Raw genomic sequence first — 56,335 nt, forward strand, 5'->3', positions numbered from 1 at the left:
ACCTCCTCGTTGCTCTCGTCCAGACCGATCACGAAGATGTTCTTTTCCTCGGGGGACCCAGGACCTGTGTTCATGGACGGCGGCTACCCGGATCCCGGACCCCGAAAACCCCGCGGTCGCTGGTTTGCCCCCGTTGCCGCGCGGGAATCCGGGCGCCATGACGGAGTTGCCCGGAACGCGTTCACTGTGGCTCGACACCGCGCCCGCCCCCGACCGGACCGGGACCCCGCTGCCCGCCGAAGTCGACGTCGCCGTCCTCGGCGGTGGCATCGCGGGACTGACCACCGCCTACCGGCTGGCCAGGGCGGGACGTTCGGTGCTCGTCCTGGAGGCGGCCCGCCTCGCGGCCGGCGTGTCCGGCCACACCACGGCGAAGATCAGCACCCAGCACGGGCTCAAGTACGCCACGCTGGCCAAGACCAAGGGCGCCGAAGCCGCCGCGACCTATGCGTACACGCAGGCCGCGGCGCTGGACTGGATCGCCGCGGCTTCGGCCGAACTCGGGATCGACTGCGGGTTCACCCGGGCGGACAGCTTCGTCTACACGACCCGCCCCGAGACCGTGGAGAGCCTCGAACGGGAGGCCGAGGCCGCCGCCGAAGCGGGTCTTCCCGCCTCCTTCGTCACCGACATCGACCTCGACGTGCCGTCCCTCGGCGCGGTGAAGTTCACCGGGCAGGCCCACTTCCATCCTCGCCGCTGGCTGCTCGGCCTGGCGGACCAGATCGAACGCGCGGGCGGCACGATCGTGGAAGGCGTCCGCGCGGAGGGCGTCGACGAACTCGGCGGCACCCGCGTCCGGACCACCGCGGGCGAGGTGCGCGCGGGGGAAGTCGTGGTGACGACCCATTATCCGGTGTTCGACCGCGGGTTGTTCTTCGCCAGGCTCGACCCGGTGCGCGATCTGGTCGTCGCGGGCCCGGTCGCGGGGAACCGGCGGCCGGAAGGGATGTACCTCGACGCCGACACGCACCATTCCGTCCGCGGTTACCTCAACGACGGCGTCCCGTACGCGGTCGCCGGTGGTGAGCACTATCGCGTCGGGGACTCCGTCGACGTCGAGAGCCGCTACGAACGGCTGGCGAGCTGGGCCGGTGAGCACGCGGGCGTGCATCGCGTGACCCACCGCTGGTCCGCGCACGATCTGTCCACTGTGGACTCGGTGCCGTACGTCGGGCGCTATCACCCGGCGAGCCGTCATCTCTGGGTCGCCACCGGCTTCGGCCAGTGGGGGATGACCGGGGGTACCGCGGCGGGGCTGCTGCTCGCGGACCTGCTCACCGGCCGGGACAACCCGTCGGTGAGCCTGTACGACCCGAACCGTTTCGACCTCCGCTCCGCGATCACCGCGGTCGAGAACAACGCCACGGTGGCGAAGTTCCTGGTGGGCGACCACGTCAGCGCCTTGCGGAAGCCCGCGGCGCTGGACGAACTGGCTCCCGGCGAGGCCAAGGTCACCCGCGACGGGGGCGAACTCGTCGCCGCCTACCGCGATCCCGGCGGTGAACTGCACGCCGTCGGCGCGCATTGCACCCACCTCGGTTGCCTGGTCGCGTTCAACAACGCGGAGAAGACCTGGGACTGCCCCTGCCACGGCTCGCGCTTCGGCCTCGACGGCTCGGTGATCCAGGGACCCGCCGTGCACGCGCTGCCGAAGAAGCGGGAGCGGTGATGACCGGCATCGGTGTCGAGGAGGAGTTCCTGCTGGTCGACCCCAGAACCGGGGTGAGCTGCCCGCGGGCGGAGGCGGTGCACGCGCGGCAGCGGGCCTGCTGTCCGCTGCCCGACGGCGCCGCCGTGCACCGGGAACTGCGGCCGACGCAGATCGAGGCCGCCACCGGCGTCTGCGACACCTCCGAGGAGCTGTACCGGCATCTCGTCGTTGGACGGCGTTCCCTCGCCGAAGCGGCCGCCGCCGAGGACTGCGCCATCATCGCCTCGGGCACCCCCCTGTGCGGCTCACCCGAGCGCGACCTTCCGGCCGACGACCGGTTCGGCAAGGTGGACGACCTGTACGCCGGAGTGGTGACGTCCTACGAAGCCTGCGGCTGTCACGTCCACATCGGCGTGCCCGACCGCGACCTCGCGGTCGCCGTGGTGAACCATCTGGCCGAATGGCTGCCCACCCTGCTCGCCCTGTCCGGGAACTCCCCGTTCGACGGCGGCCGCGACAGCGGCTACGATAGCTGGCGGATGGTGGAGCAGAGCCGGTTCCCCGGCTCCGGGATCGCACCGCACTTCGCGGACATCGAGGACTACGAGATCCAGGTCGACAGGCTGCTCGATTGCGGCGTGCTCGTCGACGCCAAGCAGACCTTCTGGCTCGCCAGGCCTTCGCCGCGCTGGCCGACGGTCGAGGTCCGAGCCGCCGATACGGCGTCCACTGTGGACGAAGCCGTCCTGCAGGCGCTGCTGACCAGGGCACTGGTGCGCACCGCGCTCGCGGCGCTGGCCAGTGGCGTCGAAGCCGATCCGCTGGACCCGCAGATCGCGGCGGCCGCCGTCTGGTCGGCCGCGCGGTACGGCCTGTCCGGGACGGCCATCGATCCGGTGGCCGGAAAGCCGGTCCCGGCCATCGGACGGGTCGGCTCACTGCTGGCGCACACCCGGGACTCGCTGGCGGAGACCGGCGATCTGGAGCTGGTGCGCACCCTGCTCGAACGGCTGGAGCACGAGGGAACCGGCGCCGAACGGCAGCGCCGGGCCGCCGCCGACGGGGAGATCGCGGTGCTGCGGATGCTGACCGAGGAGACGGTTCCGCACGCGTAGATCGGGTACTCCCCCGGCATGACGACGACGGAACCGCAGGTGGCCGCGAGGTTGCCCGAAATCCGCGGCCCGCTGTCCGCCGCCGTGGTCGACACGCTGGCGGGTGGCCGCACGAACGACTTCGACCTCGACGAAACGCGGAGCGCCGATCCTTTCGGGGAAGATCTGCAGCTGGCCTTGCACGTTTGCTACGAACTGCACTACCAGGGGTTCGCCGGGGTCGACCCGGGCTGGGAGTGGGACCCGGGCCTGCTCCGGTTCCGTGCCGCGCTGGAACGGGTCTTCCTCGACGGCATCCGGGCCGCCGTCCCCGGCGGGGACGATGTCGACGGCCTCCTCGACGAACTGCTGGTCGAACCGGCCGACGGGACCGGTGTCTCGCATTTCCTGCGCGACGAAGGCGCCTGGTGGCAGATGGAGGAGTACTTCGCGCAGCGGTCGATCTACCACCTCAAGGAGGCCGATCCGCACGCGTGGGTGATCCCGCGGCTGCGGGGCAAGGCGAAGGCGGCGCTGGTCGCGGTCGAATTCGACGAATTCGGCGGCGGGAGGGCGGATCAGGCGCATTCCCGGCTGTTCGCGGACCTGCTGACCGCGGCCGGGCTGTCGCCGGGCTATCTCGCCTATCTGGACCACGTTCCGGGCTGCACGCTGGCGACGGTGAACATGATGTCGCTGTTCGGCCTGCACCGGAGCCTTCGCGGCGCCCTGGTCGGGCATTTCGCGTGTGCCGAGATCACCACGGCCCCGGCGGCCCGGCGGATGGACGAAGCACTGCGGCGGCTCGGCGGCGCGGCGGAGTGCCGGTACTTCTACACCGAGCACATCGAGGCGGACGCCGTGCACGAACAGGTGCTGCGCCACGACGTCATCGGCGATCTGCTGGCGCGGGAACCGGACCTCGCGGCGGACGTCGCACTGGGCATCCAGGCCACCGAGCTGCTGGAGACCCGCCTGGCCGACCACCTCCTGAAGGCGTGGTCGGCAGGCGAATCGTCACTCCTGCGGCCGCTGCATCCCCTGCCGTGAGCGGCGGCGGTGACTGGTGTCGCAGAAGGGGTAGCGCCTGCTGCGGCGGCAGGCGCAGAGGGCGACCACGAACCGGTCCGAGGTGACCGTCTCCCCCTCGGGGGTGACGACCTCGACCGGGCCCTCCACCAGCAGGGGGCCGCCGGGTTCGATCCGCACGCGGGTCCTACGGCCGGTCGGCACGGATCACCACCAGTTCTTCGTGCCGCTGCCCGGCGGTGATCAGGCCGGCGGCCGCGAGGAACTCCGCCCGCTCCCGCATCACCGGGCCGAACGGGATGAACCTGCTCGCCACCACGGCGGCGGTCATCCCGGCGGCCCGGAGCTGGTCCAGCGACTCGCCGACCCCCGACACGGCGGACTGGACCAGCAGGAGGTAGCCGCCGGGCGCGACCAGCGACGGTGCTTCCGAGCAGACCGGGCTCAGCACGATCCGCCCGTCCGGCCCGGCGTCCCACGCCCGGGCCGCGCCGGTCGCCGGGACCGGGCACGGCACGTAGGGCGGATTGGCCAGTACGACGTCGAACGGTCCCCCGCGGGCCGCCTCGGCCAGGCCGCCGCGCACCGGCCGGACCAGCAGCCGTCGCAGGCGCGCGTTCGCCCACACCGCGGCCAGGGCACGACGGGAGATGTCCACGGCGGTCACCGCACCGGCACCGCCCGCCGCGGCCGTCAGCGCGAGCGCGCCGGTGCCCGTGCACAGGTCGAGCACGCGAGCACCGTCCGGCATGCCGGACGCGCGCAACGCCGAGGCCAGCAACCAGGTGTCGTCCTGCGGGCGGTAGACCCCGGGCGGCCGGAGCAGCCACGGCCGCGCCGGGGTGAGTGGTCTCGCGGAACTGGTGATCGCGGTCATGGGGCCCCTCCGGTTCGCCGATTCGGTGTTTCCGGCTACCCCGGTCGTGCGGTGCCAAACGTCCACAGTGGCCACCGCGGCCGGGCCGCCGAAAGTGGTTAACCGGGCTCGGATGCGGGTAGCCGTGGGGCGAACTCACAGAGGCGAGGTGCCCGATGAACGGCGATGACCAGGACAAGACCGCGGCCTCCCGGCAGGCACGGAAGGAAAGCGACGAAGAACGTCAGGAAACGCGGGGAGAGCAAGGCACGTCCTCCGGCGACCCGCATGACGACACGGACCCGCAGTCCGGCTGAGCCGCCGGCGCTCTTCGCGCGGCAGGGCCGGAGCCGGTCCAGTCTCGTGAGTGGTAATGACGGTTCTAACCGTCATTACCACTCACGACCCACCGGGGCCCGTATGGATCCGGCCGCGATCCTCGCCTATTGCTGGATCGTTTTCGTCGCCTTCGCCGGTTTGACCGCTTTCGGCGTGCTTTCCGCGGCCACGGATTCCGCGGGCGACGCCGTCAATTTCGGCTGGGCCGACAATGTGCTGCACGCGCTCACTTCGCTGGCCGCTGTGACCGTCGCCCTTCTCGTCACGCGGCGCACGCGCCGGACGCGGGTCCGGGCGTGAACGCACGTTTAATCCGGCTTCCAGAGGTAATCAGTCGTGCATGACGAAAATGGCGCCGCTGCGAGTCCTGTTGTGGCACGTTCACGGGTCATGGACCGAGGCCTTCGTACGGGGTGATCACCGGTATTTCCTCCCCACGCTGACCGAAGGCGGACCATGGGGACGCGGACTCAGCGGACGCGATTGGCCGTCCGCGGAAGAGGTTCCCGTCGACCGGCTCAAGGATCTCGACTTCGACGTCGTCGTCCTGCAACGTCCCGACGAGATCGCCTTGGCGGCCCGGTGGCTGCACCGCCGTCCCGGCAAGGACATCCCCGCGGTCTACGTCGAGCACAACGCGCCCCGGCCGCACGCGGCGACGACCCGTCATCCGCTGGCCGACCGCGACGACATCCCGCTCGTCCACGTGACGCATTTCAACGCGCTCATGTGGGATTCGGGCCTCGCGCCCACGGTCGTCGTACCGCACGGGATCCCCGATCCTGGCGAGCGGTACACCGGCGAGATCCCGCACGGCGTGGCGATGATCAACGAACCCGTCCGCCGGGGGCGGATCACCGGGACCGATCTGCTCCCCGCGTTCGCGGAGATCGCCCCCGTGGACGTGTTCGGCATGGGTACCGACGAACTCGAGGGCAGGCATCCCGCGGTGCGGCCGGGTGGTGATCTCCCGGCCGGCGAGTTGCACACCGAGGCCGCGAAACGCCGGGTCTACCTGCACACCGCCCGCTGGACGTCACTCGGGCTCTCCCTGCTCGAGGCGATGCACCTGGGTATGCCGATCGTCGCGCTCGCCACCACCGAGGCGACGCTGGCCGTGCCACCCGACGCCGGCGCCGTCTCGACGGATGTCGAGGCACTGGCGAAGGCCTACCGGGAGCTTGTCCACGAACCCGATTTCGCCGCACTGGCAGGGAAGTCAGCGCGAGAACACGTGCTGGCCCACTACGGCCTGGACGCGTTCCTGTCGCGGTGGGACACCCTGCTGACCGAAGTGACCGCTTGAATCCGCCGGGGGCGGACGGAAGGAGACTGATGAGGATAGCGATGGTTTCCGAGCACGCCAGCCCGCTCGCGGCGCTGGGCGGAGCCGACGCGGGCGGCCAGAACGTCCACGTCGCCGAGCTTTCCTCCGCGCTGACCCGGCAAGGGCATGACGTCACCGTCTACACGCGCCGCGAAAACCGCCGCTCCCCCGCCACTGTCGAGGCTCCGGACGGCTACCGTGTCGTCCACGTGCCGGCCGGGCCGCCGAAGAAGCTGCCCAAGGACGAACTCCTTCCGCATATGGGAGAGTTCGGCCGGGTGCTCCGCTCCAAGTGGGCCAAGGACCGCCCCGACGTGGTCCACGCGCACTTCTGGATGTCCGGGCTCGCCTCCGCCCTCGCGGCCAAGGACCTCGAAATCCCGGTGACGCAGACATTCCACGCCCTCGGCGTGGTGAAACGGCGCTATCAGGGCACGAACGACACCAGCCCGGCGGACCGCGTCCGCCTCGAACGGCTGATCGCCAAGAAGGCCGACCGGGTGATCGCGACCTGTTCGGACGAGGTGTTCGAACTCGTGCGCATGGGCCTCACCCGTTCCCGGGTGTCCGTCGTCCCCTGCGGCGTCGACCTGACGACGTTCACCGCGGACGGCGACATCGCCCCGCGTACCGCTCCACATCGGATCGTGAGCGTGGGAAGGCTGGTGCCGCGCAAGGGTTTCGACATCGCCATCGCCGCGCTGGCGATGGTGCCCGACACCGAACTGGTGATCGCGGGCGGCCCCGAATCGGGCAAACTGGAGAACGACCGTGAGGCGCGGCGGCTGCGCAAGATCGCGGAGCGGGCCGGGGTGAGCGACCGGGTGCACATGCCGGGGCAGGTGTCGCGGGCGGACATGCCCGCCCTCCTGCGGTCCGCCGACGCCGTCGTCTGCACCCCTTGGTACGAACCGTTCGGCATCGTGCCGCTCGAAGCGATGGCGTGCGGGGTCCCCGTGGTCGTCACCGCCGTCGGCGGCCTGATCGACACGGTGGTCCACGGCGTCACCGGGCTGCACGTGCCGCCACGCGATCCCCGGGAACTCGCGGGAGCGCTGCGGCGGCTCATGGCGGACGCGTCCATGCGCGAGGCGTTCGGTGTGGCGGGCGGCGACCGGGTGCGCGCGCGGTACTCCTGGGACCGGGTGGCAGCGGATTCCGTGCGGGCCTACCGGCGGGTCCTGACCAGCGAGACCGAGCCGGTCGAAGAAGCCGCCTCCCTTTCCTGAGTGGGTCACTGGGCTCGTGAGTGGTAATGACGGTTAGAACCGTCATTACCACTCACGAGCCGGTGGGTCAGGTGGGGCTCGGGAGATCGACGATGTAGGAATCTGGACACTCAATGTCCCGATTCCTACATCGTCACGACGTGGTTCGTCCGAGACCTCTTCGAACCCTGGCCAGCGCGTCGCTGACACCACTCCCGAGCGGCTGGCGGTCCGAGTCTCGCTCCGGAGGAAATGGGGCCTTCAGGACGGCGCCGCGGTGGCCGCTGGGTCGCGTGGGTCGTGAGTGGCAAGTGACGTTCTAACGACACTTACCACTCACGAGGTCCTGTACCGGCTGCGTGGGCTGAAGGGCCCTTTCCCCGCGTCAGATGCGGCGAAGGGCGCTTTCGTCGCATGAGATGCGGGGAAAGCGCCCTTCACCTCCTTCAGGACGGCGCGCGCCGCGGTGGCCGCTGAGTCGCGTGGGTCGTGAGTGGCAAGTGACGTTCTAACGACACTTAGCACTCACGACCACCGGGCCCGCGCGCCCCACCTCAACCGACGTACCGGCGCGCGACCGAATTCCGCTGCGAGTCCTCCAGCAGCGCCAGCCCCCGCTCCACCTCCGCGGGCACCACCTCCCGGTTCCGCAGTACCCAGGGAAGCCCCCGAAGCGCCTCGGCCACCGCGGTCACGGTCGCGCGGTCGAGCGGCGCCGAGCGCAGCACGGTCACCATCCGCCGCAGGGCACTCCGGAATGGACGCCGCAACCACAGGGTCCACAGGGTGTTCCGGATCCCGAGCTGCCGACGGCGCCGCGGATCCCGGACGGCCGAGGGGGCGTGGTGGATCACCATCGTCTCGTCCCAGCACATCCACCAGCCCCGCGCGGCCAGGTCGAGGGCGAACAACTCCTCTTCCCCGCCGAGCCACAGCCGCTCGGAGAATCCGCCGACGTCGGTGAACGCGCGGACCCGGACCGCCGACAGGCCCGCCATCACCCCCAGCAACGCGGGACCGGGCAGCCAGTCCGGTCCGGGGACGGGCGAATACCGCAGTTCCGGGGTGATGGGGTCCTCCGCCAGGCCGGGTTCCACCAGGCACCGGCCGGTCACCACGCCGAGATCGGGATACCGGTCGAGCTGCTCCGCGGCGCGCGTCAGGGCGCCAGGCTGCCAGCAGGTGTCGTCATCGCAGAAGGCGACGTAAGGCGTCGACACCTCGCGGACGGCGACGTTCCTGGCCACCGCGCCCAGATTCCGGCGCGACCGGAGTACCCGCACCTCCGGGAACCGTCGCTCGACGGCGTCCGCGGTCCCGTCGGTGGAGGCGTTGTCCACCAGGACGATCGGCGCGGCGTCGGGCAGGCCGGTCATCCGCCCGAGCGTGTCCAGCAGCTGCTCACGCCGGTTGTGCGTGATCATCACGACCGTGATCCGGTCCGCCACCTCTAGCCTCCTTGCGCGTGTTCGAGAACGCGGATCTGCCGCTCCACGCGGACGGGTAGCGGCCGTCGTCCGGCCAGCGCCGACGGCAGCCGGCGGAGTGCCCCGGCGAGCGCGCCCAGTACCCGCGGCTCACGCGGGACGCGGCTGAGCACGCGCAGTCCGTCGGCGAGGCATCGCCGCACCGGCCGCCGCATGACCGTGATCAGCAACCGGTTCCGCAGTTCGGCCCGCTCGCGCCGGCCCCGCGACGGCCGCGCCGACGACGGATGATGGTGTGCCCGGACCCGGTCCACGTAACACAACCGCCAGCCATGGGCGGCGAGATCGTAGGAGAGCAACCGTTCCTCGGCACCGAAATGCAGTACCGGGCTGAAACCCGCCACCTGCAGATACGCCTCCCGCCGGACGACGGCCGAACAGGCGAGGAAACCGAGCACCGCCGGACCGGGAAGCCCGTCCGGCGTTCCCAAAGGGCTCTCGGCCATCAGCGGAACGACCGGGTCCTCACGTTCTTCTTCCCCCACAAGGGTTTTGGCCGCGACCAGACCGATATCCGTGTGGGCGTCCAGGATCCGCTCGGCTTCGTGGAGGGCGTCGGAGGCCCACCAGGAGTCGTCGTCGCTGAACGCGACATACGGGGTCCGCGACAGCGCGACGCCGATATTCCGGGCCGTCGCCCCGAGGTTGCGCGGCAACCGGACCACCCGGACACCGGGGAATCCCGAAGCCCGATCCGCCGAGTCGTCACTGGACGCGTTGTCCACCACCACGATCGGCGGCGGAGGCCGCAACGCCGTCAGCTCGGTCAGGGTCCGGGTGAGTTCCGTGGCGCGGTTCCGGGTGGCGATCACCACCGTCGTCCGGGCGGCGGTCACCGCATCGGCCCCGTCTTGAGCGCCTTGACCATGTCCTGCACCAGTCTGTTGTCCGTCGGCAACGCGCGGAGCGCGGCCACCGCCCTTCCCTGGACTGAGGAACACCACTGCCACCACGAGTCGAGGATTTCCGGCCGGAGAGCCTCCTCGGCCGGGATGAGCGCCGGCCATCCGAGCGCGTCGGCCTGCGCGGTCACCTTGCCGCCTCCGGCGACCGGATCGACGGCCAGCACCGGCACCCCCGCCCGGAGCCCCAGCACCAGACCATGCAGCCGTGTCGTGACCACGAGGTCCAGATGCGACAGGATGGAAGTGAACTGATCCGGCGTCTCGCACCGCTCCCAGTCCTTCGCCGCCAGCCGGGTGTCGAGGGGCACCCTTCCGCAGTCGATCCCGGCTATCCACTCCGTCACCGCGGAGTGGACATCGGCGTGGCGGGCCGCGTCGCCGTATTCGCGCTGCTCCGGAGCGAGGATGATGCCGGTGACGAGCACCTCGTCGGTCGCGGCCTCGGTGGAGAGATCCGGGACGGCGATCCCGCGGTGGTCACGGGGCAGCACATGGTCGAACCCGGTGACCGTGTCGTCGTCCGGATCGATCACCGTGACCCCCACGGCGATCCGCCAGCAGTGCGCGAACCGCCGGTGCACCTCTCGGATCTGCCACCCGTGCGCGGGCCCGCAGACGAACACCACATGGCTGTAGCAGGCCGGATCCACCTCTTCGTAGCTCAGCTCGTCCGGCCGGTACACAGGACTCCACGCGAGGTCGTGTGGCATCCCGACGGCGGAGAGCGCCTCGTCGATCCGGCGCATGCTGAGTACGTCCCCCGCGGTCGCCTCACCGTGACGGAAACTCGCCCAGCCGATCACCAATGTGCGCATACCCGACGCTTACCCTGCTGGGCCCGGTTCACACGGGTTTTTCGGAAGACCATCGCGGGTAGCCCGTCGCCATGACCGCGACCTTCGAACGTGCACTGGTGACCGGGGGCGCCGGCTTCGTCGGCTCGCACCTGTGCGAGCGGTTGCTGGCGGCGGGGACGGAGGTCGTCGCGGCCGACAACTTCGCCACCGCCCACACCGCCAACGTCGAGCATCTCCTCGAGCTGCCCGGTTTCCGGCTGGTGCCACGGGACGTCACCGCTCCGCTGTCCGTACCGGGCCGCTTCGACGTCGTCTTCCATCTGGCGTCCGCCGCCTCGCCGCGTGATTATTTCCGGCTCCCGCTGGAAACACTGCGCGCCGGGTCCTACGGCACCGAACACGCGCTCGACATCGCCGAGCGCGACGATGCCCGCTTCGTCCTCGCCTCCACGAGCGAGGTCTACGGCGACCCGAAGGAACATCCGCAACGCGAGAACTACTGGGGCCATGTCAACCCGATCGGCCCGCGCAGTGTCTACGACGAGGCCAAGCGGTACGCCGAGGCCCTCACCTCGGCCATGCGCCGCGAGCGCGGCGTGAACACCGCCATCGCCCGGATCTTCAACACCTACGGCCCCCGGATGCGCCCCGACGACGGCCGGATGATCCCGACCTTCATCGGTCAGGCACTGAGCGGGAAGCCTCTCACGGTCGCCGGGACGGGACGGCAGACCCGGTCGATCTGCTACGTCGACGACACCGTCCGCGGTCTGCTCGCGCTGGCGGCCTCGGAGCTGCCGGGTCCGGTGAACCTGGGGAATCCGCACGAACTCACCGTCCTGCGGATCGCCGAGGAGATCCTCGCGGTCACCGGGAGTTCGTCCGAGATCGACTACATCGAGGCCGCCGTCGACGATCCGGTGCGACGCTGCCCGGACATCTCGCTGGCGCGCCGCGAACTCGGCTGGGCGCCGAAGATCGAGATGGCGGAAGGACTTTCGCGCACCGTTGCCTGGTACACCCGGAAGCATCCCCTCGAGCCGCTTCGCTGAGTAGCGACGTCCTGGGCTTTCGCGCCACTTCGTTTATCCACAACTGCACCGGGTAGCGCTAGAGGAGCAGAGGCGGGTCACGGCCCGCATCCCGGAACAGAGAGGTGGCGCGGTGCGCATTCTCGGTGTCAACGCCGTCTTCCACGACCCGGCCGCCGCGCTGGTCGTCGACGGGGAGATCGTGGCCGCGGCGGAGGAAGAACGCTTCAGCCGTCGCAAACACGGTAAACGCCCCGTCCCGTTCTCCGCTTGGGAACAACCCGCCGAAGCGGCCGCGTGGTGCCTCGCCGAAGCGGGTATCTCCCCGCAGGATCTCGATGCCGTCGGCTATTCCTACGATCCCGCGCTGGTCGAGCCCGGTCTCGACGGCCACGACGGGAAGAACGAATGCCTGCGGACCGATTTCGCCCGCCGGGCACCCGCCTTCCTCAAGGCGGCACTGCCCGGTCTCGACCCCGCGATCGTCCGGTTCGTCCGGCACCATGTCGCGCACGCCGCGTCGGCCGCCCTGGCGGCACCGTTCGGCGACTGCGCGGTCCTGGTCGCCGACGGCCGGGGCGAGAGCACGTCCTACCTGGCCGGCGAATACCGCGACGGCAAGTTCGGGGAACTCGCGGAACAACGGCTCCCCCACTCTCTCGGGCTGATGTACGAGGACCTCACCGAACACCTCGGGTTCGCCCGCTCCAGCGACGAATACAAGGTGATGGCGCTGGCCTCGTACGGGAAACCGCGGTTTCTCGACCGGATCCGCGAACACGTCCACACCAACGGCATGGGTTTCCGGACCGACGAGATCGACTGGGTGACGTTCGCGCCCGCCGTCGAGCCGGGACAGGAGCCGGGGCGGGTGCACGCGGACCTGACCGCGAGTGTCCAGCGCTGCCTGGAAGACGTCCTCCTCGAACTGACGCGGGGGCTCCACGAGCACACCGGGCACACCGATCTCGCGCTGGCGGGCGGGATCGCGCTCAACTGCGTCGCGAACACCCGGCTCCACGCGGAAGGTCCCTTCGACCGGATCTGGGTGCAGCCCGCCGCGGGCGACGCGGGCACCGCGCTCGGCGCGGCCCTGCAGCTCGCGGCGGATTTCGGTGAGCGGGGTGAGCCGATGTCCGGCGCCGATCTGGGCCGCGGCTGGACGGACGACCAGCTGGAAAGCGCGCTCGTCACCGCGAAACTGCGCTACGAGCGGCCGGACGACGTCGCCGAAACGGTGGCGGAGGCGCTCGCGGACGACCGGATCGTGGCCTGGTTCCAGGGCCGGTCCGAGTTCGGCCCGCGCGCACTGGGCCACCGGTCCCTGCTTGCTCATCCCGGGCACAAGGCGAACCTCGAACGGCTCAACGACGTCAAAGGGCGCGAACAGTTCCGGCCGGTGGCGCCGATGGTGCTGGCCGAACGCGCCGGCGAACTGTTCTCCCGTGGTCCGCTTCCCAGTCCGTACATGCTTTTCGTCCATGACGTCGCTCCACAATGGAGGGACCGGGTCCCGGCGGTCACCCACGTCGACGGCACCGCCCGTGTGCAGACCGTCGACGCCGCGCAGGAGCCACTGGTGGCCAGGATGCTGAGCGCCTTCGAGCGGCGCACCGGGCTGCCCACCGTCGTCAACACCAGCCTCAACACCGCGGGCAGGCCGATGGTCGACTCGCCGAGGGACGCACTGGAGTGCTTCGGCTCAGCACCCATCGACCTGCTCGCCCTCGGCCCGTTCGTGGTCCGCCGCCCATGAATTCCCTGAACGCCTTTGGAGGTGTGTCGTGATCGAAGAACACTTCGCCGCTTTGAGTGAGGCGGCCGGGAAATCTCGTTCCTGGGCACCGAAGCTTCGCGACTGGGGTGAGCATCTGGCCCTCGTCCTGTCTTCCGGTGGACGGCTGCTCGCGTGCGGCAACGGCGGCAGCGCCGCCGAAGCGCAGCATCTCACCGGTGAGCTGGTCGGCCGGTTCCGCAACGACAGGCGGCCGTTCTCGGCGATCGCCCTGCACGCGGACGCCTCCGCCGGTACGGCCATCGTCAACGACTACGGCGAACACGAGCTGTTCGCCCGCCAGGTCCGCGCACACGGCCGTCCCGGCGACATCCTCGTCTGCCTGTCCACCAGCGGGACCAGCCAGAACGTGGTCGCGGCGGCGAAGGCCGCCCACGAACTCGGCGTCACGACCTGGGCGCTGACCGGGCCGTCCCCCAATCCGCTCGCCGCGCTGTGCCACGAGGCGATCCCGGTGGAAGCGCCGTCAACGGCGACCGTGCAGGAAGTCCACCTGGCGCTGGTCCATGCCTTGTGCACCGCGCTGGACGACGCGCTCGGGGTGCCCACGTGAGGCCGCTGGTGGTGGTCGGCGACGCGCTGCTGGACGTCGACCTGGACGGCACCTCCGACCGCCTCTGCCCGGACGCGCCGGTCCCCGTGGTCGATCTCGGCAGGCACTGGCGGCGGCCGGGTGGCGCCGGGCTCGCGGCGCTGCTCGCGGCGCGGTCCACCGCCCACGTCGTCCTGGTCGCTCCCCTGGGCGGCGACCAGGCCGGGCGTGCACTGGCCGGATTGCTGGAACGCGAGGTCACCCTCGTCCCGATGCCGTTGCGGGGCACCACCGTCACCAAGACGAGGGTGCGGGCCGCCGGGCAGTCGCTCGTCCGGCTCGACAGCGGCGACGGCACGGCGGGGCCCGCGCCCCTGTCACGGGAGGCGCGGAACGCGCTGCGCTCGGCGGGAACGATCCTCGTCGCCGACTACGGCAGGGGCGTGACAGCCCATCCCGGCGTCCGCGACCTGCTCGCCGAACTGGCCGGGGACATCCCGATCGTCTGGGATCCGCATCCCCGCGGCGCCGAACCGGCGCCGGGTGTCCGGCTGGCCACGCCGAATCTCGCCGAGGCCGGGCATTTCACCGAATCCCGGTCCGGCCCGGCGGAACTGGCCGAGCGGATCCACGCGCTGTGGCCCGTGGACGCGGTCAGCGTCACCACCGGCCGGGACGGCGCCGTGCTCACCGACGGCGAGCGGTGCACGACGTTCCGGCCGCCCGCCGGCATCACCGCCAAGGACACCTGCGGCGCGGGTGACCGCTTCGCCTCCGCCGCGGCCGCCGCGCTGCTCGACGGGGCGTCCACCGCCGACGCGGTGGCCACCGGGGTCGCGACCGCGGCCCGCTTCGTCGCCACCGGCGGCGCCGCAACTTTGTCCACTATGGACACACAGCCCGAGCAGGACCCTCGGAACCATGGCGCTTCGGCCTTCGACGTGGCCGCGCGGGTGCGCGCGCGGGGTGGCAGGCTGGTCGCCACCGGCGGCTGTTTCGATCTGCTCCACCCCGGGCACGCCAGCCTGCTGCGCCAGGCGCGCGCCCTCGGTGACGCGCTGGTGGTGTGCCTCAACTCGGACGAGTCGGTACGCCGCCTGAAAGGACCGGGGCGGCCGATCGTGGCCGCCCGCGACCGCGCGCGGCTGCTCACCGAACTCAGTTCCGTCGACGCCGTCGCGATCTTCGACGAACCCGATCCCGCCGCCCTGCTGGACCGTCTGCGCCCCGACGTCTGGGTCAAAGGCGGCGACTACGCGGACCGGGAACTCCCCGAAAGCGCCGTGGTGCACCGGCACGGCGGCGAGATCGTCCTGATCCCGACCATCCGCGGCTACTCCACCTCCAGGCTGGTGGCCGCGGCGGAAGGAGCATGATGCGCTCACTCGGCAACATCCTGATCACCGGCGGCGCTTCCGGTCTCGGTGCCGCGACGGTCGAAGCCGTCCGCGAGGCGGGCGGCACCCCGTTCGTCATCGACCGCGCCGAACCCGCCGGCGGCGTCGACTTCGTCCGGGCGGATCTGGCGGACACCGCCGAGGCCGAGAAGGCCGTGCGGGTACTCGCCGAACGCGCGGGCGGTCTCGACGGCGTGTTCACCGCGGCGGGAACCGACGCCTGCGGGGCACTTGACGACGTGCCCACGGCGGACTGGGAGCGCGTGATCCGGGTCAACCTGCTCGGCACGGCCGCGGTCGTCCGCGCGGCGCTGCCCTTCCTGCGCCGGAGCCACGGCACGGTCGTCACCTGCGCCTCGACGCTCGGGATCCGGGTCGCGGGCGACGCGAGCGCCTACTGTGCCTCGAAATTCGGCGTCGTCGGCTTCACCAGGGCACTCGCCATGGAACTCGCCGGCCGCGTCGGGGTGACGCTGCTCGTCCCCGGTGGGATGCATACGGCGTTCTTCGACGACCGGGCCGAGCAGTACAAGCCACCGCCGGACGCGAAGCTCAACCAGCCCGAGCACGTCGCCGCGAGTGTGGTGTTCGCGCTGTCGCAGCCACCCGGCTGCGAGGTCCGTGAACTCGTGGTCTGCGCGTCGGAAGAAGGGTCGTGGCCGTGAGCGGCGGCATTCTCGTGCTGCGCGCGCTCGGCTTGGGCGATCTGCTCACCGGGATCCCCGCCCTGCGCGCGCTGCGCCGGGCGTTCGACGGCGAACGGCTGGTCCTCGCCGCCCCGGAAGGCCTCCGCGACATCGTCGAACTCATCGACGCGGTCGACGAACTCCTGCCGACGGCCGGTCTCGGCGAACTGTCGTGGCCAGGGGAACCGCCGAGGCTCGCGGTCAACCTGCACGGCCGCGGGCCGGAGAGCATCCACGACCTCCTCGCGCAGGATCCGGTCGAGCTGATCACGCACCGCCATCCGGACTTCCCCGGCGTCGACGGCCCGGACTGGCAGGAGGACGTCCACGAGGTCGACCGCTGGTGCCGTCTCCTCGAAGCGGCCCGCATCCCGGCGGAGCGCGATGTCCTCGGGCTTCCGCCGCCGCCGGGGCCGAGTCCGGCACCCGGTGCCGTGGTCATCCATCCCGGCGCCGCGTTCGCGGCCCGCCGCTGGCCTCCGGAGCGGTACGCGCGGGTGGCGCGGGAACTCGCCGGGCGGCACCGGGTGGTCGTCACCGGCAGCGCCGCCGAGGTAGGACTAGCCAGGGAGGTCGCCGAGGGGGCGGGGCTGCCGGAAGACGCCGTTCTCGCCGGGGACGGCGGTCTCGCCGAACTCGCCGCGACGGTGGCCGAAGCGAAACTGGTCATCTGTGGTGACACCGGCGCCGGACATCTCGCCACCGCTTACGGAACGCCTTCGGTGCTGCTGTTCGGGCCGACCCCGCCGAGCCGCTGGGGCCCGCCGCCCGGGGCACGGCAGCACGTGGTGCTCTGGGTGGGCGACGTCGGCGACCCGCACGCCGACCGGCCGGATCCGGGTCTGTTGCTGGTGCGCGAGGACCGCGTCCTCGCCGCGGCCGAAGGATTGCTGGTGAAAAGGGCGTCGCATGGGTGAGCGGGTAGGGGTGATCGGCGCCGGGTACGTCGGGCTGACGAGCGCGGCGTGCTTCACGCATCTGGGCCACCGCGTGATCTGCGTGGACAATGACCAGTCCAAAGTGGACGCGCTCGACCGCGGTGAGATCACCATCACCGAACCGGGGCTGGCCGAACTGGTCCACGACGGGCTGAACTGCCGGCGGCTCCGGTTCTCCACGGCCCCGGAGACACTGTCCGATGTGGACTTCGTCCTGCTGTGCCTGCCCACCCCGAAAGGGGACGGCGGGAACGCCGACGTCCGCGTCCTCGAAGAGGTCGTCGCCACCCTGCCCGGCCTGCTGAAGCCGGGATGCGTCGTGGTCACGAAGTCCACCGTGCCGGTGGGCACCGGGGCACGGTTGCCGGAACTGCTGGGCACGCCGGAACTTCCGGTGGTGAGCAACCCCGAGTTCCTCCGCGAGGGTCACGCCGTCGAGGACTTCCTGAACCCCGACCGGATCGTGCTGGGCTCGACGGAGGAGAACCGGCGCGCTGCCGAACGGGTGGCCGCGTTGTACGGTGAGACCGACGCTCCGGTCTGGTTCACCGACCCGGCGAGCGCCGAACTGGCGAAGTACGCCAGCAACGCGTTTCTGGCTCTGAAGGTGTCCTATGTGAACATCCTCGCCGAACTCTGCGAGCACTACGGTGCCGACATCCGCGAGGTCGGGCGGCTCATGGGGCTCGATCCGCGGATCGGCCCCGCGTTCCTCTCCCCCGGCCCCGGCTGGGGCGGCTCGTGCCTGCCCAAGGACACCGCCGCGCTGCTGCGGACCGCCGAGCACGCGGGCGTCGACTTCGGCATCCTGCGCGACGCCATGAAGGCCAACGCGCGCCAGCAGGCCGCTGTGACGCGAAAGATCCGGCGCGCGGTGACCGGCACCTCGGACGGCTCGCTCAAGGGCGTCCGCATCGGGCTGCTGGGGCTGGCGTTCAAGGCGGGGACCGGCGACCTGCGGGACTCCCCCGCGCTGGCGATCGCCAGGGAACTCGCCAGGGGCGGCGCGATCCTGACCGCCTACGACCCCGGCGTCGACTCGGCCGGAACCGACCTCGTCCAGGTCGTCGACGATCCGTATCTGGTGGCGAAGGACGCCGCCGCGCTGGTGGTACTCACCGAATGGCCCGAGTTCCGTGAACTCGACTGGGACCGGCTCGCCGCCGCCGCCGAACGCGCCGTCGTCGTCGACGCCCGGAACCTGCTGGACCCGGCGGCCGTCGCCAGGGCCGGGTTCGCCCACACCGGACTCGGCACCGACCCGAACAGGAGGACACGATGACCCAGCCGTTGAAGGCACTCGCCCTGGTGTGCACGCTCAAACCGTCGCCGGCGCCGACAAGCAGCGGGCTGATCGCCCAGCAGGTGCTGGACAAACTGGCCGAACGCGGCGCGACCGGCGAACTGGTGCGCGTGGTCGATCACGACGTCAAACCCGGCGTCGAGGCCGACATGGGCGAAGGCGACGCCTGGCCCGAGATCCGCCGCAAGATCGCCGCCGCCGACATCGTCCTGATCTCGACGCCGACCTGGGTCGGGCATATGTCCAGTGTGGCCCAGCGGGTCCTGGAACGGCTCGACGCCGAACTGTCCGAAACGGACGACGAGGGCAGGCCGTCGATGTTCGGCAAGGTCGCTGTCACCGCCGTCGTCGGCAACGAGGACGGGGCGCACAAGATCACCGCGGATCTGTTCCAGGCGCTCAATGACATCGGGTTCACCGTGCCGGCGCAGGGCGGGACGTACTGGAACGGCGAGGCCATGAAGGGCGGGGACTACAACGACCTCGACGAGACCCCGGAAGCGGTCGAATCGACCAATTCCACCTTGGCCCGTAACGCCGTCCATCTGGCGAACCTGCTGCGTGCGAGCCAATACCCGGCGTCATGACGGAACGCGAAGTGTAATCGACTACTCCAGGGGGTACTCCTGGTCCGTGATCGTCAAGGTGCTGGCGTTCGGAGCGTGCCTGCTCCTCGCCGGTTGTACGGGAGCGAGCGGGCAGGAGCCGGTGAAAGAGGCCACCGGGCGGTTCCTCGGCGCGCTCGCGTCGGGTGACCATCGCTCGGCGTGCGCGCTGCTCGCGCCCCGGGTGCGCGACTCGTGGGGCCCGGACGGCAGCGAACGCGGTCTGGCCGCGGCTGCCGTCCCGGGCGGCACACCCGGTACGGCGTCGGTCTGGAGCGAAGAGGCCCAGGTGAAGACCGGTGGCGACACCCTCTTCCTGCACGAGTTCTCCACCGGATGGCTGATCACCGGCGCGGGCTGCCACCTCCGCAACGAACAGGTGTACGACTGCGCGGTGGGTGGGCCATGAGGGCACGAGCGGTGTTCAGCGTCTACCTGGTCTTCGTCGTCGCGGGGCTCGGCTACTGCATCCTGATCGGGCTGCTGCACCGGTGACGGAGGCGGATGATGCGGCGCTTTCTTCGTGACAACGGGCTTTCCCTGGGCTTCGGCTTGCTGTTCCTGGCCAGTCTCGCGGGACAGGCGTTCGCCGGGCTCGCCGATTTCAACGACGGACGGTTGCGGCACGCCGCCGAACCCGTCGGCATGCTCGATTACCTGACCTCCGCCGATTTCGCCGTCGACGTCGCGGAGAACTGGCAATCCGAATATCTGCAATTCTTCCTCTACGTTTTCGCCACCGTCTGGCTGCTGCAACGCGGTTCACCCGAATCGAAACCCGCGGGCCGGGTCGGCCTGGAGAGTGACGAGGACCAGCAGGTCGGGGCGCACGCGAGCAAGGACTCACCCCGGTGGGCGCGGGCGGGCGGCTGGCGCACCGGGATCTTCTCGGTGTCGCTCGGTCTGGTGATGCTGGGGCTGTTCCTGCTTTCCTGGCTGGCGCAGTCGGTCGCCGGGATGAGCGCCTACAACGCCGAGCAGCTCTCCGACTTCGGCGACCCCGTCAGCTGGTTCGAATACCTGGCGTCGCCCGACTTCTGGAACCGGACCCTGCAGAACTGGCAGTCGGAATTCCTGGCCATCGGCTCGATGGCGGTGTTCAGCGTATATCTGCGCCAGCGTGGCTCGCCGGAATCGAAACCGGTCGGCGCACCGCATCACGCCACCGACGAATCCGGGTGATTCGCGCGCGAATCGGGGTAACCGTGTCGTGTCGGACTGAAGAACGGACAGGAGTGTCCATGACCACCACCACGAAACACGACCTCATTTCGGTCATCACCGAGGATCACCGCGCTTTCGAGCGGATCTTCAAGGAACTGGAGTCCGGGAAGGGCGGCGACGCGCACCGCAAGGACCTCGCCGACCACCTCATCGCCGAACTCGTGCGGCATTCGATCGCCGAGGAACAGCACATGTACCCCGCCGCGCGACGGCACCTGCCCGACGGCGACGAGGTCGCCGACCACGAGATCGAGGAACACTCCAAGGCGGAGCGGATCATGAAGGATCTCGAAGGCCTCGAGCCGAAGGACAACCGCTTCGACGAACTGGTCGGGAAGCTGATCGAAGACGTCCGCCACCACATCGAAGAGGAAGAGGGCGACCTGCTGCCGAAACTGCAGGGCGCCTGCTCGGCGGAGGAGTTACGCGATCTGGGCGAGAAGATCCTGCGGGCCAAGAAGATCGCGCCCACCCGGCCGCACCCCGCCGCCCCGGACCGCCCGCCGGCGAACCGGATCCTGGCCCCGGGTACGGCGTTCATCGACAAGATCCGGGACGCCCTAGAAGACCGCAACACCTGACCGCTCGTGAGTGGTAATGACGGTTCTAACCGTCATTACCACTCACGAGCCCCCGCAGTTAGTCGGCTAAGTGCGGAGGAAGGGCGTCTCGTAGGGAGGAGGCGGGCAGTTCCCCGGTGAGCGCGAAGTCGACCCGGCGCGCCACGGAGACGACCTGGTCCGCGTACCGCTCGTAGAAGCGCGCCAGCAACGTCACCGAGATGGCAGGCGCGACACCTTCGGTCCATTCGGGACCGGTCACCAGCTCCATCAGCTCCTCGTAAAGAGCGTCGACGCGCTGATCGGACCGTGCCAGCGACTGGAACACCTCGGCCGTCGGCCCGTCGATCGCCGCGCCGAGGTCTTCCGCCATCGAACAGGCCAGTCCGGCCATCTCACCGAACCGGCCGGTGAGCGCGTCGGGGACGGCGAACTCCGGCGCCCGCATGACCTGCTCGGCGATGTGCTGGGCGAGGTCGCCCATCCGCTCCAGCCGGTCGGCGCAGTACACCGCCGCGAGGACCGTCCGCAGATCCCTCGCGACCGGCGCCTGCAGGGCGAGCAGCTTCTGCGCGGTCTCCTCGCATTCGGTCCGTGCCATGTTCAACCGCGCTTCGACGGTCGCGAGTTCGGCGGCCGCCTCGACGTCGTGGTCGAGGAAGATCCGGTTCGCCAGGCGCAGCTCTTCGCACGCCATCCCGCACATCTCCGACAGCCGCTCGCCGAGGACGGTGAGCTGACCGTGGAATCGTTCTCTCATGCCAATGCCTTCGCCGGTTCGAGGACGTACGTCGCGTAAGCCGACCGGATGACCGGCTGGGCGACATTCCGCACCGGCACCCCGCCCGGGCTGACGCCCTGTTCACTGCCGTAGTGCGCGTGCCCGTGCACCGCGAGAGCGGCCCCGACCTCGTCGATCGGCTCACACAACAGGTACGACCCGAGGAACGGGTGGATCTCCGGTGGTTCGCCGTGCAGCGTACCGGGGATCGGCGCGTAATGCGTCAGCGCGACGATCACGTCCGGCTCCTCGTGTTCGAGTCCTTCCAGCGCGGTGCGCAGCCGTTGGGCCGCCGCCATGGTGTGCTCGACGAAATCCTTCATCTCACGTTCGCCGAAACGGCTGGCGCATTTGCCCGCGAAGCCGCCGCCGAATCCTTTCACCCCGGCGACGCCGAGCGTCCCGCCGTCGAGTTCCAGCGTGGTCGCGGAGCCCTCCAGGACGGTGATCCCGCTTTCCTCCAGCAGACCGCTGATCGCTTCGGCCTGGTCGGAGTGGTAGTCGTGGTTGCCGAGCACCGACACCACCGGGACGTCGAGTCCGGCGAACTCGTCGGCCACCACCCTGGCCTCCTCGACGGTGCCGTGTCGCGTGAGGTCCCCCGCGAGGAGGAGTACGTCGGCGTGTTCGCCGACGTGGTCCAGTGCCGGCCGCAGCAGGCCCCGGTTGTCCTCACCGAGGTGGACGTCCCCGACCGCGGCGACCCGGATCACCGGATCTCCTCGGCGCGCGCGGGTTCGCGCACGTCGGCCAGGCGGACGTCGTTGTGCACGAGTTCGGCCGCGATGTGTTCGCAGATGACGGCTTCGAGGTCGGCCTTGCGGTTCTCGCAGGCGACCTCGCCGCTGAGCCGGACCTGGTCGCCGCGCACGGTGACGTGCACGCCGAGTTCGGCCGTCCTCGGATCCTCCGCCAGCGCCTTGGTCAGCCTGGCGACCAGGTACTGGGGTGCTTCCGCGGGCATCGGGAGCTCCTTCCCGTCGATGATGGACAGTGCCGCGAGCAGGGTCAGGAACGACCACGCGTAGGGCGAATCGGAGGTCTCCTCGGCCACCCGGTGCCAGTCGACCTGCTCGCGGAGGTCACGGGCGATCCGCAGCAGCGGCCCGAAATCGCACCGGTGCGGGCTGAGCACGAGGATCTTGTCGACGAGCAGATCCGTCCCGTTGAGCACGGGCGCGGCGGTCGCCCCGATCCGCATCAGCGACGCGCGGTCGAGCATCTCGTCGGTCACCGGACGGTGGTTGGGCCGGAAGATCAGGTCGACCAGGCAGTCGCCGTCGTAGACCTTGGTGAGCCAGTCTTCCGGCGGGTGCACACGTCTCAGCCCCGCGGCTTCCAGTGCCTCCGCCGCTTTCTCGATGTCCTCGTGTTTGAGGAAGAGGTCGACATCGTGGTCGGACGCGGGACCGCCTCTGGCGTAGACGGCGAGACCGCCGGCGACGGCGAACCGCACCGGCGTACCGTCCAAAGTGGTCACCACCTTGGTCAGGGTGTGCAGCAGTTCCTTCTCCTTCACGGCCGCTCCCCCACTCCGGTCGCCAGTTCGTGGGCCCGGCCGACGTCCGGTTTCAGCGGCTCGGTCGGCAGGCCTTCCCCTTCCCGCAGTCCTTTGAGGAAGGCTTCGATCGCGTCTTCCGACGAGTACCGCGGTGTCCAGCCCAGTTCCTCCCTGGCCCGCGTGCAGTCCATCACCGGCAGGTGCAGGACGGCGTCGAACAGTCCGGGCGTGGCCGGGATCAGGTGCAGGGCCCAGGCCGCGGCGAGCGCGCGCCGGACGAAGACCGCCGGGACCTTCACCGGTTTGGCGCCGAAGATCCGGGCCAGCGACCGGGTGTCCAGCACCGGATCGGCGGCGATGTTGAACGCTCCCTTGACCTCCTGGAGCGCACAGCGGCGGTAGGCGTCGGCCACGTCCTCGGTGTGCGCGGTCTGGATCCTCAGCTGCGGGATGTCCGGCAGCAGGGGGATCAGGGACGGGCGTACGAGCCGCTCGGGTACCAGCGGCCCGCCGAAAAGCCGGCGCTGTTCGGGCGCCGCCGCCTTCTGGAACAGGAAACCCGGGCGCACCCGCACCACCCGCATCCGCGGATGACTCCGGTCGAACGCTTCGAGAACCCTTTCCACGTAAGCCTTTTCACGGGTGTACGCGGCTTTCGGCGAGCCATGGGTCGGCCATTCTTCGGTCACCGGGTGGTCGTCGTCCCGTGGCGAGTACGCCCCGATCGACGACGAGTACACCAGCGCGGGCACCCGCATCGCCTGTGCGGCTTCGAAGACCCGGATCGAGCCGAGCACATTGGACCGCCAGGTGATCTCGGGCCGATGGGTGGGCTGGAACAGCCACGCCAGGTGGATCACCACGTCGGCGCCGTCGAAGACGGCACGGAGGTCGTCCCGGGCGACGTCGGCGGTGACGAACTCGGTTTTCGGGCTCTCCCACCGGCTGGGGCGCCTGGCCACGCCGACGATCGACCCGACCTCGGGATCCGAACCGAGCGCGCGCACCACGGCCGTCCCGACATTGCCCGTGGCACCGGTGACCACGATCCGCTTTCCGCTTCCGGTCATGGGTACGGTTACCCACCGTGGACGCGGCTTAATCCGCCTCCAGCCGCTGGACCAGGCGACGGGCGGGCAGGGCCATCGCGCCGAGCCCGATCGACGTCGTGACCTCGTCCGTCGGCGTGACGAGCAGGTGATCGATCTCCTCGACCAGCGCACGGCACCGATCCTGCTTGGCCGGATCGCCCGAACGGGCCACCTCGGCGAGGGTTTCGAGCAGCTCGCCGACCACCCCGCGCGCGTACTCGCCGGGATGCCGGAACGGTTGGTCGCTCTGGGCTGCTTCGCTCACCGCGTCGATCAGCTGGGCGAGCGGCGGCCACAGCGAGATGAGGTTCGCCAACGGCTCGTCCCGCGCCTCACGCCGCCGTCGGAGGTTCAGGTACCGGCTCTCCCTGGTCCAGCCGATCGCGTCCTCCGCGTCCGCGACCAGGCTGCGGACGTCACGCATCCGCTCGTGCAGGCGGTCGGCCGCCTCGGCCTGCTCGCCGCCCCGGACCAGTGCCGCCGTCTCCTCCAGCACGTCCCCGATCGCCGAAGCGAGCCGGGACGTCGCCTCCCGCAACCGCTCGCCGTGCAGTGGCGGCAGGACGACGGCGTTCATCACCGCGCCGATCGCCGCACCCAGCGCGGTTTCCAGCAATCTGTCGGCGAGCAGGACGGGCTCGGTCGCGTTGCCGTAGGAGATCAGCAGCATGCCGGTGACCCCGACCCAGACCCCCGAGTCGCCGAACCCCGGCCACGAGCCGATCAGCAGCCCGGCGAAGACGACCAGCCCGAGCGCCACCGTCATCGAAGGGATCAGCTGGCCGGCGCCCGCCGCGAGCAGCACGCCCACGCTGACCGCGCCGACCTGTTGTGCCCAGCCGCGCAGCGACCGGTAGACGGTGGCCTGCACCAGGAACACGGCCGCGTACGGGGCCAGGAAGGGTTGCGGCAGCTTGAGGACCGACGTCGCCACGAGCCAGGCGATCACGGCCGCCGCGGCGGCCTTCGTGATCTGGACGAGGCTTCGCCGCTCCTCCCCCGGCACCCGGACCACCCGGCCGAGCCAGGTGAACGGCGCCGTCCACCGGATCCTCCCGGCCATCACGGCCCCGGCGGGGCCAGGTGGACGACCTTCGTCTGCGTCATCTCATCGAGCAGTTCGGGTCCGTAGCCGTAGCCGCTCCCGCTGGCCCGCCTCGGATGCGCGGCCCCGCCCGGTGCGCCGCCGAAGACGTTGTTGATCTTCACCGTGCCCACCGGGAGTTCACGCCAGGCCCGCTGCGCGTGCGTCATCGACGACGTGAGCACGGTGGCGGCGAGCCCGTATTCGTCGCTCGCCGCCTGTTTGAGCGCCTGGTCGAAGTCCGGCACCACCCGAACGGGGGCGACCGGACCGAAGGTCTCTTCGGTGAACACCCGCATCCCCGAGGTGCAGCCGGTGAGGACGGTCGCCGGGTAGAAGGCGCCGGGACCGTGCGGCAGGACGCCACCGACCAGCGGATCGGCGCCCTGGGCGAGTGCTTCCGTCACCTGGGTGTGCACGTGATCGCGGTGACGCCGGTCGACGAGCGGGGCCAGCTCCCGGCCACCGGCCTCGGCGACCAGCGCGCTGAGGAAGGCGTCCGCGATGTCCTGATGGACGTAGATCCGCTCGACGGAGACGCAGATCTGCCCGGAGTTGGCGAACGCCCCCGTCGCGGCCTGCGCGGCCGCCCAGTGCGGATCCACGTCGGCGTCGATGACGAGGGGGTCGTTGCCGCCGTTCTCCAGCAGCGCCTTGGCCCCGGTCCTGGCCGCGCTCGCGGCGATCGAGCGGCCCGCGTCGGTGCTGCCGACATGCGCGATGACGTCGACGTCCGGATGGGCGGCGAGTTCGGCACCGACGCTTCCATCGCCCTGCACGGTCTGGAGCACGCCCTCCGGCAGGGCCTGCGACAGCACGCCGCCGAGCCAGGCGCCGGTGTACGGGCAGCGTTCGCTCGGCTTGTGCACCACCGTGTTCCCGGTGACCAGCGCCGCGCCGAGCAGGCCGCAGGCCACCGCGACGGGGTCGTTCCACGGGGTCAGCGCCACGACGACGCCGCGTGGCTCGGGCACCATCAAATCGGTCGCGCCCGGGTCACCGAGCAGTGATCTCCCGCGGTGCACCGGCCCGAGTTCCGCGTACTGCTCCAGCGTCCCGGCCCCGGCCAGCACCCCTTCCTCCGCTTCGGTCCGGGGCTTTCCGGTCTCGCTTTCGATGAGGACGGCGAGTTCGCCCGCCCGCTCTCGCAGCAACCGGGCGGCATCCTTCACCGCCGCTCCACGTTCGGCCGCCGGAGTGGCCGCCCACGCGCGCCCGCGCCGCTGTGCCGTGGTGATCACGGCCTGGACGGCGTCGGAGGACGCGCATTTGACGCTTCCGACGAGACTGTCGTCGGACGGGTTGCGGATCTCCAGCACCGCCGTCCGATCCCTTGCCGGCATTCGCACCTCCTTCGAAGTGTTTGCGATCGGTTACCCCGAACGAGCGGTTCGACACTTCGCGTACGCCGTTTACCGGATCGGCGTACGGGTAGCCGTGCGGAAAGACCATCACCGAGAAGGGCGGCCCCGTGGCACAGCACCGAGAGGACGCGAAGGACGAGCAGTTGCGCGGAAGCCGCGTGGATCCCCGGGATTCCGCGCTGACCACGCAGCAGGGCGTCCGGGTCGGGCATACGGACGACTCGCTGAAGGCCGGGGCCCGTGGCCCCACGCTGCTCGAGGATTTCCACGCCCGCGAGAAGATCACGCATTTCGACCACGAGCGCATCCCCGAACGCGTCGTCCACGCACGCGGGGCGGGCGCCTACGGGTACTTCGAGGCCTACGACGATTCGCTGCTCGACTACACGGTCGCGGAGTTCCTCACCAGCGGTGAGAAGATCCCCGTCTTCGTGCGCTTCTCCACGGTCGCCGGTTCCCGCGGCTCGGCCGACACCGTCCGCGACGTCCGCGGGTTCGCGACCAAGTTCTACACCCGCCAGGGGAACTACGATCTGGTGGGCAACAACATGCCGGTCTTCTTCATCCAGGACGGCATCAAGTTCCCCGATTTCGTGCACGCGGTCAAACCCGAGCCGCACAACGAGATACCGCAGGCGCAGTCGGCGCACGACACGTTCTGGGATTTCGTCTCGCTGCAGCCGGAGAGCCTGCACATGGTGCTCTGGCTGATGTCCGATCGCGCGCTGCCGCGCAGCTACCGGATGATGCAGGGCTTCGGCGTGCACACCTTCCGGCTGGTCAACGCCGACGGCAAGGGCACCTTCGTGAAGTTCCACTGGAAACCCGTGCTCGGCACGCATTCCCTGGTCTGGGACGAATGCCAGAAGATCGCCGGGAAGGATCCCGACTTCAACCGGCGCGATCTGTGGGACGCCATCGAGGCCGGGCAGTACCCGGAATGGGAACTGGGCGTGCAGCTGGTCGACGAGGACGCCGAACACGACTTCGACTTCGACCTGCTGGACGCCACGAAGCTCATCCCCGAGGAGCAGGTACCCGTGCAGCCGGTCGGGCGGATGGTCCTCGACCGCAACCCCGACGACTTCTTCGCCGAGACCGAGCAGATCGCCTTCCACACCGCGAACATCGTGCCCGGGATCGACTTCACCAACGACCCGTTGCTGCAGGCGCGGAACTTCTCGTATCTCGACACGCAGCTGATCCGGCTCGGCGGTCCCAACTTCGCCCAGCTGCCGGTGAACCGGCCGATCGCGCGGGTGCACACGAACCAGCGTGACGGCCACGGCCAGCAGAACGTCCACAAGGGACGGACGAGTTACTTCCCCAACTCGCTCGGCGGCGGCTGCCCGGCGATCGCCGACTCCGGCGTGTTCGAGCACTACACCGAAGCCGTCGCCGGGCACAAGATCCGGGAACGCAGCGAGAGTTTCAAGGACTTCTACAGCCAGGCGACGTTGTTCTGGAACAGCATGACCGCCGTCGAACGCGAGCACATCGTCGCGGCGTTCCGGTTCGAACTCGGCAAGGTGGAGGACCGTGAGGTCCGGGCGAGGACGGTCACCGAGCTCAACAACGTCGACCACGACCTGGCCGCCAGGGTGGCCGAGGGCATCGGCGTCAGCGTGCCCGCCGCTCCGGCCGCGCCACACCATGACCGCACTTCTCCCGCGCTCTCGCAGCTGAACCAGCCGACCGCGGACCCCACCGGCCGCAAGGTCGCCGTGCTCGCCGCCGACGGCGTCGACACCGTCGGGGTCGGGCGCCTCGTCGAAGCCCTGACCGGACAGGGCGCGATCGTCGAGGTGCTTGCGCCCACCGAAGCCGAACTCCGGCCGGGCGGTGAAGGGGATCCCCTGCGGCCCGACAGGCAGCTCAACACCATGGCGTCGGTGCTCTACGACGCCGTGATCGTCCCGTGCGGTCCTGATGCGATCAACATCCTGGAACGCGACGGCTACGCGGTGCACTTCGTCGCCGAGGCCTACAAACACGGCAAGCCGGTGGCCGGTTTCGGCTCGGGTCTGGACCTGCTGCGCCGTGCCGGAGTGACGGCGAAACTGGCCGACGACGCCGACACCCTGGTCGACCAAGGTGTCGTCACCACCACCGCGGCCGAACTGACCATCCCCGACGGTTTCTTCTCCTCGTTCCTCGCGCAACTGGGCGAACATCGTTCCTGGCTGCGGAAGACCGACTCGATTCCGGCTTAGCACACGGGGACCGGGCGCGTTTGCGCCCGGCGTACCCGGGTATCGGAAGAGAGTGACCCATCTGGATTACACGATCGTCATCCCGACCACCGGCCGGGAGAATCTCCATCGGCTTCTGGCCGGTATCGAAGCCGCCGGGGAACCGCGGCCCGCGCGGATCATCGTGGCCGACGACCGGCGCGGCGGTGCCGACCTGAAGCCGCCGCCGTGCACGCCGGAGGTCGAGGTGATCCGCACCGGCGGCCGCGGTCCCGCCGCCGCCCGCAACGCCGGGTGGCGGCGCGCGACGACGGAGTGGATCGCCTTCCTCGACGACGACGTGCTGGTCGGCTCGGACTGGCCGCGGAAACTCGCCGAGGACCTTCTTCCGCTCGGGCCGGACACCGCGGCGTCGCAAGCCAGGCTCGTCGTGCCGCTGCCCCCGGACCGTCCGCCGACCGACGACGAACGCGGGACCGCCGGGCTGGAGACGGCCAGGTGGATCACCGCCGACATGGCCTACCGGCGGACGGTGCTGGCCGAGGTCGGCGGCTTCGACGAACGCTTCCCCCGCGCCTACCGTGAAGACTCCGACCTCGGGTTGAACGTCACCAAGGCGGGCTACCTCATCGCGAAGGGCGAACGGGTCACCACCCATCCGCCCAAGCGGTCGGGCCCGCTGGCGAGTCTGCGTGCCCAGCGCGGCAACGCCGACGACGCGCTCATGCGGCGCAAACACGGTGTCCTCTGGCGTCAGCAGACCGCCGCGGGACACGGACGGCTCGAACGGCACGCGCTCGCCACGGCGAGCGCGGTGGGTGCCGCCGCGCTGTTCGCGCTGGGACGTCGCAAGGCCGCGGCCGCGGCGGCGGGACTGTGGGCGGGACTGACCGCCGAGTTCGCCGCGCGCCGGATCGCGCCGGGGCCGCTCACTCCCGGCGAGGTCTCGCGCATGCTCGTCACCAGCGTCCTCATCCCGCCCGCGGCGTGCTACCACCGGCTCCGCGGCGAGGTGCGCCATCGGCTCTCCCGGCGACCGCAGGCGGTGCTGTTCGACCGGGACGACACCCTCATCGTCGACGTGCCCTACCTCGACGACCCCGAGGGCGTCCGTCCCGTTCCCGGCGCCAAGGAACTCCTGCACGGCATCCGGGCCGCGGGGATCCGGGTCGGCGTGGTCAGCAACCAGTCCGGGGTGGCGAAAGGCCTCATCACGCCGGACCGGCTGGCCGCGGTGAACGCCCGCGTCGAAGAGGTCCTCGGGCCGTTCGGCACCTGGCAGGTCTGCGTGCACGACGACGGAGACGGCTGCACCTGCCGGAAACCCGCGCCCGGACTGGTGCGTCAGGCCGCCGAGGCGCTCGGCGTGGACGTCCGCCGGTGCGTGGTCATCGGCGACACCGGGGCCGACGTCGACGCCGCGCTCGCCGCCGGGGCCCGCGCGATCCTGATCCCGACCCCGCGGACCCGGCCCGAGGAGGTCGACCGCGCCCGCCGCCGGGCGACCGTCGCCCGCGACCTCGCCGAAGCCGTCCACCTGGCCGTCGCGGATCGCCGATGAGGGGGACCGTGCTGGTCGCGAGGATGGACAACCTCGGCGACGTCCTGCTCGCCGGTCCTTGCGTCCGCGCGGTGGCGGCCGGGGCGGAACGCGTCGTCCTGCTGACCGGGCCCCGGGGGCGTGCCGCGGGTGATCTGCTGCCCGGTGTCGACGAGGTGCTCACCTGGTGCGCACCGTGGATCGACCCCGAACCCCCACCGGTGACCAAAGAGGACATCGACGGCCTCGTCCGGCGTTTGCGTGGGCTGTCCCTCGACGCGGCGCTCGTGCTCACGTCGTTCCACCAGTCGCCGCTCCCGCTGGCCCTGGTGCTGCGGATGGCCGGCGTGCCCTGGATCGGCGCGATCAGCGAGGACTATCCGGGGTCGCTGCTGGATCTGCGGCATCACGTGCCCGGTGATCCGCCGGAAGCGGTCCGCATGCTGTCCCTCGCCCGGGAAGCCGGGTTCTCGCTGCCCCCAGGGGACCACGGTGGCCTCGCGATCCGGGGGCCGCTCCCGCCGGCCGACGGCCTGCTCGGGGCCGGACCGCTCGACGAGGGGTACGTCGTCGTCCATCCCGCGGCTTCGGTTCCGGCCCGGCAACCCTCCGCCGCGCGGTCCGCGGCGATCGTCAAGGCCCTGCAGGCCGCCGGTTATCGCGTCGTCGTGACGGGGTCGCCGTCGGAAACGGAGCTGACCAGGGAGGTCGCCGGGGACGCGCTCGACCTGGGCGGGCGCACAGGGCTGTCCGAACTGGCGGCCGTGCTCGCCGGGGCGAAGGTGGTCGTCGCGCCCAACACCGGGACAGCGCATCTCGCGGCCGCCGTCGGGACGCCGGTGGTCTCCCTGTTCGCCCCTGTCGTCCCCGCGTCGCGCTGGGCGCCGTACGGCGTGCCCGCCGCGCTGCTGGGCGACCAGCACGCCGCGTGCCGGGACAGCCGGGCCCGGATCTGCCCGGTACCCGGCCATCCCTGCCTGGACCTCGTCCCGCCCGAGGAAGTCGTCGAGGCGGTGGACCGCCTCAGCCGGGGGTCGTCTCGCCGCCGAGCGCGGCGATGACCTCGCCGCTGTAGTAGGACGAAAGCCGGTTGGACGCGAGGAAGACGTACGACGGCGCGAGATCGTCGGGATGGGCGGCCCGCTCGTACGGGACCTGGAGGCCGAACTTCTCGACCTTCTCGGGCGGGAACGTCGACGGGATCAGCGGTGTCCACACCGGACCCGGCGCGACACAGTTGATCCGGACACCTCGGTCGGCCAGCGCCTGCGCCATCGCGTAGGTCCAGGCGTGCACGGCCCCCTTGGTCGCGGAGTAGTCGATGAGGGACTTGTTGCCCCGCAACCCGTTCACCGAACCCGTGTTGATGATCGCCGCGCCCTTCTTGAGATGCGGCAGCGCGGCGTTCGTCACCCGGAAGAAGCTGTGGATGTTCACGTCGAAGGTGTGCGTCCACTGTTCGTCGGTGAGTTCTTCCGGGGCGTCGACCGGCCATTGGGTGGCGATGTTGTTGACCAGGATGTCGAGTCCGCCGAGGTCGTTCACGGTCCGCTCGACGATCTCGCGGCACTGTGCCGCCTCGGCCAGGTCGCCCGGTAGAAGGAGGCATTCGCGGCCCTCGGCCCGGACGCGCTCCTCGGTGTACTTGGCGTCCTCGTGCTCGTTGAGGTAGGCGATCGCGACGTCGGCGCCTTCCTTGGCGAAGGCGATGGCGACCGCCCTGCCGATTCCCGAGTCTCCACCGGTGATGAGCGCGCGCTTGCCGTTCAGGAGACCACGGCCCTCGTAATCCTCCATCGAATCGCGGGGCGGCGGGTCCATCTTCGACGTCACGCCCGGCGGGTCCTGCTGCTGCGGCGGTCGTAACTTGTCGGCCATCGGGGCTCCTCCGGTCGGTTGTGGATCTTCCCCGAGCGGTTACCCGTGCCGGCGCGGTTCTGAACATGGGCACGTCTCGTGAGTGGTAATGACGGTTAGAACCGTCATTACCACTCACGAGACGGGGCACTCACCGGCGCTCAGTGCACCCGCCGGTCCCCGTCCTTGCCCCGGTACCGGATCGTCCACAGGCTGCGCCGGATGTAGGTGCGCTGCAGCCACCGGTCCCGCCCGTTGTGCCGCGCGAAGAACTGCGACCGCGCGTGCAGGCCCTTCCGGTTGTTGATCAGCAGCGCCGTCCCCGGCTCCAGCTTGACCTGGTGCGCGACCTCACGGCAGACCCGCTGCAGCTCCTCCAGCGCCTGCTCCGCCTCGACGGTCTCCCCCACCACACCGTTGGCCGAGACCGCCACCTCCGGCGAGTCCGGCGGCCCGGAGATGATCGGCACGAGGTCCGACAGCACGTCGGCGCCCTTGGCCACGTCGCGCACGTAGCTGCCGGGCGCGTTGAGCCGGAACAGCGGACGGCGCAGGATGTCGAGCACCGCGGGGTCGAGGGCGGCGGAGATGTCCCGGCCGTCGGCGTAGTAGGTGACGGCCTCCTTGTGCCCGTCCTGCCGCACGCAGTTCAGCACCAGGAAGTCCGGATTGGACACGTCGTACCGGCCGAGGTCGTCGTGCACGATGTCGTTGTGGAAGTTCAGGAACACGTGCGAACTCTGATTGGTCTGGCTCCGCGCCCCCGCCGAAACCGGGACGACGTCGTGCACGAGCCGCCCGCTCTTCTCGGTGGTGAACCCGACGGGCTCGCCGAGCAGCTGACTCAGTCCTAACAGGACGGTCTCGGCGACGAAGGTCTTCTTGTCCTTGCTGGGTTCCCCGTCGATCGGTGTCTCCGGGAGTTCCGGGTCCACCGGCAGGTTGCGCACGAGCGCGACGCCGGGGGTGTCGACGTGCCTGCCGAAGTCCAGGATCGTCTGCAGCTGGTCGATGGGCAGCCGCGAGAACACGACCCGGAGCATCGCCAGCGCGCGGTCGATGTCGTCGACAGGATTCGGGAAGGTCCGCAACTCGCTCCCGATGGCCTCGCGGACCTCGTCGGCGAGCACGACCTCGGCGAAGGTGCCGACTAGGATTTCCTGCTTGCTGGTCATGGCGTCCTATCTACTTTCCGCCGCCGCTGGACCGGCGGTCTTCTCGGTGTCCTTTTCGGACTTCTTCCCGAACCTGGAGATCAGGGCGAGCGCCGGCGCGGTGGCGACCGTCGAGACCAGCGTCATGATCACGAGCATCGCGAACACCGTCGGGCTGATCACCTTCAGCTGGAGCCCGACGTTGAGCACCACCAGCTCGGTCAGCCCACGGCAGTTCATCAGCGCCCCGAGCGACAGCGAATCGCGCCAGCCGACGCCGGTCAGCCGGGCGGCCACGGTGCTGCCGACCCATTTCCCGAAGACCGCCACCGCCGTGATCAGCGCGCACCACGCCCACAGGCTCACCTCGCCGAGCAGGCCGAACTGCGTCCGCAGACCCGTGTAGGCGAAGAAGAGCGGCAGCAGCAGGGTCACCGTGACGCTGCCGAGTTTCCCCGCCGCGCGGCTCACCACCGGGTCCCTGCGCGGGGCGATCACGCCGAACAGGAACGCGCCGAAGATCGGGTGGATGCCGATCTCCTCGGTGGCCAGCGCGGAGAGCATGATCCCCGCGAGCAGGATGGCCAGCACCGCCGACTCGGGCACCCGCGGGAGCCACTTCGCGAGCACCGGGCGGACCGCGTAGACCATGACCAGCACGAAGACCAGGGTCAGCGCGATGGTCAGGAAGACCTCGTTGCCCGATCCGCCCTGGCTGATCGCGATCACGACGGCCAGCAGGCACCAGGCGGCGACGTCGTCGACCGCCGCACAGGTCAGGGCGAGCGCGCCCAGCGCGGTCTTCGCGAGCCCGCGGTCGGTCAGGATCCTGGCCAGCACCGGAAAGGCCGTCACGCTCATCGACACCGCGATGAACAACCCGAAGCTCAGGAATCCGACGTCGCCGCCGAAGACCGGGTACAGCCCCAAGGCCAGCACGATGCCCGAGACCATCGGCAGCGCGATGCTCACCTGGCTCACCGTCACCGCGGTGAACCCGCGCCGCCGCACCGCGTCGAGATCGATCTCCGAGCCGACCAGGTACATGAAGAAGATCAAGCCCAGTTGCGCGAGGACGTTGATGATGGAGACCACGTTGCCGGGGAACAGCCAGGCGAACCCGGCCGGCCAGAGCAGACCGAGCAGGGACGGCCCCAGCAGGACACCGGCGATGATCTCACCGATGACCGCGGGTTGCCCGAGCCGGCGCGCCACCAGCCCGGCCAGATGACAGGCGGCCAGGATCACCGGAAGCGCGACGAGCAGGCGGGGGTACGGATCGGCCCCGCCCGGCGCGGCCGCGGCCGTCGCGGTGTGGCCCTGGTCGTAGGCCGAGCCGAAGCCGAGCACGACGACCACCACCACGAGCGGGACCGCGACCAGCACGGCACCGGTCAGCACCCGGCGGACGGTGACCGCCCGCCGGGCTCGCGGTTGCGCGGAATCCATCTGTTCTCCTTATCCCGCACGCAGTTCCAGCGTGCAGCACTTGACGCTGCCACCCGCCTTGAGCAGTTCGGACAGGTCGGCGCCGATCGGTTCGAACCCGTGTTCACGCAGCTGGGCGGTCAGCCCGGTGGCCGCTTGAGGCAGCACGACGTGCTTGCCGTCGGACACCGCGTTCAGGCCGAACACGGCGGCGTCGCGTTCGGAGGCCAGGATCGCGTCGGGGTACATTTCCTTCAGCACCATGAGACTGTCCTCGGAAAACGCCTCCGGGTAGTACATGACCGTGTCGTCGTCGAGGACCGCGAGCGCCGTGTCGAGGTGGTAGTACCGAGGGTCGATCAGCGTCAGCCCGATCACCGGACGGCCGAAGAACTCGCGCGATTCGTTGTGCGCCTCGGGATTCGTGCGGAACCCGGTCCCGGCGAGGATCCGGTCCCCGGCGACGAGATAGTCGCCTTCCCCTTCGTTGACCCACTGTGCCTGCCGCACGTAGCGGTATCCGTTGGCACGAAACCACTCCAGATACGCCTCGGATTCGCCACAGCGCTGCGTGTGCTGGAACCGCGCGACGAGCACCTGCCCGTCGACCACGGTGGCGCCGTTGGCCGCGAAGACCATGTCGGGCAACCCGGGCAGCGGGTCGAGCAGATCGACGCGATGGCCCAGGTCGGCGTACAGGTCGTGCAGCCATTCCCACTGGGCGATGGCCAGTTCGGTGTACGTGGGCTTCTTCGGGTCCATCCAGGGGTTGATCGAGTACTCGACGTCGAAGTACGTCGGTCTGACCATCAGGTAATGCCGTCGGGTGGCTGTACGTGACACGCTGTCCTCCACGCGGTTTTGGGCGTTTTCCACCACCGGGCCCTGGGTAAGGGCCCGGTTTCGTCGTACGGGATCCGGGGCTACTGCTGGGTCTCGCTCAGCTTGACCTCGATCTTCCCGGCCAGGTCGTTCGCGTTGCGCATGGCTTCGTCGAAGGACGAGCCGAGCGCGCCGATGCCGCCGAAGATGTTGTTGCCGAGCGGAGGCCGCTTGATCAGGTCGCCGGGTTTCGCGAAGATCTTCAGGTAGTACAGGGCTTCCGATTCGCTCACCGCCGGCGGGACGTCGATCGAGGCGATCACGCCACCGGGGCAGATCAGGCACATCGCGGCGGTGTGCACGCCGGTCGGGCTGAAGTGCCGCACGTCCGGCCGCACACCGCGGGAGACGTCCATGAGGCCCCTGATCGGGTCGTAGCCCGCCGAAAGCCGTGCCATGTGGTCGAGTCCCCCACCGCCGGGGCGGACGGCGATCTCCAGCAGGAACGGCTTGCCCTGGTGGAACCGGACCTCGGCGTGCAACGCGCCGCGGGTGAGCCCCTGCGCCCGCACCCCGGCGGTCACCACGGCGTGCACCTCGGCCACCTCTTCGGGAGTCAGCGACGTCGGAGCATGGTGCACGTCGTCGTCGAAGGTCTCACCCTCCGAAGTGACCCTGTCCACAATGGATCCGAGGTAGACCTCGTCGTCCCAGGCGAGTGCTTCGATGAGATGTTCGTGTCCGTCCAAGAAGGACTCGACGAGCAACCCGTGCGGGCCCAGATCCAGCCCTTCGGCCTCCATGTTGTACCAGGTCATCCGGTCGATCCCGGCGCGCGCCTGCGCGTAGCGCTCCCGCATCTTCTCCGCGTCGTCGACGCGGAAGACGAAGTTGCTCGCCGCGCCGAGGGTCGGCTTGAGGATCACCGGGTAACCGAAGTCCTCGGCCGCCTGCAGGGCCGCGTCGAGGTCCTCGACGAAGCGGAAGTCCGGATGCGCGGCGCCGCCCTTCTCGTGTGCCTGCCGCATGATCAGCTTGTTCCGGCTCGTCCGCGCCGCGTCGACGCCGATCCCGGGCAGGCCGAGTGCTTCGGCGACCGCGGCGACCAGGACCACGCCGGACTCGGAGAAGGTGAGCACGCCGTCGAAGGATTCCTCGGCGTGCCAGGCCTTCGCGTGGCGGACGAGGTCGTCGATGTGGTTGCTGCCGGCGATCCGGTAACGCTCCCGCGGCCAGAGGTCTTCCGTGCCGATCCCGTTGAGCACGTACAGCACGCCGCCGAAGTCCTCGATCTGCTGATACCGGGGCAGGTAGTAGTAGGAGTTCTGACTGGCTTCCAGCGCGAGCAGTTTCACGACACACCTCGTAGGGCAGGGCGGGTTGGGTGGACGCCGGACGCGCGGATGAGCGGCCGGTCGAGCGGTTCGAGTCCGGTCGGGGCCGGATCCGCGCCGGTCAGGCGGGCGGCGAGGGACCGGGCGATCAGCGGAGCGAACTTGAAGGACGAGCCGCCGCACGCGGCGTAGGACAGCACGCGGTCGCCGAGGACGGCGAGCATCGGGCCGAGGGTGGAACGCCGGGCCAGATAGTGACAGTCCCGGGTGTCGACCAGCCAGTCCCGGCGGAAACCCGGGATCAGCGCGGCGAAGGTGTCGATCAGGTGCTCCCGCCACCACGAGGGCGCGGCCCCGCCCCCGATCTCGTCGACGACCCGGCAGGCGCTCGCGGCGCTGAGCTTCAGCGGCGTCCCGGCGACCGGCGGTACCAGCCACGCGCCGCCGGGAGTGCCGAGTGACGTGATCGCCGGGGTCGCCGCCCACGCGGCGGCGTCGGCGGGTGGAACGTCGCAGTAGAGCATCGTCTGCCGGTGCAGTACGAGTTCCCTGGACAGTTCGGGGGCCAGCAGATCCCGCGACCACGGCCCGGCCGCCAGCAGGACGGCGTCCCCCCGCAGGATCTCGCCGTCGGCCAGCCGCACCTCGGCACGGTCGGCGTCGACACCGATCACTTTGCGATGCGGGTGAAGTTCGGCGTGCGCGTGCCAGCGGAGCCGGCCCGCGCAGGCCTCCAGTACCCGGTCGGCGAGCAGGACCCCGGCGTGGGACTCGAAAACCGCGCCCGTACCGGGGTGGAATCCGGCGTGCGGGAACGCGGCGGCGAGTTCGTCCGCGTCGAACACTTCGGCCTTCGAACCGGCCGCGGTCAGCAGTTCCCGCGCGGCCGCCGTCTTGTCCGCGCCGATCGCGGTGAGCGCGCCGACCTGTTCGTAGAACGTCGTGCGCAGCAGTCGTTCGAGTTCGATCCACGCGTGATGGGCGCTCACGGCGGCGGACGTGGTGGCGAGGTCGCCGGGATGCAGCGCGCGCAGCACGCGGTGACGATCGAACGAAGTGGCGCCGGAGAACGGGATGTCGGCCTGGTCGGCGACGATCACCTCGTGCCCGGCCGACACGCACTCGACGGCGGTCAGCAGCGCGATGACGCCGCCGCCCGCGAGCACGACTCGCATGGCCTTCCCCCTCCGGGCGAAAGTGGGCGCGACGGGATGCCCGGATGCCACCACTGGGGAGGTGGCATCCGGGTCCTACCCCCGTCGGGCAGGGATTCAGGAAGCTCGCGGGGTCACGAACGTGTCGTTGATGACGTAGCCGTCGAGGCCGTACGTCTCCCCGTACTCGATGAGATCACTGGTGCGATTGAGGAAACCGCGCCCGTTGTTGTTCAGCGAGGTGTTGCACAGCACGCTGAACCCGGTCTGCTCGCGGAACGCCTCGAGCAGGTCGGTGATGCCGGCGTTGCGCTCCCGCGTCACCGTCTGGGTGCGCGCGGTGCCGTCGACATGCGTGATGGCCTTCAACTCGTCGGAGGTGACGTGGTTGAAGTACAGCATGTACGGATCCTGCACCGAGCCGACGAACCATTTCGGCGCGTCGGATTCCAGCGCGATCGGCGCGATCGGGCGGTAGTCCTCACGGCGCTTGATCTTGTTGAGCCGCACGGTGGTGTCCACGGTGAACGGCGCGGCCAGGATCGACCGGTTGCCCAGCGCACGCGGCCCCATCTCGTACCGGCCCCTCGCCCAGCCGATGATGTTGCCGTCCTTGAGGTACTTGGCGACCTCGCTCGCCACGAGCGGCCGGGTCTCGTACTTGGCCGGATCCGGGACGACGTCCTCGACGAAGTTCTCCCCCGCGTAGACGTCCCACTCGATGGTCGCCTGCCCGGTGTAGAACCACTGGGCGTCGATGGCCGTGCCCAGCGCGGAACCGCTGTCGTTGGGACACGGCGGCACGAACACCGAGGAGAACAGGCCGCTCTCCCGCCACAACCGGTTCCAGTCGCAGTTCAGCCCGCAACCACCGGAGATCAGCAACGGCAGGCCTTCGGTCAGGTTCTTCTCGGCGTAGTCGTGGAACCGGCCGAAGATCGCCTGTGAGTGCTTGGCCGCCGCGTTGCGGTATTCCTGCGACCACACACCGGCGTTGTACAGATGGGACCAGGACATCTCCTCTTTGGACAGACCGAGGATGATGCCGTCGCGGTCGAGGATGAAGTCGATGGTCTTCTGCTCGTCCGGGGTGAGCGGGCCGGGTTCGGCGAACCCGGTCAGCGCCATCTGCTTGCCGGCGTCGTTGAACCGGAACTTTCCCTTGCCGAGCGGGAAACCCGGATCCGCCAGCGCGAAGAGATAGGCGTACTTCGCGCCGGGGTCGGTCAGCACGTGCTGCAGGTGAGTGGCCTCACCGCGCTCGTCGATCCGGTAGAAGTCCCCGATGTTCCCTTCCCACACCAGGGAGTAGTACTCCTGGCCGGGTGCCGCGGGCGCCATCCCCAGCGAGGTGTAGATATGCGAGCGCTCGTGGGTCGAGGAGAAGTAGCGCACGTCCTTGCCGAAGAACTTGCCCGCCTCGTCGGAGATCGCGCCCTCGCCGACACCGAAGTATCCGGTGCGGGACGGGGGTTCCACCGAGAACTCTCCCTTGACCCAGCCGCCGAGCGCGACCACGTCGGGCTGCCTGTCGAGCATCCCCGCCGCTCGCGCCATCAGCTCGCCGGTGATCCGGTCGTAGCGCGGGTAGTTGTCCTTTTCCGACTCCAGCGCGAACAGCAGCTTGCCGTCCTCGATCGCCACGATCCCGCCATCGTGACCCTCTTTCATGGACAGAATCAGCATTGTGTCACCGAATTTCGCTCGCCTTCATTCGTCGACTCATTCAAGCCGCGCCGTCCGTTGACCGGAAGCGTCGCGCGGGGAGAACAATCAACCTTCGGACGAGCCCCCCGGCAGGGTGCGCACGGTCTCGTGGCGCAGCGCCTCGAACGCGTTCTTCCGCGCCCGGCGGCCCGCCATCGGGACCGCGGCGGCGAGCGGGTTCGGCTCCCGGTACAGCCCGGCGGCGAACGCGCTGACCAACCGGGAGACCGCGTAGCGCCCGGCGACATTGGCACGCTGGAGAAGTCCGGCGTCCACGACGGATTCGAGGAGTTCGTCGGCGGTCTCGATCGTGCTGCCCATCGCCGCGGCGACGCCGATCGACGTCGTCCAGCCCGCCCCGTTCTGCCCGAAGTGGTGGATGGCCTCCCGTCCGGCCGGCGGGAGATGTTCGTACGCCGAGGCGAACCGGTCACGGACGTTGACGTCACCGACACTGAGGCTGTCCATGAGCCGGTCGCGATCCGCGAGCTGGCCCGCGGTGTAGGCGATCGCCCATTCCGGGCGCGCGGCGATCTTGCGGCCGACGATGTTGATCGCCAGCGGCAGATCACCGCACAGGTCGGCGATCGCGTCGGTCGCGTCGTGTTCGGCCCGGACCCGGTTCTCGCCGGCGATGCGCCCGATCAACGCCAACGATTCGGTGCGGGTGAACGTGTCCAGCTCGATCCGGTTCGTGTCCTCCAGCCCGAGCAGCCGGGCGCGGCTGGTGACCACCACCTGGCTGTGCGTCGCCTGGCCCAGCAACGGCCGCACCTGTCCTTCGTCGCTCACTCCCGCCAGCAGTACGAACAACCGGCGTTCGGCGAGCAAGGACCGGTACAGCCCGATGCGCTGCATCGGATCGTCGGGGACGAGATGCGCCGGCACCCCGAGCGCGCGCAGGAAGCCGCGCACGATCCCGTTGGCCGAGCGGCCACCGGTCCCGCTGTTGCTCAGGTCGGCGTAGAGCTGCCCGTCCGGGAAGTCCGCGGCGACCTCTTCGGCCAGCCGCAACGCGAAGGCCGTTTTGCCTACACCGATCGGGCCACTGACGACCAACGGCACTTTGACCGGCCCGCTCGCCCCGATCATCCCGGCGGCCTCGGCCAGATCCCTTTCCCTGCCGACGAAAGTCCTCGATCCCATCGGCAGTTGCGCCGGACGGGCGAGGTGGATGACGCCGGATGCCAGCGCGTGCGCGCCATCCGCCGGAACCTCGGCCGCCGGCGGTGCGGTCACCCGCTCCTCGCGTGCCTCGACGCCGCCTCCCGTTTGCCCGGCGACACTCCGCCAGCGCCGTTCCCACGCCGCGCGGTCACCGCCGCACGCGGAGACGAACGCCAGGGTCACGGCGAGGGTGGGCAGCCGGTGGCCGCTGGCCGCGCTGGACAGCACGGAGGGCGCGAACAGCGCCGTCCTGGCGAGTTCCCGGTAGCTCGGGTTTCCCGCCCGGTTCCGTAATACCCGCAGATCATGAGCGAATGCGGCGATCGGACCAGTGGAGCCGTCCAACGGTCGCTCGGGTCTGCCCATGCCATCTCCTCCCCTGGATGGGGCAACGCGATCGCGCTGCGTGACCGACATCCTTGTGGCCTTCCTGGCCACAACCCTAAAGGACCAATGAACCATGCAGCAGATACAAATAGGTGACTCAATGTACAAAGTCCAATAGTCGGACGGGTAAATTCACCTGCTTGGTGGCACCGGATAGGGTTCCGCCATGTCCAGCTCCCTCCCGCCTCTCGCGGAACTCCGGCGCGCCGCCGAAGTGTTCAACGGGTTCGCGAATGCCGACACATCCTGGCTTCGCCTCATCCGGGAAACGCAGTCAGCGATCGACCTGTCACAGGCCGCACATCGCGCAATTCTTCTGCGCTGGTTGAACTCGTGGGGTTGCCGTATCCGGTATCCGCGCGAGGGCGAGCCCGCCCCCTTCGACGACGGGATCCGGACCTGGTGGGAGACGTGGGGCGCCGCCCTGCCGGAGGTCGATCTCGCCCACCTGACGGACGCGGGGATCGACAGGGCCGCGAAGGCGTACGAGGACCTCTCCGGCGTCGTCGTCTCAGCTGGACGGACGAGGCGCACCCTGGGCCCGACCGCAGCTGCGAAGGCACTGTATGCTTTGCGCCCCAACACGATCATGCCGTGGGACGCCGCCATCGCGGCCGCCCTCCACGGCACCAGGGACGGCGCCGCGTTCGGCAGGCACCTGCGACTCGGCCGCGAGTGGGCCGCCGCCGTGATCGCGGAGGCGGGCTCGGACGGCGACGGTATTTCTGCCCTGGTGGGCAGACCGGTGTCACTGGCGAAGATCCTCGACGAATACCTTTACGTCGCCATCACCATGGGCGCCAAGGGTGACTGGGGAACGGAACGCGGAGAATGGTGGAAAAATGGTAACCGGGGATGATGTCAGGAAGATCGCTTCGGAGCTGCCCCGGGCCTATGAGGCGCTGGTCCGGGACCGGGTGAAGTTCCGCGTGGGGCGAATCGTGTTCCTTTCGCTCTCACCGGACGAAACCGTACTGGGATTCGGCTATCCCAAAGAGGAGCGGGAAGCACTAGTGGCGGGCGAGCCGGACAAGTTCATGATGCCGATCGCGTCCGATATGCGCTATCAGTGGGTCCGCGTCCGGCTGTCCGCGATCGATTACGAAGAGTTACGCGAGTTGATCGTCGACTCCTGGCGAATGTGTGTACCGAAGAAGGTCTGGGTGGAATACCTGGAAAAGAATCCGCGCTGACACGCCTTTCGGTGTGAGCCATTCGGCGCCGCCGACTACCCTTTTCGGTCGCGTGAATTCCCTTTCGGCCGAATCCGCAGGTTCGTGCACGGCAAATGCGCCTCTGGGTGCCCCGAGGGGCGACCGCCGCGGTGCGCGTGCGTCGGGGTGGTCTCGCTCGCGGTGAAGTACATGATGGCCCCCTTCCCTGCGCCTGGCGCGGTGAAGGGGGCCATCAGGTACCGCCACGTGCGAGGAAAGGTCCTTTCCTGGCAAATTTCGCAAGGAAAGGACCTTTCATGGCATCCTGCGCGCCACCCACACCGCACCCACCCGCACCGCACCCGGCCGCGGTCCGGTGTTCAGGTGCGGGAAGTCCGTGAAGGCCTCCTTGCCTACGCTCAAGGTCAGGGTCCCGGCAAAGTCGGCATTGTGCAGGTCGGGGACCTCCTCATCAGGGTGCAGGCCGTCGATGAAGGAATTGGGACGTTGAGTGTCCCGATTCCTTCATCGACGCGGGGTCACACCCGTTGCACAGCTTGATCAACAGAGGATCAAGGACATGCCCCGGGGCCCGGTACACCCCCGAGTGTGGAGGATTCGGGACGTTGAACGTCCCAAATCCTCCACGCTCGAACCCTGCGGGCGCCGGCGACACCGACCTCACCGCAGGTCTGGACTGCGCGTGAAGGCCCCCTTCCCCCGGCTGAGCCGAGGGAAGGGGGCCTTCACGCGCGTAACCAGGCAGCGACCGCTTACTCGGCGACCTCCTCGATAGCCGAGACCCCGCGCGAGCCGTGGGTCCCGTACCGCTCCCACACCTCGTTCAGCCGGATCCGCCCGTCCGGCAGGAACTCCGGGGTGTTCGTACTGTGCCCCGAGATCACCTGCCCACTGGCCAGCACCATCGTGTAGGCGAGGTCGATCGTCCCGTCCTCACCGCATTTCCCGGTCAGCGACCCGAGCCGCACCCCGCCGCCGGTCAGTTCGGCCCACACGAGGTCGTCCTTCTGCCGGTACAGCGTCACCGGCGCGTCCGGGTCGGTGCTGACCTTGCGGAACCGCTTGCCGTCGTAGTTGATCATCCGTCCTGCTCCGTCCGTCCGGAAGTGTTCGGGAACCAGAGATCGTCCGGGGTGAGGTCGGCGAGGTCGTACTTGCCGAGCGCGCTGGCGAGCAACCGCAGTTCGAGTTCGAGACACCGCACCAGCCGCACGAGTCCTTCGGTCGCGTCCTCGTCGACGGCGAGCAGCGCCGCCCGGCCGAGGCCGACTGCCGAAGCACCCATGGCCAGGCATTTCAGCGCGCGGGATCCTTCCCAGATCCGGCCCGACACCAGCAGCGACGCGTCGTGCTTCCCGACCCGCCGCAGGCATTCCACCAGCGGCAATCCCACCTGGTCGAGGAACACCGACGGCGCCCATCCGGTGCCGCCTTCGGCACCGTCCACGGTGACCGCGTCCGCTCCCGCCGCCCAGGCGACCCGTGCCGCCTCGTCGACGTCCCGGCCGGGGTGGAGTTTCACCCAGGCACGCGCCCGCGGGTAGTTGTTGCGCATCAGGTGGATCTGCTGGCGCAGGATCTCCCCGGTGAACGTGCCGGGGCTGCTCGAACGCAGCACCATGGCGGTGTCCGTGCCGAACGCTTCGTCCACTGTGTACTGTTCGGCGACCTCGCCGGCGGCCGTGCGCGAGAGCACGGTCATCCCGCCGAGGCCCGGCTTGGCACCCTGGCCGACCTTCAGCTCGAACGCCAGCCGCCCGCTCTCCAGCAGTTTCGTCGCGGACGGGTCGCTGTAGACGAGGTTCCAGACCTCCGCGTCGGCGTCCTCGGTGCTCTGCTGCACCACGACGCCGCCCAGCCCGTCCGGCACCGCCCCGGCGTACGCGCGGATCCGGCCGAGCAGGCCGTCTTCGGCGCTTTCGCCCATCCGGCCGTAGCCGTGCATGGGCACGACGTTCTCGCCGATCACCATCGGCATCCCGAGCCTGCCCGCCTGCTCACTCGCGGCGATCCCGAGACCGCTGCCCGCCACCTGCGTGGATCCGAACGCGCACAGGAACACCGGCGACGGCGCCGTGAAGCCGCCCAGGACCGTCGTCAGGCCGACATCGCCGTAAACCGGTTCCCGCGCGAGGTCGAACATCTTCTCCAGGCGCCGCGGGACGAACACCGGCGGCACGATCCGCGCGCGGTCGAGTTCGTCCGTGCCCGAATCGACGTCCGCGCCGAACAACGTGCGGCCGTATCCCCCGACGTCGGGGAAGATCGCCGCGCTGCCTTCCCGCGCCCGTGCGCGGATCGCGTCCTCCGGGAGCTGCCGCGCGGTGATCACGGCGCTGCGATCCCGGGCAGCTTCGGGTACGCGTTCGCCTGCCAGACGGCGTCCAGCCCGGCGAGGTAGCGCGTCACCCGTTCCAGCCCCATCCCGAATCCGGCGCTCGGCGGCAGTCCCTCGCGGGCGAGGTCGAGGTACCAGGCGTACTTCGCCGGGTTCTCCCCCGTCTCCCGCATCCGCTCGATGAGCCGCCGGTACTCGTGCGTGCGCTCACCGCCACTGCACAGTTCGCCGAACCCGTCCGAAGCGATGAGGTCGAAGTTCCGCAGCACACCCGGTTCGGTGCTCGACTCGCCGTCGGTGAACCCGCGCGATCCCTTGGGGTAGTCGACGATGAAGAACGGCCTGTTCGTCTGCCCCGAGATGATCCGCTCGCCCTGCCAGTCGATCTCCGCGTCGGCGCTCTGCCCGTGCAGCAGGCCCCGCAACCGCGACACCGCCTCCTGATGCGTCATCCGCTCGAAGTCCTCCTCCAGCAGCGGAGTGAACACGTCCTGGTCCCGGCCGAGCGCGGCGAGGTCCATTTTGGACTCTCGCAGCGTGTAGGTGACCACGTGCCGGAGCAGTCCCTGCGCGAGATCGAGGACGTCCTCGCGGCTCGCCCGCGCGACCTCGACGTCGATCTGGGTGAACTCCACCAGATGCCGTCCGGTGGTGGCCGTCTCCAGCGGCTCCAGCCGCACGTTGGGGGCAACGTAGAAGATCTTGTCGAACGCCAGCAGCGAGGCCTGCTTGTACAGGATGACGCTGGTCATCATCTTGTACTTGTGCCCGTAGTAGTCGACGTCGACCTGTTTGGCGCCGCGGCAGCCCGGGTCGGTCACCGGACCGATCAGCGGCGGCTGCAGTTCCACGAACCCGTTCATGCCGAGGTATTCGCGGGTGCCCGCGGTGATGCTGTTCTGGATGCGCAACGCCGCCTGCGTCACCGGTGACATCAGGTGCTCGCGGGTTCCCGGCGGCAGTGCCTGCTCCGGTGTTCCGGTCATGTCCTACTCCCCTGTCTTGGTTGCACGTTCTCGATTCCCGGCATCCCGTAGCGCTCGTCGAACGACCGCTCGACGTACCGGAGCGCGTCGAGCAGGTCGCCCGAGGTCATCCGCCGGTCCTCGGGCAGGTCGACGAGATCGCCCAGCGGCATCGCGCCGATCCGCTGCCATTCCAGGCGCCCGCTGGAGTCCAGCCGTCCGCGTGCCCGGCCGGCGTTGTCCGGGTGCAGGCAGAACGGGACGTCCAGCTGTCCCCGCGCGAACGCGGTGACCAGCGCCCGCCCGAGATCGGCGTCGAGCGAGAGGACGTTGTCCACCAGCGCCTTCGCCTGCGCGTGGATCCCGGTGTCGCCGAGACGGCCGATCCGGGAGACACCCCGGGCGGCCTCGGCCGCGTGTTCCAGCGCGGTCACGTTCTCTTCCACGGTCGGCAGCCGGTGCGCTTCGGCGGTGGTCTTGACGATCAGCCTGCCGGCGCCGGTGCGGGCGGCCAGCCGCGCGGACTCCGCGATCAGCGCCAGCGCGCCGCCGGGAGTCCTCGGATAGACGCCCATATAGCCGTAGACCACCACATGCGTCCGCGCGTGCGGCACGTATTCCCTGATCAGGGCGTGCAGCGCGGCGATCGCCTCCTCATCCTGCCCGGCGTGGGTCTGCTGCGCGTAGCTGAAGGACAGGCAGCGGACGCCGTGCCGCCAGAAGAACATCCCTTCCAGCACACTGAGCGCGACCAGCAGCGCGGGCGGGCACAGCTGCCCCATCATGCAGCCGCCGAAGGTCTCCAGATGCGGCTCCAGCTCCGGGCTCCTGGCTGCCGCCAGCGTTTCGCAGCAGCGCCGCCAGTTGTCGACCGCCGCCGAGAGCGGCATCCGGCTGTAGGGCAGGCAGTACGACACCGGCCCGCCCTCGGTCGCGTGCAGCCCGAAGTCCAGCAGCGTCTCGACGATCCGGCGGGGATCCGCCGAACCGTGCCGGATCTGCACCGGGAAGTCCCTGGTCAGCACCCCGTCGAGCAACGCCGTCGTGGTGGCGGGATCGTGGTCGGCGAGCGGATACCCGTTGAGATCGGCGCCGACGGCGAGCGCCGCCCGTGCCGCTTCGTGGTCGCCGACCCTGGTGTAGCTGTCGATCGTGATGGTGCCGACCGTCGCGGCCCGCGCCGCCCTGGTCGCCAGGAGCCCCCGCGTCATCCGCTCCGGATCGGCGAACCCCATCCGCGGCTGGACGACCAGCTCCCCCTCGGCGTGACGGCGGGCGACCACCTCACCGAACGAAAGTCCCCGTCGTGGGGTGAGCACGCTCATCCGGCACCCAGCGGGACGCCGGGGGTGCGCACGGACAGCGTGCGCAGGAAGCTCCGGAACGGGCTCAGCCCGCCGGAATCCTCGAACACCGCGTCGAATCCGGCCTCCAGCAGCCGTGCGGCGTTGCTCCCGCCCGTGACGTCGAGCTTGCCGCCGATGACGACCGGTGTCGTGACCAGCGACGGCTGCGCGCGGAAGGCGTCCATCAGCCGGACGCCGTCCTGGCAGCCGTGCCCGTTGAGGCTGCTGACCACCACCAGATCCGGACGCCGGACGGCGCATTCGCGCACGATCGTCGCGTCCGGGACGCAGGCGCCGAGGTTGGTCACCCGGCAGCCCAGTTCCTCCAGCAACAGCTCCAGGTACACCAGGTTCCAGGTGTGCGCGTCGGACGAGAGGCCGGTGACGATCACGTCGAGTCCGGTGTCCGGGAAGGCCGGCTGGACGGCTTCGATGCTCATGGTGCGGCTCTCTCCCTCTCTTCGCCGTCCGGCCGCACGTCGATCTCGATCAGCGCGACCGCCTCTTCGGCCAGGCGTATCGCCTCGGCCGGGCTGCCCGCGGTCACCATCAGATCGCCGACGCGGTCCCAAGAACTGCGCAGCCCGTCGAACCGGTCACCGGCCGCGACACCGACGTCGCACAGGAACACGCCCTCGGCCTGCGACGCCTTCTCCACCCCGCGCACGTCGTCGATGACGCCGGACTCGATGGACAGGAACCGCACGGCCGCCCCGCTTTCGGCCTTACGCGGCAACACGTCCTCGACCGGTTCGCCCTTCATGACCGAGAAGTAGGCGCGGTTGAGTTCCACCGGGTAGGCCCGCTGGATCAGCTCGATGATGCCGTCGCCCGCGAACCGGCCGGCGCATTCGACCAGGTACGGGACGCCGCCGGAAACGATCCATTCGCAGTGGACGATCCCGGTGCCGAACCCGGCCGCCTCGGTGAGCCGCCGCGTTTCCTCGTGCAGCGCCGCGGTCAGCTCGTCCGTGATGTCCGCCGGGACGATATGCGCGAGCTCCACCGGGCGTGGTCCGGGGAACAGCCGCTTGCCGGTGACGTTGGCGAACAGCGGCTCGCCGTCCCGCAGCAGCATCTCGACGCTGTACTCGTCGCCCTCGACGAAGGTCTCGGCCAGCATCTTCAGTTCCATCGCGCGGTCCGGGACGAAGACGCCCTCGTCCTGCACCACGCAGTTCGCCCACGCCTGCTCGGCCTCGGCCGGATCGGCGAGCACCTGGGTGCCCACCGACGCCTGCCGGTTCGCGGGCTTCAGCACGATCTTCCCCGGATGCCGCGCCATGAACTCGCGGACCTGCGCCGGGTTCTCGACGCGCGCCGAGTCCGGGTTCGCGATTCCCGCAGCCCGGCTGACCAGGCGCAGCACCCCCTTGTCCCGCAGGATCTGCGCCGCGCCGAACCCCGCGCCCGGCAGGCCGTAGCGTTCCGCGAGCCGGGCCGCGAACGGCGTCGCGTACTCGGTCAGCGGCACCACCGCGGCCGGCTCGAGGTCGGGATGGACGTGGTAGAACTCGTCCGCCTTGCCGGGGAGGTGGAACTCCCATTCGATCAGCTCGCGCACCAGTGCCGAGCCCGCCACCGTCTCCCGCGCGCCGCGTTTGCGGACGACGTCGGGCTCCTCGACGAAGATGACCGTCCCGTCCGGCTGGAAGTCCTTTATGGACGAACCCAGCGCGGCGGCCACGAAGCCGACCAGTACCACCGGGCGCGTCATGATCCGTCCTCTCGCACGTAGTACCAGTTCTCGGGGTTGATCAGGCCGTACGGGTTGAGCGGGGTGAAGCCGCGCAGGTTCCCGGCGACCTCGAACAGGCGCCGCGGGAAGGTCGGCATGAAGATCACCGGGGCCTGGTCGGCGATGTACTCCTGGTACTCGTACAGCGCTTCGAGGTCGTCGGTGGTGACCGTCTTCGCGATCAGTTCGTCGGCCCTGGCGTCGCGGTAGTTGCTGAAGTTGCAGGCCGCCCCGCTCTGGAACAGGTTCTCGCCGGTCGGGTAGTTGTAGACCCAGCCGCCGCCCCAGCAGGACAGCTCCCACATCCGCGCCTCGCCGGGCCCGTCCTGGGCGACCAGTACCGAGCCCATCACCTCTTCCAGCCGGATCTCGATCCCGGCCTTGGCCGCGTCGTCCCGGAACTGCGCCATGAGCCGCGCCAGCGAGGGCCTGCCTTCCCAGTACCGCAGGGAGAAGCTCAGCTCGGTCCCGGCCGGGATTCCCTCGCCCGCCTCGCCGGGCCCGGTGCCGGGCCGCACGCACACCGCGGGCGACGCGCTGACATCCCAGCCGTTGTCGGCGAGCAGCTGCCGCGCCTTCTCCAGGTCGAACGGCCAGAACCCGCCGCGCTCGGTGATCTTCGGCGAGACCAGCTCGCTCTTGGGCAGTACCGGGATCGACCCGGTCTGGCTCCAGCCGTAGCCCTGGTAGACCTCGCGGGCGCCGTACTCCTGGTCGAAACAGCTCTGCAGGGCCTGCCGCACGTACGGCTGCCTGAGCAGGTGACCGGCGACGGTGGGATTGCCGAAGTTCACCGCCATGAAGTTGATGTTGAACAGGATCTGCGGCTCCAGCTGGAATCCCTCGCCCAGCGGGTTCGGCCCGCCCTTCGTCGGGTCACCGTCCGGCTGGACACCCATCCCCGGCGGCAGGAAGCCGACCTGGACGTCACCGGACTGGAGCAGTTCGTACTGCTGTTCGTCCGACGTCGTCGACACCTGGCGCAACTCGTCGAGACGGGCGGGATTGGGGCCGCTGTAGTGCTCGTTGGGGACGAAGGTGATGACGCCTTCCTTCGTGTAGCTCTTGAGCCGCCAGGGTCCATTGACGACACTCCACACGGGACTGTCCGCCCACCGGGTACGGTGGGCGTTGTCCTCGGCGACGGGATCCCCGTTCTCCGCCATCAGGAACTCGTACACCGCTTCGGCCTGGCCGATGTCGTGGGTCGCGTCGGCGGGGCCGTCCGCGGTGCGGTCCCACGCCTTCGGCATCGGCGTGATCATGGTGAGCTGGTTCAGCAGCACCCAGTTCTTCGAGTACGCCTTGTCGAAGGTGAAGCTCACCTTGTCGTCGGCGACCTTCTCGAAGGACACCAGGTTGTCCGGGAAGTAGCCCTCGCTGTAGGCGCCGAACTTCGGCCCCTTCGTCTTCAGCATGTTCATCCAGAAGACGACGTTGTCCGCGCACACCGTCTCGCCGTTGGACCATTTCCACGGTTTGATCCGGACCGTGCAGGTGCGGCCGGTCTCGTCCCACACCGGCTCTTCGCCGACACTGAGGTCGTAGTCGATCGCGGGTTCGCCGTCGCGGCCGAGCCAGTAGAGGGGCCGGTACATCAGCATCTGGAACTCGTAGAGGTTCCGGATGCCGAAACGCTCTCCGGGGGTGAACGGGAAGATCACCGCGGGCGGGAACCCGGGAAGGCAGGCCCAGGTCGCCACGCCGCCCTTGATCGGCTTGTCCGTCATGGTTTTCGCTTCCTCCGAATTCGGCCGCGGTCAGGCGGCGGTCGCCTCGAGAACCTCGGCCGGCTGCTTCTTTTCCTGTGCCGACAGCGGTTTCGCCAGGCTGAAGTAGGTGCCGATCACGATCGCGCCCTGCAGGATCGCCAGGCCCCAGAACGCGTAGGGCACGCTGGTCGCGTCCGCCAGCGTGGAGAGACCCACCGTCGCGCCGACGCCGAGCCCGAGGCCGACCGCCTGGGTGCCCCCGAAGATCCGGCCGACCCGCTCCTCCGGGCTCGCCCGCATCAGCAGGGTCCTGGCCGCGATCCGGCCCTGGGCGAAGCAGAATCCGGCGAACGGGATGGCCGCCATCAGCACGATGTAGTGCAGGGGCTGGATCGCCAGGCACACCAGGTTGCCGAGGGTGCCGAGCACGGCCAGATGGATACCCTTGAACCGCTTGCTGACCTTGCCGTACAGGGCGGCGCCGACGATGAAGCCGACCCCGGCCAGCGCGTCGACCACACCGATCATCCAGGCACCCTGGTCGAACGTCTGCAGGATCAACGTCGTCAGGATGACGTTGGCGACCATCAGGCCGATGTTCCCGTTGGCGTACAACAGCGCGAGCCGTTTGATCGGCTGACGCGCCGGGACCTCCACCGGCACCGACGGATCGACGGCGGCCGTCGTCTCCGTGACCACCGGCGCCTTGGCGGGCTTACGGCCGATCGCGTAGACGAGGACGGCCGAGAGGACGAAGCTCAGCGAGTTGAAGACGAACAGCGGGGTGGCGCCGAACCAGATCACCAGGAACCCGGCGAGCGACGACGCGAGCAGCATGCCGGCGTTGCTCGCCATTTCGAAGTGCGAGTTGAACTTCCCGAGCCGCTCGTCCCGGATCCGTTCCTTGATCAGGCCGTTGCTCGCGGGCATGAACAACGCCGCGGTGCAGGCGAGCATGAAGTTCGCTATGTAGGACCCCAGGTTCGCGGGCCCGCCGATCCACAGCCACACCGGCAGAGCGAACGCGGTCATCGCGCTGACCAGGTCCGCGGCCACGCAGAGCATCCGCCGGTCGACCTTGTCGACCAGCTTGCCGAACAGCAGCGCGAGGCCGACCTGTGGGATGGACACCGCGATGAAGAGCCAGCCGACCGCCAGCGTGGTCTGTTCGGCGTGGAAGACCAGGATCGCGGCCGCGGTGATCTGGAACGCGTTGCCCGCCGTGGTGATGAAACCTGCCGGGACGAGCAGGCGTTCGGCGAGCCGGGAACTCCGGGCCGCGTCGGCGGAGAGGGTGCTGTCGAGTGACATGGGGACTCAGACCTCGCTCGTCGGGGGGTATTCCAGTGGTGGCACGGCGAACGCCGTGGTGTGCGTGACGTCGAAGGCGTCCGCGGTGATCCGGAGGTCGAAGCCGCCCGCGCTCGCGGCCCGCGCGGCGAGGTCGATGAGGATCGGCGAGGCGCAGCCGATCAGCGCGCGCAGTTCGAGGAAGAGATCGCCCAGCCTCCCCCGCAGCACCTCCTGGTCGAGGTTGCCCTCCAGCGTGCGTGCCGTCACCGCCCGCAGGCGTTCGACGTGCTGCACCACCAGATCGGCCGCCCGGCTGAGGCTGAAATCCTCGAGTTCGTAGTTCAGGGCGAACCGGGACACCATCGCCGCCGCGCGTTCGGTGGCCTCGGTCGACACCGGCAGGCCGCCGTTCTCCCCACCGACCTCGGCGGTGAGCTTGGCCAGCGACTCGGCGAGTTCGTTCCAGGGCGCGACGAGCCGCTCCCCCGCCACCTTCTCCAGCGCGGCGCGGCTGAAGTTGGTCCTGGCGAACTCCGGCGCGGTGAGGTTGAGGTGGAACCGCGCGATGTCACGCGGCACCTCGGCCGCCAGTTCGCGGGCCCAGACCACATGTCCCTTGCTGGTGGAGAACTTCTCGTTCTCCAGTTCGTAGAACTCGTTGACCAGCAAGGTGTCCGGCAGGACGTAGCGGCCTTCCAGCGCCATCAGTTCGGCGACGTGGACGACACCCCAGGTGAACAACGGGTCGAATCCCATGAACACCACGACCCGCGCGTCGTTCTCCGCGAGCCACGCGTCGTCGTCGGTGAGGACCGGTTTCCCGTTGCGCCGCAAGGCGTACTCGGTGCAGTACATCGACGCGGGCATCCCCTCGACCCACGCGTTGAGCCGCTGCCCCGGCGTCTGGAGGAACGGCGCGGGCAGCCCCCACTTGACCGGGTACGTGATCGCGAAGTCCGGCAACGGGCCGGCCAGCAGTTCCCGCATCAGCCCGAGCACGTGCGGCCGCCACGCCGGGCCGCGCTCCTCGTAGTAGGCGAGCAGTTGTTCGCGGTACTCCGAGACGGGGAAGACCATGATCTCCGTCTCGCGGTAGGTCACCTCGTCGGCGGGGTCGAGCACCGAGTACGGCTCGATGAGCGCGTCGAAGTCGATCGGATGCCCGCAGCCCTCGCAGAACCCGCCGCGGCTGTCGGCGAGACAGGTCGGGCAGCCGCCGCCGACGAACCCCTCGACCAGGAACTCGCCCTTGCTCTCGCTGTACGGCAGCCGCACCTTGCGCAGCCGGAGCTTTCCCTTGTCGTACAGGCGTTTGACGTAGTCGTAGACCAGGGCCTTGTAACCGTCGTCGGTCGGCGAGAAGCCGTCGACCTCGACACCCATCGCCTTGAACGTGCGCTGGATGTTCTCGGTCGACTGCCGCACCAGCTCAGGCGGGGTCAGCCCCGCCCTGGCCGCGCTGGTGACGAGGTAGGTCTGGCTGTCGTCGGTACAGGAGGCGAAGACCGCCTCGCGGCCGGCCGCGCGCAGATACCGCCGGTGCACGTCCGCGCCGAGGTACGGCCCGGCGATATGCCCGATGTGCAGGTCCCCGTTGGACGTCGGGGGGCCGCCGATGATCACCACCGGCCTGGTGTCACGGGGCGTGGTCACGCGCGCTCCTCGTGCCGGGCGGCGAACTTCGCCGTCATGTCGGAGTCCCACCAGATCGCGTACATCTCGAAGTCCTCGGCACCGTCGTTGAGGATGCGGTGCTCCGTGCCGGGCGCGTGGAACTCGATGTCCCCCGGCCGGAACGCGCGGCGCTCTCCCCCGGCCTCGACGACCGCCTCACCGCGGACGGCGATGAAGATCTCGTACTCGTGGTGAGCATGCGCACCCGTGGCGCCGTGCGCCGGCACGGTGACCCAGGCGCCTTCGAACGGCGCGTTCAGCGCCGCCCACGGCAGGAGCCGCTGTCCGTAGGCACCGTTCTCGAAGACCATCTTCTCCCGCTCCAGCGGACGGATCTCCATGACTGCTGCTTCCTTTCCGTGGCTCAGCGGGTGGCGACGATGGGTGCGGTGTCCGACGTCGGCTGCGGCGGCACCGAAGGGGTTTCCCCGCGGTGGGCGAGGATGTCCTGCAGGATGTCGTTGGCGCGGGGCGCGAGCACGCTCAGCAGCGAGTCCGCGATCCCGTGTGTCGCCTCGTTGACGCCCTGGAGGTAGGCGGCCGCGGTGGCGGGCTGGTCGATCTCCAGCCGGTAGTCACGGGTCACCTTGATCTCGGAGAGGCCGATGGACTTCGCGATCTCCTGGATCATCCTCGGCATCTCCGGGGAGAAACCGGTGCCGAGCAGGACGAGATCGGTACGCAGTTCCTGCGTCTCCCCGGTGCGCCGGTCGGTCAGCTCCAGCACGATCTCGTCGCCTTCGTCGCGGGCGTCGGTGATGTCGTTCATCGTGATCATCCGCAGCCGGGAACGACCGGAGAGGCGGTCCAGGTAGATCGAGCGGTAGAGCGCGTCCATCGTGCCCGGCGCCAGCCCGGAGTAGTTCGTGTGGTGCATCTCCTTGAGCATCTGCTCGCGGGCCTCCGGCAGCGCGTCGAAGAACTTGTCCACATGGGACGGGAAGAACAGTTCGTTGTTGAACTTGCTGCTCTCGTAGTAGTTCAGGCCGATCGAGCGCATCACCATGGTCGGCTTGCATTCGGGCAGGTCGTTCTGCACCGCGCCGAACAGTTCCGCCGCGCTCTGCCCGGCGCCGATCACCGCGACGCGGTACGGGAGATCCTTGCGCAGCTTGGCGATCCTCGGCAGGTACTGCGTGCTGTGGATGACGCGGTCCTGGTTCACCGTCCGGAGCCGGTCCGGGATCCGCGCGTCCCGGCCGGCACCGACCACCAGGTAGCGGCTGCGGATGACCTCGCCGTCGGCGATCCGGGTCTCCCAGCCGGTGAGCGTGCCGTCCGTCCACACAGGAGTGATGTCGAGGCATTCCCGGCCGCGCTGCAGGTCCACCAGCGACAGCGAGTCGGCCGTCCACCTGAGATAGTCGGCCAGCTCGACCCGGTACGGGACGAAGCTGCCCATGTTCACGAACTCGTTGAGCCGGTTGGTGTCGTGGAGGTAGTTGAGGAACGAGAACCGGCTGCGCGGATTGCGCAGGGTCACCAGATCCTTGAGGAACGAGACCTGGGACAGCGCCTCCGGCAGGAGCATCCCCCGCTGCCAGGACACCTCCTCGTCACGTTCGATCAGGACCGAATCGCGGGCCAGGCCGGGTGCGAGCTCCTCCAGTGCCACTGCGAGTGCCAGGTTGGACGGTCCTGCTCCGACTGCGAGAAGCTCGACATCACGGTTCGCCATTGTTTGCTCCGCCATCGTTTGAGAGTGCTGGGAAGGTGTTCTGCGGTGCCGGGGCACGGTCAACCACCGGTGGCCACCGAGGGCAGCAGGGGGTACGCGGTCAGCCGGACCAGGGCCATGGCCTTGTCCAGCACCACTTCACAGTCGTCGGGATCACGGCCGGCGCAGATCACGTACGCGTGACGCGAGATGAACTCCGCCGGCGGGAGCCGCATCCGGGCCCCCGGTTCGACGAGCACGTCGGAAGCGAGGATCCCGTTGCCCAGCAAGGTGTCCGGCACGGACACCGACTCGACGACGCAGTCCTGCTTCGGGTAGCCGAAGCGCACCCCGACCCACCGGTCCTCGGCCTCGTACGGGATGTGGGGCCGCATGCCGAGTGCGACGTCGACCGCGGCCGCGCCCGGGTCGATCCCGGTCGCGAAGCGGGCCAGCAACGGGATCAGATCCCCACCGAGCCTGCCGTTGATCTCCACGATCACCGGCCCGCGTTCGGTGAGCTTGAGTTCGGTATGGGTGATGCCGTAACGGAAATCGATCGCGCTGTGCGCACGGGCCAGCGTCGACCGGAGTACGGGGTCGGCGAGCAGTTCGTCCGAGGAGCTGACCAGATGGCCGAGTTCCTCGAAGTACGGATGCATGCCGACCGTCTTGTGCGCCAGGAACATCGGCGTGTACTCGCCGTCGACCACGGCGCCGTCCACACTGATCTCCGGGCCGGTCAGGTACTCCTCGACCAGCGCCCCGCCCTGGTAGGCGGGCGAGCCGCCGAAGCTGGCGTCCTCCGCGGTCCGGAACGCCTTCCGCACCGCCTCGCCGTCTTCCGCGAGGCTGACGCCGATGCTGGCCCCTCCCCCTCGCGGCTTGACGACGACCGGATAGCCGATCCGCTCCGCCACGCGGATTGCCTGCTCCTCGTCGTGCACGAAACCGAAGTCCGGTTGCGCGACCCCGGCCGCGGTGAGTGTCCGGCGGCTGAGCCATTTGTCACGGCAGCCCTCGATCGCGGAGATCCCCGCGCCCGGCAGGCCGAGTTCGTCCGCGACGTGCGCCGCCGTCACGATCAGCGCCTCGTCCCACGACACC

55 protein-coding genes (2 of these 55 cut by a window edge) are annotated in these 56,335 nt (G+C 69.7%); 23 read left to right on the top strand and 32 right to left on the bottom strand.

The window, feature by feature from the left end; genetic code table 11:
- Window positions 1-74 carry the start of an ATP-grasp domain-containing protein gene (locus L324_RS11075; protein WP_037306188.1) on the bottom strand. Its footprint begins 1,225 nt before the window's first position, so only the first 74 of its 1,299 coding nucleotides appear in the window; its start codon is at window positions 72-74; its stop codon lies beyond the left edge, outside the window.
- An 83-nt stretch (window positions 75-157) separates the two neighbouring features.
- Here L324_RS11075 and L324_RS11080 point away from each other — a divergent pair, with 83 nt between their 5' ends.
- Genes L324_RS11080 through L324_RS11090 form a run of 3 tightly spaced genes read left to right on the top strand, consistent with a single transcriptional unit; the run spans window position 158 to window position 3,798 of the window.
- Window positions 158-1,672, top strand: coding sequence for an FAD-dependent oxidoreductase (locus L324_RS11080; protein ID WP_037306189.1), 1,515 nt, complete (start codon window positions 158-160; stop codon window positions 1,670-1,672).
- Complete coding sequence (locus L324_RS11085) at window positions 1,672-2,769, top strand: carboxylate-amine ligase (protein ID WP_037306190.1); 1,098 nt, start codon at window positions 1,672-1,674, stop codon at window positions 2,767-2,769. Before L324_RS11080 ends, L324_RS11085 begins: the two co-directional genes overlap by 1 nt.
- An 18-nt stretch (window positions 2,770-2,787) precedes the next feature.
- Complete coding sequence (locus L324_RS11090) at window positions 2,788-3,798, top strand: iron-containing redox enzyme family protein (RefSeq protein WP_037306192.1); 1,011 nt, start codon at window positions 2,788-2,790, stop codon at window positions 3,796-3,798.
- Here L324_RS11090 and L324_RS11095 read toward each other — a convergent pair.
- Window positions 3,766-3,981 carry a CDGSH iron-sulfur domain-containing protein gene (locus L324_RS11095; protein WP_037306193.1) on the bottom strand — a complete coding sequence of 72 codons (216 nt, stop codon included), beginning with the start codon at window positions 3,979-3,981 and terminating at the stop codon, window positions 3,766-3,768. The genes L324_RS11090 and L324_RS11095 overlap by 33 nt on opposite strands.
- Window positions 3,965-4,654, bottom strand: a complete 690-nt coding sequence (locus L324_RS11100) for a HemK2/MTQ2 family protein methyltransferase (protein ID WP_037306194.1) — start codon at window positions 4,652-4,654, stop codon at window positions 3,965-3,967. Before L324_RS11100 ends, L324_RS11095 begins: the two co-directional genes overlap by 17 nt.
- Window positions 4,655-4,809: 155 nt before the next feature.
- Here L324_RS11100 and L324_RS43070 point away from each other — a divergent pair, with 155 nt between their 5' ends.
- The 4 genes from L324_RS43070 to L324_RS11115 all read left to right on the top strand — a co-directional run bounded on the left by L324_RS43070 (window position 4,810) and on the right by L324_RS11115 (window position 7,528).
- Window positions 4,810-4,950 carry a hypothetical protein gene (locus L324_RS43070; protein ID WP_162835860.1) on the top strand — a complete coding sequence of 47 codons (141 nt, stop codon included), beginning with the start codon at window positions 4,810-4,812 and terminating at the stop codon, window positions 4,948-4,950.
- A gap of 103 nt (window positions 4,951-5,053) precedes the next feature.
- Window positions 5,054-5,272, top strand: a complete 219-nt coding sequence (locus L324_RS43550) for a DUF4383 domain-containing protein (protein ID WP_051173854.1) — start codon at window positions 5,054-5,056, stop codon at window positions 5,270-5,272.
- Between the two features lie 40 nt (window positions 5,273-5,312).
- Window positions 5,313-6,278 (top strand): glycosyltransferase, encoded by a 966-nt coding sequence (locus tag L324_RS11110; protein WP_037306196.1) that lies wholly within the window; start codon window positions 5,313-5,315, stop codon window positions 6,276-6,278.
- A 29-nt stretch (window positions 6,279-6,307) separates the two neighbouring features.
- Complete coding sequence (locus tag L324_RS11115; protein ID WP_037306198.1) at window positions 6,308-7,528, top strand: glycosyltransferase; 1,221 nt, start codon at window positions 6,308-6,310, stop codon at window positions 7,526-7,528.
- Window positions 7,529-8,061: 533 nt separating this feature from the next.
- On the opposite strand, the gene L324_RS11120 is transcribed toward L324_RS11115, so the two are convergent.
- The 3 genes from L324_RS11120 to L324_RS11130 are packed head-to-tail and all read right to left on the bottom strand — an operon-like array spanning window position 8,062 to window position 10,714.
- A complete protein-coding gene (locus tag L324_RS11120) occupies window positions 8,062-8,931 on the bottom strand; it encodes a glycosyltransferase family 2 protein (RefSeq protein ID WP_037306416.1) in 870 nt (289 codons plus the stop codon).
- A gap of 26 nt (window positions 8,932-8,957) precedes the next feature.
- Window positions 8,958-9,830 (bottom strand): glycosyltransferase family 2 protein, encoded by an 873-nt coding sequence (locus L324_RS11125; protein ID WP_037306199.1) that lies wholly within the window; start codon window positions 9,828-9,830, stop codon window positions 8,958-8,960.
- Window positions 9,827-10,714, bottom strand: coding sequence for a polysaccharide pyruvyl transferase family protein (locus tag L324_RS11130; protein WP_037306200.1), 888 nt, complete (start codon window positions 10,712-10,714; stop codon window positions 9,827-9,829). Before L324_RS11130 ends, L324_RS11125 begins: the two co-directional genes overlap by 4 nt.
- Before the next feature lie 71 nt (window positions 10,715-10,785).
- Between L324_RS11130 and L324_RS11135 the strand changes: the two genes are divergently transcribed.
- The 11 genes from L324_RS11135 to L324_RS11185 all read left to right on the top strand — a co-directional run bounded on the left by L324_RS11135 (window position 10,786) and on the right by L324_RS11185 (window position 20,788).
- Entirely contained in the window at window positions 10,786-11,748 is a 963-nt protein-coding gene (locus tag L324_RS11135) for an NAD-dependent epimerase/dehydratase family protein (RefSeq protein WP_037306202.1), read from the top strand.
- Between the two features lie 112 nt (window positions 11,749-11,860).
- Window positions 11,861-13,483 (top strand): carbamoyltransferase family protein, encoded by a 1,623-nt coding sequence (locus L324_RS11140; protein WP_037306204.1) that lies wholly within the window; start codon window positions 11,861-11,863, stop codon window positions 13,481-13,483.
- Between the two features lie 28 nt (window positions 13,484-13,511).
- Complete coding sequence (locus tag L324_RS11145; RefSeq protein ID WP_037306206.1) at window positions 13,512-14,075, top strand: D-sedoheptulose-7-phosphate isomerase; 564 nt, start codon at window positions 13,512-13,514, stop codon at window positions 14,073-14,075.
- On the top strand, window positions 14,072-15,430 hold the full coding sequence (locus L324_RS11150; RefSeq protein ID WP_037306208.1) for a PfkB family carbohydrate kinase: 1,359 nt from the start codon (window positions 14,072-14,074) through the stop codon (window positions 15,428-15,430). Before L324_RS11145 ends, L324_RS11150 begins: the two co-directional genes overlap by 4 nt.
- Entirely contained in the window at window positions 15,430-16,116 is a 687-nt protein-coding gene (locus L324_RS11155; RefSeq protein WP_037306209.1) for an SDR family oxidoreductase, read from the top strand. The genes L324_RS11150 and L324_RS11155 overlap by 1 nt, the downstream gene beginning before the upstream one ends.
- Entirely contained in the window at window positions 16,107-17,054 is a 948-nt protein-coding gene (locus tag L324_RS11160) for a glycosyltransferase family 9 protein (RefSeq protein ID WP_037306212.1), read from the top strand. Before L324_RS11155 ends, L324_RS11160 begins: the two co-directional genes overlap by 10 nt.
- Complete coding sequence (locus L324_RS11165; RefSeq protein ID WP_037306213.1) at window positions 17,047-18,357, top strand: UDP-glucose dehydrogenase family protein; 1,311 nt, start codon at window positions 17,047-17,049, stop codon at window positions 18,355-18,357. Before L324_RS11160 ends, L324_RS11165 begins: the two co-directional genes overlap by 8 nt.
- A complete protein-coding gene (locus tag L324_RS11170; protein WP_037306217.1) occupies window positions 18,354-18,965 on the top strand; it encodes a flavodoxin family protein in 612 nt (203 codons plus the stop codon). The genes L324_RS11165 and L324_RS11170 overlap by 4 nt, the downstream gene beginning before the upstream one ends.
- Window positions 18,966-19,011: 46 nt before the next feature.
- Window positions 19,012-19,392, top strand: coding sequence for a hypothetical protein (locus L324_RS11175; protein WP_037306219.1), 381 nt, complete (start codon window positions 19,012-19,014; stop codon window positions 19,390-19,392).
- Window positions 19,393-19,490: 98 nt separating this feature from the next.
- On the top strand, window positions 19,491-20,165 hold the full coding sequence (locus tag L324_RS11180; protein WP_037306418.1) for a DUF6766 family protein: 675 nt from the start codon (window positions 19,491-19,493) through the stop codon (window positions 20,163-20,165).
- Between the two features lie 59 nt (window positions 20,166-20,224).
- Window positions 20,225-20,788 (top strand): hemerythrin domain-containing protein, encoded by a 564-nt coding sequence (locus L324_RS11185; protein WP_037306220.1) that lies wholly within the window; start codon window positions 20,225-20,227, stop codon window positions 20,786-20,788.
- A gap of 58 nt (window positions 20,789-20,846) precedes the next feature.
- Here L324_RS11185 and L324_RS11190 read toward each other — a convergent pair whose 3' ends face one another.
- From L324_RS11190 to L324_RS11215, 6 genes are read right to left on the bottom strand one after another with little or no spacing between them, the layout of a single operon-like run.
- Window positions 20,847-21,527 (bottom strand): phosphate signaling complex PhoU family protein, encoded by a 681-nt coding sequence (locus L324_RS11190; RefSeq protein WP_037306221.1) that lies wholly within the window; start codon window positions 21,525-21,527, stop codon window positions 20,847-20,849.
- Window positions 21,524-22,261 carry a metallophosphoesterase family protein gene (locus L324_RS11195; RefSeq protein WP_173426368.1) on the bottom strand — a complete coding sequence of 246 codons (738 nt, stop codon included), beginning with the start codon at window positions 22,259-22,261 and terminating at the stop codon, window positions 21,524-21,526. Before L324_RS11195 ends, L324_RS11190 begins: the two co-directional genes overlap by 4 nt.
- Window positions 22,258-23,067 (bottom strand): nucleotidyltransferase family protein, encoded by an 810-nt coding sequence (locus L324_RS11200; RefSeq protein ID WP_037306222.1) that lies wholly within the window; start codon window positions 23,065-23,067, stop codon window positions 22,258-22,260. Before L324_RS11200 ends, L324_RS11195 begins: the two co-directional genes overlap by 4 nt.
- Window positions 23,064-24,119 (bottom strand): NAD-dependent epimerase/dehydratase family protein, encoded by a 1,056-nt coding sequence (locus L324_RS11205; protein ID WP_037306223.1) that lies wholly within the window; start codon window positions 24,117-24,119, stop codon window positions 23,064-23,066. The genes L324_RS11200 and L324_RS11205 overlap by 4 nt, the downstream gene beginning before the upstream one ends.
- 28 nt (window positions 24,120-24,147) lie before the next feature.
- Window positions 24,148-25,203, bottom strand: coding sequence for an FUSC family protein (locus L324_RS11210; RefSeq protein WP_037306224.1), 1,056 nt, complete (start codon window positions 25,201-25,203; stop codon window positions 24,148-24,150).
- Window positions 25,203-26,567 (bottom strand): aldehyde dehydrogenase family protein, encoded by a 1,365-nt coding sequence (locus L324_RS11215; protein WP_037306225.1) that lies wholly within the window; start codon window positions 26,565-26,567, stop codon window positions 25,203-25,205. Before L324_RS11215 ends, L324_RS11210 begins: the two co-directional genes overlap by 1 nt.
- 128 nt (window positions 26,568-26,695) lie before the next feature.
- Between L324_RS11215 and L324_RS11220 the strand changes: the two genes are divergently transcribed.
- The 3 genes from L324_RS11220 to L324_RS11230 are packed head-to-tail and all read left to right on the top strand — an operon-like array spanning window position 26,696 to window position 31,381.
- Entirely contained in the window at window positions 26,696-28,801 is a 2,106-nt protein-coding gene (locus L324_RS11220) for a catalase (protein ID WP_037306226.1), read from the top strand.
- Window positions 28,802-28,853: 52 nt separating this feature from the next.
- Window positions 28,854-30,341 carry an HAD-IIIA family hydrolase gene (locus L324_RS11225; protein ID WP_037306227.1) on the top strand — a complete coding sequence of 496 codons (1,488 nt, stop codon included), beginning with the start codon at window positions 28,854-28,856 and terminating at the stop codon, window positions 30,339-30,341.
- Complete coding sequence (locus L324_RS11230; protein ID WP_037306228.1) at window positions 30,338-31,381, top strand: glycosyltransferase family 9 protein; 1,044 nt, start codon at window positions 30,338-30,340, stop codon at window positions 31,379-31,381. The genes L324_RS11225 and L324_RS11230 overlap by 4 nt, the downstream gene beginning before the upstream one ends.
- Here the strand turns inward: L324_RS11230 and L324_RS11235 are convergent.
- From L324_RS11235 to L324_RS11270, 8 genes are all read right to left on the bottom strand, one after another.
- Window positions 31,344-32,198: an SDR family oxidoreductase gene (locus tag L324_RS11235; RefSeq protein WP_037306230.1), complete on the bottom strand. Its 855-nt coding sequence runs from the start codon at window positions 32,196-32,198 to the stop codon at window positions 31,344-31,346. The two genes, L324_RS11230 and L324_RS11235, sit on opposite strands and share 38 nt — an antisense overlap.
- Window positions 32,199-32,338: 140 nt before the next feature.
- On the bottom strand, window positions 32,339-33,352 hold the full coding sequence (locus L324_RS11240) for a TauD/TfdA family dioxygenase (RefSeq protein ID WP_037306231.1): 1,014 nt from the start codon (window positions 33,350-33,352) through the stop codon (window positions 32,339-32,341).
- Window positions 33,353-33,358: 6 nt separating this feature from the next.
- Window positions 33,359-34,780, bottom strand: a complete 1,422-nt coding sequence (locus L324_RS11245) for a cation:proton antiporter domain-containing protein (RefSeq protein WP_037306232.1) — start codon at window positions 34,778-34,780, stop codon at window positions 33,359-33,361.
- A gap of 9 nt (window positions 34,781-34,789) precedes the next feature.
- The gene (ddaH, locus tag L324_RS11250; protein ID WP_438938447.1) at window positions 34,790-35,638 is read right to left on the bottom strand and encodes a dimethylargininase; all 849 of its coding nucleotides are present in this window, start codon (window positions 35,636-35,638) and stop codon (window positions 34,790-34,792) included.
- A 44-nt stretch (window positions 35,639-35,682) separates the two neighbouring features.
- Entirely contained in the window at window positions 35,683-36,936 is a 1,254-nt protein-coding gene (locus L324_RS11255) for an ATP-grasp domain-containing protein (RefSeq protein ID WP_037306234.1), read from the bottom strand.
- Window positions 36,933-38,090 carry an NAD(P)/FAD-dependent oxidoreductase gene (locus L324_RS11260; RefSeq protein WP_037306236.1) on the bottom strand — a complete coding sequence of 386 codons (1,158 nt, stop codon included), beginning with the start codon at window positions 38,088-38,090 and terminating at the stop codon, window positions 36,933-36,935. Before L324_RS11260 ends, L324_RS11255 begins: the two co-directional genes overlap by 4 nt.
- 96 nt (window positions 38,091-38,186) lie before the next feature.
- Complete coding sequence (locus L324_RS11265; protein ID WP_037306238.1) at window positions 38,187-39,755, bottom strand: carbamoyltransferase C-terminal domain-containing protein; 1,569 nt, start codon at window positions 39,753-39,755, stop codon at window positions 38,187-38,189.
- 87 nt (window positions 39,756-39,842) lie between these two features.
- The gene (locus tag L324_RS11270; protein ID WP_037306239.1) at window positions 39,843-41,309 is read right to left on the bottom strand and encodes an NB-ARC domain-containing protein; all 1,467 of its coding nucleotides are present in this window, start codon (window positions 41,307-41,309) and stop codon (window positions 39,843-39,845) included.
- A 187-nt stretch (window positions 41,310-41,496) separates the two neighbouring features.
- Here L324_RS11270 and L324_RS11275 point away from each other — a divergent pair, with 187 nt between their 5' ends.
- Together L324_RS11275 and L324_RS11280 are read left to right on the top strand one after the other, a co-directional pair.
- Window positions 41,497-42,189 (top strand): hypothetical protein, encoded by a 693-nt coding sequence (locus L324_RS11275; protein ID WP_037306240.1) that lies wholly within the window; start codon window positions 41,497-41,499, stop codon window positions 42,187-42,189.
- On the top strand, window positions 42,173-42,523 hold the full coding sequence (locus L324_RS11280) for an MmcQ/YjbR family DNA-binding protein (RefSeq protein WP_037306241.1): 351 nt from the start codon (window positions 42,173-42,175) through the stop codon (window positions 42,521-42,523). The genes L324_RS11275 and L324_RS11280 overlap by 17 nt, the downstream gene beginning before the upstream one ends.
- A gap of 734 nt (window positions 42,524-43,257) precedes the next feature.
- Here L324_RS11280 and L324_RS11285 read toward each other — a convergent pair.
- The 12 genes in view from L324_RS11285 to L324_RS11340 are tightly spaced (at most 59 nt apart) and all read right to left on the bottom strand, a layout consistent with a single transcriptional unit that may run on beyond the window.
- A complete protein-coding gene (locus L324_RS11285) occupies window positions 43,258-43,587 on the bottom strand; it encodes an avidin-fold protein (protein WP_037306243.1) in 330 nt (109 codons plus the stop codon).
- A complete protein-coding gene (locus L324_RS11290) occupies window positions 43,584-44,837 on the bottom strand; it encodes a glutamate synthase-related protein (RefSeq protein WP_037306244.1) in 1,254 nt (417 codons plus the stop codon). Before L324_RS11290 ends, L324_RS11285 begins: the two co-directional genes overlap by 4 nt.
- Window positions 44,834-45,829, bottom strand: coding sequence for an asparagine synthetase A (locus L324_RS11295; RefSeq protein ID WP_037306246.1), 996 nt, complete (start codon window positions 45,827-45,829; stop codon window positions 44,834-44,836). Before L324_RS11295 ends, L324_RS11290 begins: the two co-directional genes overlap by 4 nt.
- Window positions 45,826-47,133, bottom strand: coding sequence for a methylaspartate mutase (locus tag L324_RS11300; protein WP_037306247.1), 1,308 nt, complete (start codon window positions 47,131-47,133; stop codon window positions 45,826-45,828). Before L324_RS11300 ends, L324_RS11295 begins: the two co-directional genes overlap by 4 nt.
- A complete protein-coding gene (locus L324_RS11305; protein WP_037306248.1) occupies window positions 47,130-47,594 on the bottom strand; it encodes a cobalamin B12-binding domain-containing protein in 465 nt (154 codons plus the stop codon). The genes L324_RS11300 and L324_RS11305 overlap by 4 nt, the downstream gene beginning before the upstream one ends.
- Entirely contained in the window at window positions 47,591-48,871 is a 1,281-nt protein-coding gene (locus L324_RS11310; RefSeq protein ID WP_037306250.1) for an ATP-grasp domain-containing protein, read from the bottom strand. Before L324_RS11310 ends, L324_RS11305 begins: the two co-directional genes overlap by 4 nt.
- Window positions 48,868-50,622, bottom strand: coding sequence for an ABC transporter substrate-binding protein (locus L324_RS11315; RefSeq protein WP_037306252.1), 1,755 nt, complete (start codon window positions 50,620-50,622; stop codon window positions 48,868-48,870). Before L324_RS11315 ends, L324_RS11310 begins: the two co-directional genes overlap by 4 nt.
- Window positions 50,623-50,652: 30 nt before the next feature.
- Window positions 50,653-51,915, bottom strand: a complete 1,263-nt coding sequence (locus L324_RS11320) for an MFS transporter (RefSeq protein WP_037306253.1) — start codon at window positions 51,913-51,915, stop codon at window positions 50,653-50,655.
- A gap of 6 nt (window positions 51,916-51,921) precedes the next feature.
- The gene (locus tag L324_RS11325) at window positions 51,922-53,550 is read right to left on the bottom strand and encodes a class I tRNA ligase family protein (protein ID WP_037306254.1); all 1,629 of its coding nucleotides are present in this window, start codon (window positions 53,548-53,550) and stop codon (window positions 51,922-51,924) included.
- Complete coding sequence (locus L324_RS11330) at window positions 53,547-53,912, bottom strand: cupin domain-containing protein (protein WP_037306256.1); 366 nt, start codon at window positions 53,910-53,912, stop codon at window positions 53,547-53,549. The genes L324_RS11325 and L324_RS11330 overlap by 4 nt, the downstream gene beginning before the upstream one ends.
- 23 nt (window positions 53,913-53,935) lie before the next feature.
- Window positions 53,936-55,249 carry a SidA/IucD/PvdA family monooxygenase gene (locus tag L324_RS11335; protein ID WP_037306259.1) on the bottom strand — a complete coding sequence of 438 codons (1,314 nt, stop codon included), beginning with the start codon at window positions 55,247-55,249 and terminating at the stop codon, window positions 53,936-53,938.
- A gap of 59 nt (window positions 55,250-55,308) precedes the next feature.
- Window positions 55,309-56,335: the 3' portion of an ATP-grasp domain-containing protein gene (locus L324_RS11340; protein WP_037306260.1), read on the bottom strand. It continues 230 nt past the right edge of the window; the window shows 1,027 of its 1,257 coding nt (coding positions 231-1,257); its start codon lies beyond the right edge, outside the window — the gene reads right to left on this strand; the stop codon is at window positions 55,309-55,311.

It is taken from the genome of Amycolatopsis orientalis DSM 40040 = KCTC 9412, assembly GCF_000478275.1.
Taxonomy (GTDB): Bacteria; Actinomycetota; Actinomycetes; order Mycobacteriales; family Pseudonocardiaceae; genus Amycolatopsis; species Amycolatopsis orientalis.

Coding starts and splice junctions, on each gene's coding strand:
- L324_RS11210 (WP_037306224.1), bottom strand. CDS start 25,203: ATGGCCGGGAGGATCCGGTGGACGGCGCCGTTCACCTGGCTCGGCCGG.
- L324_RS11190 (WP_037306221.1), bottom strand. CDS start 21,527: ATGAGAGAACGATTCCACGGTCAGCTCACCGTCCTCGGCGAGCGGCTG.
- L324_RS11110 (WP_037306196.1), top strand. CDS start 5,313: ATGACGAAAATGGCGCCGCTGCGAGTCCTGTTGTGGCACGTTCACGGG.
- L324_RS11310 (WP_037306250.1), bottom strand. CDS start 48,871: ATGACGCGCCCGGTGGTACTGGTCGGCTTCGTGGCCGCCGCGCTGGGT.
- L324_RS11130 (WP_037306200.1), bottom strand. CDS start 10,714: ATGCGCACATTGGTGATCGGCTGGGCGAGTTTCCGTCACGGTGAGGCG.
- L324_RS11320 (WP_037306253.1), bottom strand. CDS start 51,915: ATGTCACTCGACAGCACCCTCTCCGCCGACGCGGCCCGGAGTTCCCGG.
- L324_RS11240 (WP_037306231.1), bottom strand. CDS start 33,352: ATGACCAGCAAGCAGGAAATCCTAGTCGGCACCTTCGCCGAGGTCGTG.
- L324_RS11315 (WP_037306252.1), bottom strand. CDS start 50,622: ATGACGGACAAGCCGATCAAGGGCGGCGTGGCGACCTGGGCCTGCCTT.
- L324_RS11300 (WP_037306247.1), bottom strand. CDS start 47,133: ATGAGCGTGCTCACCCCACGACGGGGACTTTCGTTCGGTGAGGTGGTC.
- L324_RS11080 (WP_037306189.1), top strand. CDS start 158: ATGACGGAGTTGCCCGGAACGCGTTCACTGTGGCTCGACACCGCGCCC.
- L324_RS11100 (WP_037306194.1), bottom strand. CDS start 4,654: ATGACCGCGATCACCAGTTCCGCGAGACCACTCACCCCGGCGCGGCCG.
- L324_RS11090 (WP_037306192.1), top strand. CDS start 2,788: ATGACGACGACGGAACCGCAGGTGGCCGCGAGGTTGCCCGAAATCCGC.
- L324_RS11185 (WP_037306220.1), top strand. CDS start 20,225: ATGACCACCACCACGAAACACGACCTCATTTCGGTCATCACCGAGGAT.
- L324_RS11115 (WP_037306198.1), top strand. CDS start 6,308: ATGAGGATAGCGATGGTTTCCGAGCACGCCAGCCCGCTCGCGGCGCTG.
- L324_RS11280 (WP_037306241.1), top strand. CDS start 42,173: ATGGTAACCGGGGATGATGTCAGGAAGATCGCTTCGGAGCTGCCCCGG.
- L324_RS43550 (WP_051173854.1), top strand. CDS start 5,054: ATGGATCCGGCCGCGATCCTCGCCTATTGCTGGATCGTTTTCGTCGCC.
- L324_RS11265 (WP_037306238.1), bottom strand. CDS start 39,755: ATGCTGATTCTGTCCATGAAAGAGGGTCACGATGGCGGGATCGTGGCG.
- L324_RS11335 (WP_037306259.1), bottom strand. CDS start 55,249: ATGGCGAACCGTGATGTCGAGCTTCTCGCAGTCGGAGCAGGACCGTCC.
- L324_RS11215 (WP_037306225.1), bottom strand. CDS start 26,567: ATGCCGGCAAGGGATCGGACGGCGGTGCTGGAGATCCGCAACCCGTCC.
- L324_RS11180 (WP_037306418.1), top strand. CDS start 19,491: ATGCGGCGCTTTCTTCGTGACAACGGGCTTTCCCTGGGCTTCGGCTTG.
- L324_RS11330 (WP_037306256.1), bottom strand. CDS start 53,912: ATGGAGATCCGTCCGCTGGAGCGGGAGAAGATGGTCTTCGAGAACGGT.
- L324_RS11285 (WP_037306243.1), bottom strand. CDS start 43,587: ATGATCAACTACGACGGCAAGCGGTTCCGCAAGGTCAGCACCGACCCG.
- L324_RS11085 (WP_037306190.1), top strand. CDS start 1,672: ATGACCGGCATCGGTGTCGAGGAGGAGTTCCTGCTGGTCGACCCCAGA.
- L324_RS11245 (WP_037306232.1), bottom strand. CDS start 34,780: ATGGATTCCGCGCAACCGCGAGCCCGGCGGGCGGTCACCGTCCGCCGG.
- L324_RS11295 (WP_037306246.1), bottom strand. CDS start 45,829: ATGACCGGAACACCGGAGCAGGCACTGCCGCCGGGAACCCGCGAGCAC.
- L324_RS11305 (WP_037306248.1), bottom strand. CDS start 47,594: ATGAGCATCGAAGCCGTCCAGCCGGCCTTCCCGGACACCGGACTCGAC.
- L324_RS11230 (WP_037306228.1), top strand. CDS start 30,338: ATGAGGGGGACCGTGCTGGTCGCGAGGATGGACAACCTCGGCGACGTC.
- L324_RS11235 (WP_037306230.1), bottom strand. CDS start 32,198: ATGGCCGACAAGTTACGACCGCCGCAGCAGCAGGACCCGCCGGGCGTG.
- L324_RS11165 (WP_037306213.1), top strand. CDS start 17,047: ATGGGTGAGCGGGTAGGGGTGATCGGCGCCGGGTACGTCGGGCTGACG.
- L324_RS11120 (WP_037306416.1), bottom strand. CDS start 8,931: ATGATCACGCACAACCGGCGTGAGCAGCTGCTGGACACGCTCGGGCGG.
- L324_RS11270 (WP_037306239.1), bottom strand. CDS start 41,309: ATGGGCAGACCCGAGCGACCGTTGGACGGCTCCACTGGTCCGATCGCC.
- L324_RS11260 (WP_037306236.1), bottom strand. CDS start 38,090: ATGCGAGTCGTGCTCGCGGGCGGCGGCGTCATCGCGCTGCTGACCGCC.
- L324_RS11205 (WP_037306223.1), bottom strand. CDS start 24,119: ATGACCGGAAGCGGAAAGCGGATCGTGGTCACCGGTGCCACGGGCAAT.
- L324_RS11155 (WP_037306209.1), top strand. CDS start 15,430: ATGCGCTCACTCGGCAACATCCTGATCACCGGCGGCGCTTCCGGTCTC.
- L324_RS11275 (WP_037306240.1), top strand. CDS start 41,497: ATGTCCAGCTCCCTCCCGCCTCTCGCGGAACTCCGGCGCGCCGCCGAA.
- L324_RS11170 (WP_037306217.1), top strand. CDS start 18,354: ATGACCCAGCCGTTGAAGGCACTCGCCCTGGTGTGCACGCTCAAACCG.
- L324_RS11135 (WP_037306202.1), top strand. CDS start 10,786: ATGACCGCGACCTTCGAACGTGCACTGGTGACCGGGGGCGCCGGCTTC.
- L324_RS43070 (WP_162835860.1), top strand. CDS start 4,810: ATGAACGGCGATGACCAGGACAAGACCGCGGCCTCCCGGCAGGCACGG.